General features: G+C 45.6%; 51 protein-coding genes (2 of these 51 cut by a window edge). 42 read left to right on the top strand and 9 right to left on the bottom strand.

All coding sequences use genetic code 11. From position 1 onward, the window contains the following. The 4 genes from hemL to AC27IJ_RS02660 form a co-directional block, all read left to right on the top strand. Nucleotides 1–1,070: the 3' portion of a glutamate-1-semialdehyde 2,1-aminomutase gene (gene hemL / locus AC27IJ_RS02675; RefSeq protein ID WP_312447795.1), read on the top strand. 208 nt of this gene lie to the left of the window's left edge; 1,070 of the gene's 1,278 nt are visible here — the last part of the coding sequence; its start codon lies beyond the left edge, outside the window; the stop codon is at nt 1,068–1,070. Between the two features lie 219 nt (nt 1,071–1,289). After that, nucleotides 1,290–1,793 (top strand): flavodoxin family protein BilS, encoded by a 504-nt coding sequence (gene bilS / locus AC27IJ_RS02670; RefSeq protein WP_312447796.1) that lies wholly within the window; start codon nt 1,290–1,292, stop codon nt 1,791–1,793. A 22-nt stretch (nt 1,794–1,815) separates the two neighbouring features. Then, nucleotides 1,816–3,696, top strand: a complete 1,881-nt coding sequence (gene ftsH, locus AC27IJ_RS02665; protein WP_312447798.1) for an ATP-dependent zinc metalloprotease FtsH — start codon at nt 1,816–1,818, stop codon at nt 3,694–3,696. A 151-nt stretch (nt 3,697–3,847) separates the two neighbouring features. After that, a complete protein-coding gene (locus AC27IJ_RS02660; protein ID WP_487147338.1) occupies nt 3,848–6,031 on the top strand; it encodes a methyl-accepting chemotaxis protein in 2,184 nt (727 codons plus the stop codon). Between the two features lie 715 nt (nt 6,032–6,746). Here AC27IJ_RS02660 and AC27IJ_RS02655 read toward each other — a convergent pair. Continuing rightward, nucleotides 6,747–7,658: a radical SAM protein gene (locus AC27IJ_RS02655; protein ID WP_313257517.1), complete on the bottom strand. Its 912-nt coding sequence runs from the start codon at nt 7,656–7,658 to the stop codon at nt 6,747–6,749. 111 nt (nt 7,659–7,769) lie between these two features. Between AC27IJ_RS02655 and AC27IJ_RS02650 the strand changes: the two genes are divergently transcribed. Further along, complete coding sequence (locus tag AC27IJ_RS02650) at nt 7,770–8,477, top strand: AzlC family ABC transporter permease (protein WP_312447802.1); 708 nt, start codon at nt 7,770–7,772, stop codon at nt 8,475–8,477. 38 nt (nt 8,478–8,515) lie between these two features. Beyond that, on the top strand, nt 8,516–8,809 hold the full coding sequence (locus AC27IJ_RS02645) for a branched-chain amino acid transporter permease (protein WP_487147368.1): 294 nt from the start codon (nt 8,516–8,518) through the stop codon (nt 8,807–8,809). Between the two features lie 16 nt (nt 8,810–8,825). On the opposite strand, the gene AC27IJ_RS02640 is transcribed toward AC27IJ_RS02645, so the two are convergent. Beyond that, nucleotides 8,826–9,704 (bottom strand): AraC family transcriptional regulator, encoded by an 879-nt coding sequence (locus AC27IJ_RS02640; RefSeq protein WP_312503265.1) that lies wholly within the window; start codon nt 9,702–9,704, stop codon nt 8,826–8,828. Nucleotides 9,705–9,914: 210 nt separating this feature from the next. On the opposite strand from AC27IJ_RS02640, the gene uxuA reads away from it, so the two are divergent. The 3 genes from uxuA to AC27IJ_RS02625 all read left to right on the top strand — a co-directional run bounded on the left by uxuA (nt 9,915) and on the right by AC27IJ_RS02625 (nt 14,170). Beyond that, the gene (gene uxuA, locus AC27IJ_RS02635) at nt 9,915–10,970 is read left to right on the top strand and encodes a mannonate dehydratase (RefSeq protein WP_312447805.1); all 1,056 of its coding nucleotides are present in this window, start codon (nt 9,915–9,917) and stop codon (nt 10,968–10,970) included. Between the two features lie 43 nt (nt 10,971–11,013). Further along, nucleotides 11,014–11,862, top strand: coding sequence for an SDR family oxidoreductase (locus AC27IJ_RS02630; RefSeq protein WP_487147337.1), 849 nt, complete (start codon nt 11,014–11,016; stop codon nt 11,860–11,862). Between the two features lie 217 nt (nt 11,863–12,079). Further along, entirely contained in the window at nt 12,080–14,170 is a 2,091-nt protein-coding gene (locus AC27IJ_RS02625; RefSeq protein WP_312503261.1) for a methyl-accepting chemotaxis protein, read from the top strand. 113 nt (nt 14,171–14,283) lie between these two features. Here AC27IJ_RS02625 and AC27IJ_RS02620 read toward each other — a convergent pair whose 3' ends face one another. Next, the gene (locus AC27IJ_RS02620; RefSeq protein WP_312447808.1) at nt 14,284–14,487 is read right to left on the bottom strand and encodes a hypothetical protein; all 204 of its coding nucleotides are present in this window, start codon (nt 14,485–14,487) and stop codon (nt 14,284–14,286) included. Between the two features lie 184 nt (nt 14,488–14,671). On the opposite strand from AC27IJ_RS02620, the gene AC27IJ_RS02615 reads away from it, so the two are divergent. Then, a complete protein-coding gene (locus AC27IJ_RS02615) occupies nt 14,672–15,196 on the top strand; it encodes a LytTR family DNA-binding domain-containing protein (RefSeq protein WP_312447810.1) in 525 nt (174 codons plus the stop codon). A gap of 326 nt (nt 15,197–15,522) precedes the next feature. Here the strand turns inward: AC27IJ_RS02615 and AC27IJ_RS02610 are convergent, their stop codons facing one another. Both AC27IJ_RS02610 and AC27IJ_RS02605 read right to left on the bottom strand, forming a co-directional pair. Next, nucleotides 15,523–15,876, bottom strand: coding sequence for a hypothetical protein (locus AC27IJ_RS02610; protein WP_312503258.1), 354 nt, complete (start codon nt 15,874–15,876; stop codon nt 15,523–15,525). Between the two features lie 837 nt (nt 15,877–16,713). Then, entirely contained in the window at nt 16,714–17,595 is an 882-nt protein-coding gene (locus AC27IJ_RS02605; protein WP_487147336.1) for an aldose 1-epimerase family protein, read from the bottom strand. A gap of 248 nt (nt 17,596–17,843) precedes the next feature. Here AC27IJ_RS02605 and AC27IJ_RS02600 point away from each other — a divergent pair, with 248 nt between their 5' ends. The 21 genes from AC27IJ_RS02600 (at nt 17,844) to AC27IJ_RS02500 (ending at nt 40,292) form a co-directional block, all read left to right on the top strand. Further along, the gene (locus AC27IJ_RS02600) at nt 17,844–18,884 is read left to right on the top strand and encodes a LacI family DNA-binding transcriptional regulator (protein WP_312446347.1); all 1,041 of its coding nucleotides are present in this window, start codon (nt 17,844–17,846) and stop codon (nt 18,882–18,884) included. A 648-nt stretch (nt 18,885–19,532) separates the two neighbouring features. Continuing rightward, complete coding sequence (locus tag AC27IJ_RS02595) at nt 19,533–20,903, top strand: ABC transporter substrate-binding protein (protein WP_312446349.1); 1,371 nt, start codon at nt 19,533–19,535, stop codon at nt 20,901–20,903. 79 nt (nt 20,904–20,982) lie between these two features. Beyond that, complete coding sequence (locus AC27IJ_RS02590; protein WP_312503253.1) at nt 20,983–21,867, top strand: carbohydrate ABC transporter permease; 885 nt, start codon at nt 20,983–20,985, stop codon at nt 21,865–21,867. A 1-nt stretch (nt 21,868) separates the two neighbouring features. Continuing rightward, nucleotides 21,869–22,729, top strand: coding sequence for a carbohydrate ABC transporter permease (locus tag AC27IJ_RS02585; protein WP_312446351.1), 861 nt, complete (start codon nt 21,869–21,871; stop codon nt 22,727–22,729). A gap of 12 nt (nt 22,730–22,741) precedes the next feature. Further along, nucleotides 22,742–23,710 (top strand): glycoside hydrolase family 43 protein, encoded by a 969-nt coding sequence (locus tag AC27IJ_RS02580; protein WP_487147335.1) that lies wholly within the window; start codon nt 22,742–22,744, stop codon nt 23,708–23,710. 221 nt (nt 23,711–23,931) lie between these two features. Further along, nucleotides 23,932–24,648 (top strand): transglycosylase domain-containing protein, encoded by a 717-nt coding sequence (locus AC27IJ_RS02575; protein WP_313257509.1) that lies wholly within the window; start codon nt 23,932–23,934, stop codon nt 24,646–24,648. Nucleotides 24,649–24,731: 83 nt separating this feature from the next. Then, on the top strand, nt 24,732–25,397 hold the full coding sequence (locus AC27IJ_RS02570; protein ID WP_487147334.1) for an exonuclease domain-containing protein: 666 nt from the start codon (nt 24,732–24,734) through the stop codon (nt 25,395–25,397). Between the two features lie 60 nt (nt 25,398–25,457). Next, nucleotides 25,458–25,679: a hypothetical protein gene (locus AC27IJ_RS02565; RefSeq protein WP_487147333.1), complete on the top strand. Its 222-nt coding sequence runs from the start codon at nt 25,458–25,460 to the stop codon at nt 25,677–25,679. After that, nucleotides 25,667–26,185: a GNAT family N-acetyltransferase gene (locus tag AC27IJ_RS02560; protein ID WP_312503241.1), complete on the top strand. Its 519-nt coding sequence runs from the start codon at nt 25,667–25,669 to the stop codon at nt 26,183–26,185. Before AC27IJ_RS02565 ends, AC27IJ_RS02560 begins: the two co-directional genes overlap by 13 nt. Nucleotides 26,186–26,423: 238 nt before the next feature. Continuing rightward, nucleotides 26,424–28,070, top strand: coding sequence for an ABC transporter substrate-binding protein (locus AC27IJ_RS02555; protein WP_487147332.1), 1,647 nt, complete (start codon nt 26,424–26,426; stop codon nt 28,068–28,070). Next, nucleotides 28,067–29,077, top strand: coding sequence for an ABC transporter permease (locus tag AC27IJ_RS02550; RefSeq protein WP_313154375.1), 1,011 nt, complete (start codon nt 28,067–28,069; stop codon nt 29,075–29,077). The genes AC27IJ_RS02555 and AC27IJ_RS02550 overlap by 4 nt, the downstream gene beginning before the upstream one ends. Further along, nucleotides 29,074–29,898: an ABC transporter permease gene (locus AC27IJ_RS02545; RefSeq protein WP_487147331.1), complete on the top strand. Its 825-nt coding sequence runs from the start codon at nt 29,074–29,076 to the stop codon at nt 29,896–29,898. The genes AC27IJ_RS02550 and AC27IJ_RS02545 overlap by 4 nt, the downstream gene beginning before the upstream one ends. A gap of 11 nt (nt 29,899–29,909) precedes the next feature. Continuing rightward, nucleotides 29,910–30,845: an ABC transporter ATP-binding protein gene (locus tag AC27IJ_RS02540; protein WP_312446361.1), complete on the top strand. Its 936-nt coding sequence runs from the start codon at nt 29,910–29,912 to the stop codon at nt 30,843–30,845. A gap of 1 nt (nt 30,846) precedes the next feature. Continuing rightward, nucleotides 30,847–31,458: an ABC transporter ATP-binding protein gene (locus AC27IJ_RS02535; RefSeq protein ID WP_312446362.1), complete on the top strand. Its 612-nt coding sequence runs from the start codon at nt 30,847–30,849 to the stop codon at nt 31,456–31,458. Nucleotides 31,459–31,476: 18 nt separating this feature from the next. Further along, entirely contained in the window at nt 31,477–32,220 is a 744-nt protein-coding gene (gene larB / locus AC27IJ_RS02530) for a nickel pincer cofactor biosynthesis protein LarB (protein WP_312446363.1), read from the top strand. Between the two features lies 1 nt (nt 32,221). Beyond that, nucleotides 32,222–33,556, top strand: coding sequence for a nickel pincer cofactor biosynthesis protein LarC (gene larC / locus AC27IJ_RS02525; protein ID WP_312503228.1), 1,335 nt, complete (start codon nt 32,222–32,224; stop codon nt 33,554–33,556). Next, the gene (larE, locus tag AC27IJ_RS02520) at nt 33,556–34,386 is read left to right on the top strand and encodes an ATP-dependent sacrificial sulfur transferase LarE (RefSeq protein ID WP_312446365.1); all 831 of its coding nucleotides are present in this window, start codon (nt 33,556–33,558) and stop codon (nt 34,384–34,386) included. The genes larC and larE overlap by 1 nt, the downstream gene beginning before the upstream one ends. Nucleotides 34,387–34,942: 556 nt before the next feature. Next, nucleotides 34,943–36,406, top strand: coding sequence for an aminoacyl-histidine dipeptidase (locus tag AC27IJ_RS02515; RefSeq protein ID WP_312503224.1), 1,464 nt, complete (start codon nt 34,943–34,945; stop codon nt 36,404–36,406). Between the two features lie 90 nt (nt 36,407–36,496). Continuing rightward, nucleotides 36,497–38,419: an OPT/YSL family transporter gene (locus AC27IJ_RS02510; protein ID WP_312446368.1), complete on the top strand. Its 1,923-nt coding sequence runs from the start codon at nt 36,497–36,499 to the stop codon at nt 38,417–38,419. Continuing rightward, the gene (locus AC27IJ_RS02505; RefSeq protein WP_312446370.1) at nt 38,409–38,762 is read left to right on the top strand and encodes a PqqD family protein; all 354 of its coding nucleotides are present in this window, start codon (nt 38,409–38,411) and stop codon (nt 38,760–38,762) included. The genes AC27IJ_RS02510 and AC27IJ_RS02505 overlap by 11 nt, the downstream gene beginning before the upstream one ends. Nucleotides 38,763–39,035: 273 nt before the next feature. Beyond that, complete coding sequence (locus AC27IJ_RS02500) at nt 39,036–40,292, top strand: glycoside hydrolase family 3 protein (RefSeq protein WP_312446372.1); 1,257 nt, start codon at nt 39,036–39,038, stop codon at nt 40,290–40,292. A gap of 100 nt (nt 40,293–40,392) precedes the next feature. On the opposite strand, the gene AC27IJ_RS02495 is transcribed toward AC27IJ_RS02500, so the two are convergent. The 4 genes from AC27IJ_RS02495 to AC27IJ_RS02480 form a co-directional block, all read right to left on the bottom strand. Further along, the gene (locus AC27IJ_RS02495) at nt 40,393–42,066 is read right to left on the bottom strand and encodes a S8 family peptidase (RefSeq protein ID WP_312446373.1); all 1,674 of its coding nucleotides are present in this window, start codon (nt 42,064–42,066) and stop codon (nt 40,393–40,395) included. A gap of 133 nt (nt 42,067–42,199) precedes the next feature. Further along, nucleotides 42,200–43,117 (bottom strand): ketopantoate reductase family protein, encoded by a 918-nt coding sequence (locus AC27IJ_RS02490; protein WP_312503218.1) that lies wholly within the window; start codon nt 43,115–43,117, stop codon nt 42,200–42,202. A gap of 26 nt (nt 43,118–43,143) precedes the next feature. Then, complete coding sequence (locus AC27IJ_RS02485; protein WP_312446376.1) at nt 43,144–43,608, bottom strand: hypothetical protein; 465 nt, start codon at nt 43,606–43,608, stop codon at nt 43,144–43,146. A 72-nt stretch (nt 43,609–43,680) separates the two neighbouring features. After that, nucleotides 43,681–44,610: a LysR family transcriptional regulator gene (locus AC27IJ_RS02480; protein WP_312446379.1), complete on the bottom strand. Its 930-nt coding sequence runs from the start codon at nt 44,608–44,610 to the stop codon at nt 43,681–43,683. 187 nt (nt 44,611–44,797) lie between these two features. Between AC27IJ_RS02480 and AC27IJ_RS02475 the strand changes: the two genes are divergently transcribed. The 11 genes from AC27IJ_RS02475 to AC27IJ_RS02425 all read left to right on the top strand — a co-directional run. Then, entirely contained in the window at nt 44,798–45,631 is an 834-nt protein-coding gene (locus AC27IJ_RS02475; RefSeq protein ID WP_312446382.1) for an ABC transporter permease, read from the top strand. Further along, nucleotides 45,624–46,406, top strand: a complete 783-nt coding sequence (locus AC27IJ_RS02470) for an ABC transporter permease (protein ID WP_312446384.1) — start codon at nt 45,624–45,626, stop codon at nt 46,404–46,406. Before AC27IJ_RS02475 ends, AC27IJ_RS02470 begins: the two co-directional genes overlap by 8 nt. Nucleotides 46,407–46,417: 11 nt before the next feature. After that, nucleotides 46,418–47,452 carry an ABC transporter ATP-binding protein gene (locus AC27IJ_RS02465; RefSeq protein WP_312446387.1) on the top strand — a complete coding sequence of 345 codons (1,035 nt, stop codon included), beginning with the start codon at nt 46,418–46,420 and terminating at the stop codon, nt 47,450–47,452. Between the two features lie 88 nt (nt 47,453–47,540). Next, nucleotides 47,541–48,605 (top strand): ABC transporter substrate-binding protein, encoded by a 1,065-nt coding sequence (locus AC27IJ_RS02460; protein ID WP_487147330.1) that lies wholly within the window; start codon nt 47,541–47,543, stop codon nt 48,603–48,605. 13 nt (nt 48,606–48,618) lie between these two features. Beyond that, nucleotides 48,619–50,340 (top strand): adenine deaminase C-terminal domain-containing protein, encoded by a 1,722-nt coding sequence (locus AC27IJ_RS02455; protein WP_487147329.1) that lies wholly within the window; start codon nt 48,619–48,621, stop codon nt 50,338–50,340. Nucleotides 50,341–50,483: 143 nt separating this feature from the next. After that, the gene (locus AC27IJ_RS02450) at nt 50,484–51,821 is read left to right on the top strand and encodes an amidohydrolase (protein WP_312446392.1); all 1,338 of its coding nucleotides are present in this window, start codon (nt 50,484–50,486) and stop codon (nt 51,819–51,821) included. A 224-nt stretch (nt 51,822–52,045) separates the two neighbouring features. Next, a complete protein-coding gene (rpsO, locus tag AC27IJ_RS02445; protein ID WP_312446395.1) occupies nt 52,046–52,312 on the top strand; it encodes a 30S ribosomal protein S15 in 267 nt (88 codons plus the stop codon). Between the two features lie 357 nt (nt 52,313–52,669). After that, nucleotides 52,670–54,799, top strand: coding sequence for a polyribonucleotide nucleotidyltransferase (locus tag AC27IJ_RS02440; protein WP_312446398.1), 2,130 nt, complete (start codon nt 52,670–52,672; stop codon nt 54,797–54,799). A 214-nt stretch (nt 54,800–55,013) separates the two neighbouring features. Then, entirely contained in the window at nt 55,014–55,691 is a 678-nt protein-coding gene (locus AC27IJ_RS02435) for a FadR/GntR family transcriptional regulator (RefSeq protein WP_312446400.1), read from the top strand. A gap of 204 nt (nt 55,692–55,895) precedes the next feature. Beyond that, complete coding sequence (locus AC27IJ_RS02430) at nt 55,896–57,362, top strand: NAD(P)/FAD-dependent oxidoreductase (RefSeq protein WP_487147328.1); 1,467 nt, start codon at nt 55,896–55,898, stop codon at nt 57,360–57,362. Beyond that, nucleotides 57,359–57,671 carry the 5' end (the start) of an NAD(P)/FAD-dependent oxidoreductase gene (locus tag AC27IJ_RS02425; RefSeq protein ID WP_487147327.1) on the top strand. It continues 947 nt past the right edge of the window, so 313 of the gene's 1,260 nt are visible here — the first part of the coding sequence; its start codon is at nt 57,359–57,361; its stop codon lies beyond the right edge, outside the window. Before AC27IJ_RS02430 ends, AC27IJ_RS02425 begins: the two co-directional genes overlap by 4 nt.

Raw genomic sequence — 57,671 nt, 5'->3', positions numbered from 1 at the left:
ACGGGCCGGTGGTGGAAGCAGTGAGAGAAGCGTGCCTTGATGGCTTATCCTTTGGCGCTCCTACCAGAAAGGAACTGGTTCTGGGAACGCTTATCAGGGAGTGTATGCCTTCCATGGAGATGATGCGGATGGTAAGCTCCGGAACAGAAGCGGTCATGAGCGCGATCCGTGCTGCAAGAGGCTATACGGGAAGGGATAAGATCATCAAGTTTACAGGCTGCTATCACGGACATTCCGACGGCCTTTTGGTTAAGGCCGGTTCCGGCGCCCTGACTGGTTCTGCACCGGACAGTGCCGGTGTACCGGCTTCCTATATTGAACACACATTGCTTGCCAGGTTTAATGACGAGGATTCTGTAAGAAAGCTGTTTTCAGAATTCCCCGATGACATCGGGGCGCTGGTGGTGGAACCGGTGGCAGCCAATATGGGCCTTGTACCGCCAAAGCCCGGCTTTCTGGAATTTTTAAGGGAGATCACGAAAAGGCACGGAGCGGTTCTCATCTTTGATGAGGTCATTACCGGATTTCGCATGGGGCTTGGAGGAGCACAGGGATATTACGGCGTTGTCCCTGATATGACGGCTCTGGGAAAGATCGCAGGCGGAGGAATGCCGATGGGAGTGTATGGAGGAAAAAAGGAGATCATGGAAGTGGTTTCTCCTTTGGGAAAGGTTTACCAGGCCGGAACCCTTTCCGGCAATCCAATTGCAACAGCAGCCGGAATCGCAACCATCAGGACCCTGATGGAACAGCCTGGAATCTATCCGGCCCTGGAAGAAAAAGCGGGAAAGCTTGTAAAGGCACTTAGGGAAGCTCTTCCTGACACCTGGGTGAATCAGGCAGGCTCTCTCTTTGGTGTATTTTTCACAAAAAATCCGGTGGTGGATTATGATACGGCTCTGGCTTCTGACACCGGGAAGTATGGAACATATTTTCATTATCTTTTGGAGCATGGCATTTACACAGCTCCATCCCAGTTTGAAATTTTGTTTCTTTCTGCGGCACATACGGACGATGATATTGAAAAAACCTGCGGCATTATAAAGGAGGCAGCAGGAATCTTTTCTTAGGAACGGCGAAATAAGGCTTTGGTTTTCTTAGGAACGGCGAAATAAGGCTTTGGAAAGGCTGGGTAACAGCTGTTCCAAAGCTTTTTTGTATTTTAACTGAATGGCTGTGTAATTTGCCATATAGATTCTAAAAGTTACATAAATTGTATTAACATTTTCCGTAATCTCTTGATAAATAACCAGATTTGGTATATTTTAATGTCATAGGAGGCTGAATGTATGGACTATTTAGTTGTATATACTAGCAATACCGGAAATACCCAGAAGGTAGCTATGAAAATTTTTAAGACGCTTCCCGGAAAATCCAAGGACATTGTCAGCCTGGAAGAACTGCATGGAGAGGAAGCGGATACGTATTTTGTAGGATTCTGGAATAACCGTGGAACCTGCAAAACAGAGGTACTTGATTTTCTGTCGGATCTCCACGGCAAACGGGTGGCATTATTTGGTACCTGCGGGCTTTCCGGGAATAAAGAATATTTTAAACAGGTGGAAAAGCAGGTGGCTGTTTTTCTGCCGGATGATAATGAATATCTTGGCTGTTTTTTATGCGGAGGGAAGATGGCTCCCCAGATTCTTGAAAAATACAGGCAAATGCAGGCAATTCACGACACTCCTCAGATCAGGGCTATGATATCCGCATATGAGGATGGGATGCTGCATCCCAACGAACAGGACTTTAAGGACGCAGAAGAATTTGTAAAATCAGTCCTAAAGGAGTAACAAAAGAAAAAGGAGGAGTATTATGGGTTTGAAAGATGATGGTAATTCACAAAAAAATCAGAAAAAACCATTTATTTTTTATTATGTAATTGTTTTGTTAGTCATGATTTTCTTCAATGCAATGACAGTTCCCTGGATTCAGTCCAAAACTGTGACTGAGGTTCCTTACAGCACGTTTCTGGAGATGGTGGACCAGGGGAAGGTTCAGGCGGTTGCAAAGACGGAAACAGAGATCCAGTTTAAATCCGATACCGGAAAGAAGGATTGGGAAGGCAAGCCTGTGTACGATGTATATAAGACCGGATTGTGGCCGGATGATACATTGACTGAAAGGCTGATAGCCCATGACGTTTCTTTTGAAAAAGCCATTGTCGTGCAGATGTCCCCAATACTTTCCTTTTTGCTCACCTGGATCATTCCCATTCTGATCTTTGTGTTCCTGGGGAACTTTTTATCCGGCCAGTTACAAAAGAAGATGGGCGGCGGCAATGCTATGACCTTTGGGAAATCCAATCCGAAAATCTATGCGGAATCTGAGACCGGAAAGACCTTCCGGGATGTGGCCGGTCAGGAAGAGGCAAAGGAGGCTTTAAAGGAGATCGTGGATTTTCTTCATAATCCCCAGAAATATGCGGATATCGGTGCTTCCCTTCCAAAGGGCGCCTTACTGGTAGGCCCTCCTGGAACAGGTAAGACACTCCTTGCCAGGGCTGTGGCAGGTGAAGCCCATGTGCCGTTTTTTTCCATATCCGGTTCTGAATTTGTGGAAATGTTTGTAGGTATGGGTGCGGCTAAGGTCAGAGACCTGTTTAAGCAGGCGGGTGATAAGGCTCCCTGTATCGTATTTATCGATGAAATTGATACCATAGGTAAGAAACGTGACGGAGGCGGCTTTACCGGAAATGACGAGCGGGAGCAGACCTTAAACCAGCTTTTGGCTGAAATGGATGGATTTGACGGAAAAAAAGGTGTCGTCATATTGGCGGCTACCAACCGTCCGGATTCCCTGGATAAGGCGCTTTTAAGGCCAGGCCGTTTTGACCGCAGGATCCCTGTGGAGCTTCCTGACCTCAATGGACGGGAGGCCATATTAAAGGTACACGGCAAAAATGTAAAACTATCCGATGATGTGGATTTTCATGCAGTAGGGCTTGCCACAGCCGGATCCAGCGGTGCAGAGCTTGCCAATATCATCAATGAGGCGGCCCTCAGGGCGGTCCGTATGGGCAGAAAGACCGTGACCCAGAGAGATTTAGAGGAAAGCGTGGAAGTAGTAATCGCCGGATACCAGAAAAAGGATGCTTCTGTCAATGTAAAGGAAAGGAAGATCATCGCTTATCATGAGGTGGGGCATGCACTTGTCGCTGCCTTACAGAACCATTCTGCTCCGGTTCATAAGATCACCATTATTCCAAGAACTTCCGGTGCTCTTGGCTATACCATGCAGGTGGATGAGGAAGAACGCCATCTTTTGACAAAGGATGCGGCCTTAAGCAAGATCGCCACCTTTACCGGAGGAAGGGCGGCAGAAGAGCTGGTATTTGATACGGTCACCAGCGGGGCTTCCAATGACATTGAGCAGGCTACCAGGATTGCCAGGGCTATGGTGACCCGTTATGGCATGAGTGATGAGTTTGATATGGTGGCCCTTGAGACAGTGACCAACCAGTATCTGGGCGGAGACACCGCTCTTGCCTGTTCTCCTGAAACGGCCAAGCAGATCGACGACGCCGTAATTAAAATTGTAAAAGAACAGCACCAGAAGGCTTTAAAGCTTCTTAAGGACAATGAAACAAAGCTTCATGAAATCGCAGAATATCTTCTGGAACGGGAAACCATAACAGGGGAAGAGTTTATGAGAATCGCAGGATTTGATTCTGCTGGAGCCCGTGAGAGTTCATAAGTAGGCTTGTGGAACGAGTGTTTGCCAGCCTGTCAGTTATAGTTTGATTAATTGTAAAAATGTTACAAAAAAAAAGAAAATACGTTTTACTTTTTAGTAAAATATGGTATAATTCCCGTAAAGGTTGTAACTTACAGAGGGGGATTATGCAATGAAGGTACAGTTTTTCAGAAAATGGAGGAATCGTGGTTCAGGGCACAAAGGTATGTTATGGTTAAAGAAGAAAGGGGCAGGGAAATATCAGCTTTCAACCAGGATTGCATTCATCGCCGGAATCATGCTTGTGGTCGTTTTTACGGCTATGATTGGAATTACCTCAAGAATGACAAAAAATGCCATGAAGCAGTCCGCTTTCAGGGAGCTAAAGACTCTGGCATCTGAGAACGGAAAGGTGATCCAGCAGACGCTTGACGAGGCAAGGCAGGTATCAGACAATATTACGTATTATCTTGAGAATTCAGCGGCTAACAGAAAGGTCCTCCAGGGGCTGAGGATTAAGTCAGGCCCTTCGGCCGAGCCGCTATATAAGAGCCAGGTATTTGATAAGGTTACCCTGGACAGCTATGGTATGAAGATGGAGGATTACATGCTGACGACCATTAAGTCCTCAGTTTTGTACTCCGAAGATATTGTAGGAGTCGGCATCCTGTTTGAACAGTATGCCATGAGTTCTGCATCCAGAAGTTATGGTCTGTATGCCGGCAAGGATGGAACGGTCAGGGACTGCGGTCTGTACGAGGATTATTCTACTACCGGTTATTTCGTGCAGGTGATGCAGGAAAAGGCTCAGGTCATCACACAGCCCTATGAGTCAAATGGAATGATGATCATCACCATGGCGGTGCCGGTAATCGTCAACGACAGGGTGCTGTGTGTAGTTGCAGTTGATGTGGGCCTGGACCGTTTCAGCCAGATGAAAACAGCGGGTTCCTCTTATCCAAGCATGCAGACCTTTATTTTAAATGAATCAGGAACAATTATTTCAGAAAGCACAGGCAGCGGGCTTGTGGGAACCAATGTATCTGACTTCGTCAACAGCGGGACGAGCAGAGCGGAAATAGATACCGGAATTGCATCTGGCTCTGACTTTTATTCTTTGGATCCGGGCAAAAAAGGAGATACCTATTATTTCTTTGAGCCGATTCAGCTAAATGATTCTAGCTGGTATTCCGTCACAGCGGTGGAAGCGGGGGATATGAACCGGGAAGCAGACCGGATGTCTTCTTTAATGGTCGTTATTTCCGTCATTGCCATGATCGTCATTCTTTTTATCATTGCATTAATCATAAGAAGGCAGCTAAAACCAATCCATAAGATCGTAGCGGCTGCCGGTAAGATTGCGGAAGGGGATTTAAACGTCTTTGTTGATGTGGAGTCCAACGATGAAATCGGCCTTGTGGCAGCTTCCTTTGAACGAATGACAGTGAACCTAAAAGAGGTAATTGACCGCATCTCCTTTACACTGAACGAAGTTGCGGACAACCATTTGGATCTTGACGTGGAACTGGGCCTTAAGGGAGATTTTTCCCAGCTTGAAAAAGCGGTAAAGCAGATTGTCATGAATTTAAATACGGTAATGAATGAAGTCAATCAGGCGGCAGCCCAGGTGGCGGTAAGCTCCGGTCAGGTTGCCAGCGGTTCCCAGCTTCTGGCAAACGGTGCGGAGGAACAGGAAAGAACCGTTGACATGTTATCGGGTTCCATCAGCCAGGTTGCGGAAAAAGTCAGACATCTGGCAGAAAAAGCCGGAGAAGTTTCCTTACAGGTTCAGATGACCGGTACCGAGGTGGTAAACTGCGATATGTCCATGCAGAACCTTTCCAATGCCATGAATGAAATTCATGCTTCTTCCGGGGAGATCGGTAAGATCATCAAGGTAATTGAAGATATTGCATTCCAGACCAATATCCTGGCTTTAAATGCTGCAATAGAGGCGGCAAGAGCAGGAGAGTCTGGAAGAGGATTTGCAGTGGTTGCCGGTGAGGTGCGGAATCTGGCTGCTAAAAGCTCTGAAGCAGCGAAGAATACCACGGCTTTAATCAAGGATTCCATAAATGCAGTAGAAAAGGGCAATGAGATATTGGATGAAACCGTTCAGTCCATGATGAAGGTTTTGGAGGATTCCGCCCTGGCAGTGGATTCCGTGGATTCCATCTCAAACATCGCTTCCCAGGAAGCAAGGGCGGTAGAAGAGGTTACAAAGGAGCTTGGAAGGATCTCGTCCGTAGTTCAGAACAATGCCGCTGCCGCGGAAGAAAGTGCGGCTTCCAGTGAGGAACTATCCCAGCAGGCACAGCTTTTGCGTGAACTGGTGAAGAGCTTCCGTCTGAGATAGGAATAAAAGATACATAATGAATCTCATATAGGATCGTAGAGACAGAGTTAAATGGAACAGAAATTTAACTCTGTTTGTTTTTGTGAAGACATACAAAAAAATATATAATATTCGAATAAAAGCAAAAAAATATTTTTTAATAATATTATAAAAATGAATAAAAATTCTAAATAATTATATACAATTTGAAAATTAACAATTAATAAGTGAAAATATGTGAAAAAGTATTGACAAAAGAAAGCTTGTACGTTATAATAAAGCCATAACAAAAGGAATTCAAATAAAGAAAGTCAAATCTAAAAGAAGGAGGTACAGACCACCAGAAAGAGCAGTCTCGCTTCGTTTATATAATAAATGAAGCAAAAGGAAAACCAATCTGCCGATGTTAAAAGCCAATCTTTGAAGCAATGATAAGTCATTAATGAAAAAGAGAGAATTCATGAGAAGGAAAAACTGTAATAGATTCTAATGGTCCAATATAAGAAATTTAGGGCATAAAGGAGGGAAACAGTTAAGTAATAGAGCAAAGCCCATGAATCTGGCGTATAACAACGGGGAGCGGAAAAATTAATATAGATCATGCTGAAAAACGTGTACCAAGTACAAGGCAACAGACATGAGAGAGAAATGAGGTATCAAGACCAATGGATGAAATAATATAGAAACGGGTATCGATGGTGTGAAATTTAAATCGGTATCCGTTTCTATCTGTTTATTATGAAAAGATCCCTTCCAAATCAAAGGGCGGTGTGTATTCTTCTTTTGCGCTGCTTTTTTCCTGCATAAATCCCTGATCCAATCCAAGTCTGATGGCTTCATCCACCACTTTTCCATATTCATAAGATGTAATTCTCCGGTTGATTTCCGGGAAGCTTCCGCTTCGGTAGAATGGGGTATACTGGCTCATAAGACTGATGTAATACATTCCTTCCGGCAGCTCATCCTTCATCCAGTGAAGAAGGCGGATGGAATCTTCCTTTGCCCCTGGAAGTACCATATGGCGTATAATGACACCCTTTTTCATAAGGATCCCTTCGGAATCAAACTGGGGAGCCCCTGTCTGGCGTATCATCTGTTTTATGGCCTTTGAGGCTGCAGTAAAATAATCGGGAGCCTTGCTGTAGCGTGAGGAAAGCTCAGAACTGAAGTATTTTAAATCAGGAAGCCATACATCGATGTATGGGGCCAGCTCCTTTATGATTTCTTCCGATTCATATCCTCCGCAGTTATATACTACAGGAATGGTAAGCTTTGATTTTATAAGATCCAGAGCCTTTAAAACAGAGGGAAGATACTGGGTGGCCGTGACCAGATTAATGTTGTGGGCACCTTCCTCCTGAAGCCTTAAGAAAATATGGGAAAGCTCTCTGCTTGTAATTTCCTTTCCGAAATGTTCCTGGCTGATGGAATAATTCTGACAAAAGCAGCAGCCCAGGGTACAGCCGGAAAAAAATACGGTGCCGCTTCCCCGGTCTCCGCTGATACATGGCTCCTCCCAATGATGAAGTGCAGCCCGGGCCGCTTTTATGGTATCGCCGCACCCGCAAAAGCCGGTACTCACATGGCGGTTTACTCTGCAGTTTCTGGGACAGAGACTGCATGATTCGTATATATGGTCAAGGTTCATATCAAAACTCCTGTCTTCTCATCGTTGACAAAGTCACTTTTGTGCATTAATATATTAAACAAAATGCAAAAAAATTGCAAGACAAAGATGATATACAAAGGAACGATGTGGATGAGTGAAAAGAAAAAGCTGGCTGCTCTTTGCTATGCATTTCCAAGGACTATGCCGGTTATGGCCGGTTATCTTGTTTTAGGAGCAGCGTACGGGATACTTATGAATGTCAATGGGTATGGGATCTGGTGGGCCTTGCTGATCAGTGTATTTGTCTATGCCGGAAGCCTGCAGTACCTTGGAATCACATTTTTTGTAGCGGCAGTGAATCCATGGTACGCCTTTTTTATGTCAATAATGCTCAATGCCAGGCATTTGTTTTATGGACTATCCATGCTGGACAAATATAAGGATGCAGGAAAGCTGAAGCCTTATCTGGTATTTTCCTTGACGGATGAAACTTTTTCCGTTCTGTGCAATGAAGAACCTCCTGAGGGGCTTCCAAAATACTGGGTGTACTTTTTCGTATCCATACTGGATCAGCTATACTGGGTGACAGGAGCTGTGATCGGTGCTTTTGCAGGAAGCATGATAAGCTTTAGCACGGCGGGAATGGACTTCGCGCTGACAGCTCTTTTCGTGGTGATCTTTATCGACCAGTGGAAATCAGGAAAGGGACACCAGGCCGCTCTTGTGGGTGTGTGTTCCTCTGCGCTTTGTGTGGCAGTCTTTGGCCAGAGCGTTTTTATCGTTCCGGCCATGATCCTCATTCTGATCATTATCACAGCAGGATATTTCATGGAAAAGAAAAAGGAGGAACAGCCTTGAACGAGAATATAGCAGTTTACAGCCTGATCGCAGGAGCCATGGTGCTTGCAACCGTGATCACCCGCTTCCTTCCATTCCTTTTGTTTCCGGCAGGGAAAGAGACTCCCAAATACATTCTCTACCTGGGACGGACTCTTCCATATGCCACCATTGGGCTTTTGGTGGTTTATTGCTTAAGAGGGCTTCAATTCCTTTCTTACCCTCACGGGCTTCCTGAGCTTATTTCCATTGGGGTCATTACCGGGCTCCATCTGTGGAAGGGAAATTCCCTGTTAAGCATTGGTGCCGGGACGGTTTTTTATATGGTACTTATTCAGGTAGTATTCCGCTAAAGCAAAGATAGGCGGATCAATATCCTTTTGGTAGAACGGCCTGCTCCCGGAACTCTTTGGGGGAAAGGCCGAATTCCTTTTTAAAAGCCCGGTAAAAGCTGGTGTAATCCGAAAAGCCGTACTGATGGTACAGCTCCCCAAAGGGGATGCCGGAGAGGATCCCGTTTTTACTGGCCTGGAGCCTTTTTTTTAAGATGTACTGGTGAAGGGAAATCCCCATATTATCTTTAAATACATGGGAAATGTGATATTTGCTGGCATAAAAAAAGGATGCCAGATGGTCCAGGGACAGATTTTCTTCCAAATGGTTGTTGATATAGTCACAAAGATTTAAATAAAGCACGTTTTCATAGGCTGCAGGCACTTGATGGAGCATGTCGAAAGTGATCCGGTTCAGCAGCAGCATGAAGGAATGGATCTGCAGCTCTGAATTCAGCTTATGGAATGCCTTATTTCCGTGAATTTCTTCCAACAGGTCCAGAAGACGGCCCTGGATATTCTGGAATGTGACAAAATCCGTGCGGAAATGGTAATGTTTTTTCTCCGATACATAACGAAAACTGTAAGAAAAATCCTCTGACCAGGAACACATGGTCTCGTAATAATTCCGGCTGATCCAGAGAACAATCCGCTGATAAGTTTTTCCGGTGGAATGGAAAATGGGATGGTGCTTTACCTCGGGAGGAATCAACAGGTAATCTCCGTACTGCAAAGAATACTGCTCACCTTCCACATCATAGGTCACATCCCCGTTTAAGAAAAAATACACTTCATAATAGGAGTGGCTGTGGTCTACAACATGATTCAAGTCCAGATCTTTATAAAAAAACACTTCAAATTCCCCTGAATTCATATACTGCCGCTCATTAAAGCCGGTGGACAATTCTTTTCTCATAAAAAATCCCCTTTCCTGTTTTTCTTATGCCACAACCCTTTTATCTTCACTTGCGTTGCAGGTTCATATAAGTTCTATTATAGGCCATGACCGCAAGTTTTGCAATGTGAACGGCAAATAAATCCATGGTAATAAAGTTCCATATTGTTTATACTGAATCCATAAGGTAGGAAAAGAAACTTATTATTAGGATTGCTAAGGAGGTATTTTATGAAATTATCATTCAGATGGTATGGAGACGATGACAAGGTAACCTTACAGAACATCCGCCAGATTCCAGGCATGTATTCCATTGTTACGGCCGTTTACGATGTTCCTGTAGGAGAGGTGTGGGGCAGAGAGAGCATTTCCCACTTAAAAGAGGAAACAGAGAAGGCAGGACTTGCCTTTGAAGTGATTGAGAGCATTCCGGTTCATGAGGATATTAAATTAGGAAAGCCAACCAGAGACATGTATATTGCAAATTATTGTGAGAACATCAGGCGTGTGGCGGAAGCGGGAATCAAGTGCATCTGTTACAACTTCATGCCGGTGTTTGACTGGACCAGGACCCAGCTGGATCATGTGTTGGAAGATGGCTCTACCTCTCTTGTTTATTATCAGGATCAGGTGGACAAGGTTAATCCACTTGAAAGTGAAAGCGACTTATCTCTTCCTGGCTGGGATTCCAGTTACACAAGAGATGAGCTTAGGCAGGTGGTAAGAGAGTATAATTCCATGTCAGAGGATGACCTTTGGGATAATTTGAAATATTTCTTAGAGGCGATCATTCCTGTTGCAGCGGAATGTAACGTAAACATGGCGATCCATGAGGATGACCCATGCTGGAGCATCTTTGGACTTCCGAGAATCATTACCTGCGAGGAAAACTTAGACCGTTTCTTAAAGCTTGTGGATGATAAACACAATGGAATCACTCTCTGTACCGGTTCTTTAGGCTGCTCCAATAAAAATGACGTAGTGAAGATGGCTGCCAAATATGCTGCCATGGGACGCATTCACTTTGTACATGCAAGAAATGTGGCCATCCTGGAAGATAACCGGGGCTTTGAAGAGCGCGCTCATTTATCAACGTGCGGTTCCCTGGATATGTTTGCCATCTTAAAGGCTCTTCATGACAATGGTTTTGACGGTTATATGCGTCCGGATCACGGCCGTATGATCTGGGGTGAAACAGGCCGTGCCGGTTATGGGCTTTATGACCGGGCACTTGGCGCAACCTATTTAAACGGTCTTTGGGAAGCGATTGAAAAAACCAGCAAATAAGAAGCACCCTGAATGGGCAATAAGTAGGAAAGAGGGAAATCATATGGCATTATCATTTGGTACGGATTTAAGCGGAAAAGTAGCAGTTGTAACAGGAGCGGGCGGAGTATTATGCGGTATGTTCGCAAAGACTCTTGCAGAAGCGGGCGCAAAGGTTGCGGTTCTGGATTTAAACGAAAGTGCTGCAGAAGGGATTGCGGCTTCTATTAATGAGGCCGGCTATAAGGCAAAGGCTTACAAAGCCAATGTTCTGGAACGGGCAAGCCTTGAGGAAGTTCATGCAAAGGTTTTGGCTGAGCTTGGTCCCTGCGATATCCTGATAAACGGCGCAGGCGGTAATAACCCAAGAGCCAATACGGATAAGGAATATTTTGAGATGGGAGACATTGAGGCGGATACAAAATCATTCTTTGATTTAGACCAGTCCGGCGTTGAATTCGTTTTCAACTTAAATTTCCTTGGAACCCTGCTTCCATGCCAGATTTTTGCAAAAGACATGATTGGCAGAGAGGGCTGCAGCATTTTGAATATTTCATCCATGAATGCTTTCACTCCCCTTACAAAAATCCCGGCATACAGCGGTGCAAAAGCTGCCATCAGCAACTTTACCCAGTGGCTTGCCGTTCATTTTTCCAAGGTCGGTATCCGCGTAAATGCAATAGCGCCAGGCTTTTTCGTTACAGCGCAGAATGAGAAACTTCTCTTTCATGAGGATGGCACTCCTACACCAAGAACCAACAAGATTCTGTCGGCAACTCCAATGGGACGTTTTGGAGAAGCAGAGGAATTAAACGGCGCCCTGTTATTCTTTTTGAATAATGCGGCAGCAGGTTTCATCACCGGCGTGGTACTGCCCATCGACGGCGGATTCTCCGCTTATTCCGGCGTATAATCAGAATATTAAATAATATCAGCCTCTTCCATGGGATGCAGTGGGCAGCAGCCAGGCCGGGAAGGGGCTGTTTTTTTATATTCATTGATTTTTGACGGAAGAAAAAAGAATGTTTACCCAGTTTCAATTTCTTTTTAAAGAAAATTCGACAAAAATCGCTGTCATTTTCTGGATGCGTTGACAAATGGTTACAAAATATTGTATAATGAAAAAAACCATGAACAAAGTGTTATGGTTTACATTTACCAAAGACGAGGAGCATAAGGCAATGAAGACATCGGGGGAAAAGAAACGAAACCTGAAAGCGTTACTAGCGACAAAGAGAGTGAAGCTGGAAAAAAAAGGAAGTAAGAGTACATTCCTGAAATCATTGAAGATGAAGATGCTGGCTTTCATTATCGCAATTATTTTGGGATTGGCTGTTACCAACATGGTGATCAGTATTACAGTCAGTTACAAAGGAATTACAGATGTTGTGAAAAATGATTTGGAATCAACGGGTAAGCTTGTGAACAGCCTGGTAGTACAGAACTTAAATCAGATGAAGCTGAGCGTTGAAGCCAGCTCACAGGGCGGAAGCTTAAAATCCATAAATTCCAGGGTTGTGACGGAATACCTTTCCAACCAGTGCAAGCTATACGGTTACAAGGATCTTGAAGTGATAAGTATGGACGGAACCATTACCCGCAGTGCAAGTGGGGAGAATATCGGTGAGAAATACGAAGTCACAGGCTATCTTGAAAAGGCCTTGAATGGTGAGACCACCATTTCCACCACCGAATATAACAACAACAAGGAATTGGTGATCCGCGTTGCGACTCCTTATGAGTATGGAGTTCTTTTGGGAACTTATGACGGTTCCGTTTTAAGTGGCCTGATCAGCGATTTAAGGATCGGAGAGAGCGGCAATGCCTTTATTATTGATAATACAGGAACAATGATCGCCAATATAACACCGGAACTGGTTCATGACCGCCAGAATTTTATAGAGCTTGCAAAGTCCGATAAATCTTATGCTTCTGTAGGCCGTATGTTCCAGACCATGCTGAATGGAAAAGCGGGAATTGGCAATTACGAATACAAGGGAGACAACCGTTTTTGTTTTTACAGCCCGGTAACAGGCAGCGACGGCTGGGCTTTGGGCGTGGCAGCATCGGTTAAGGAGACCACCGTTTCCATCTACTTGGTAGTTTTTGCAATGAGCGTGTTTGCTGTTATATCAATCGTGATCGGCTGTTTCCTCGCATTTTTGTTTGCAGGATCCATTGCAAGTCCGGTATCAGCCATTGCAGCAAGAATGAAGCTCTTTACAGAAGGAGACTTATCCAGTGAAGTCCCGGTTGTAAAGCGCAGGGATGAGATCGGCCAGCTCGCCGATGAGATCACCAGTTCCGTACATAGCGTTAAATCCTATATCACTGAGATCGCAGCCGTATTAGGAAATATCGCAGCCGGAGATTTCAGCCAGTCCGTCGGAATGGATTTCCAGGGAGATTTTAAGGTGATTCAGGAATCCATTGACAGAGCGGAAGACTTACTTTCAAAAACCATGGAAACCATCAGTATTTCTTCGGATGAAGTGGCAAAGGGCAGCTCCCAGGTGTCCCAGGGGGCTCAGAATTTAAGCCAGGGTTCTGTAGAACAGGCAGCATCTGTGGAAGAGTTATCTTCCTCAGTTAATGAGATATCCAGCAGTCTTATGAGCACTGCAAAGGCTGTGGAAGATGTGAATAAGCAGGCAGGACGGGTAGGAGAAGCCATGGAGAGCGGAAATGCCCAGATGCACGAAATGATGCAGTCCATGGATCAGATCAACAGAAAATCCAAAGAAATTGAAAAAGTCAATAAGCTTATCGAAGATATTGCCTTCCAGACAAACATTCTTGCGCTTAATGCCGCTGTAGAAGCAGCAAGGGCAGGCGAAGCCGGAAAAGGCTTTGCAGTTGTTGCAGATGAGGTCCGCAATCTTGCAGGTAAGAGTGCCAATGCGGCAAAGGATACCTCCAGCCTGGTTGCAGATACCATTGCAGCTGTTAAAACGGGAACCAACATTGCAACATCCACAGGGGAAACATTAAACGGAGTTCTTTCAGAAACCAAGAGCATGGTTTCCGCCATTCGCAGATCCGCAGAGGAACTGAAAGAGCAGAGTGATAAGGTTACCCAGGTAACCTATGGAATTGAGCAGATTTCTTCCGTAGTTCAGAACAACTCTGCTACCGCAGAGGAAAGCGCTGCGGCCAGTGAGGAATTATCCGGCCAGGCAGAAGGCTTACGGGAATTAATGAGTAAATTCCGGCTTCGTTAAGGCCCGGAGGTTTCAAGCATAGAAAGTTTATATTCCACATTGCTTTATATGCCGATGGCAATGAAAATAAGAAGGTCCTCTTAAGGGGCCTTCTTATTTTTGATTTCATTTTCTCAGTCCTTTTCCACATTTTTAGCATGGGGCATGTAGGGATAAAGATCTTCATATGCTTCCAGTTCAGCTTCAGACTGCGGAGCCGCGGGAATAAGCCCCGTGCAGTCCATAGTGGAGCAGGTCTGAATGTCAATATCATAATTATTTTCGGAGGTTGTAGATTCAACCTTCTTTTTATTGGTTTCTTTTTTTTCTGATTTCATTTCGTATTCTCCTTCCGGCAGTCTATTAGGAATTTCTTCTTTTAGTTTGGGGAAAAACAGCGTAATTATTCGTTGCCTGTATGATCTCTTTTGTTTTTGCGTTATAAATCCTATTGGAAGCCGTTTTATAGAATACAGGGCAGCAATGTCCATGAGTCATAGAGTGGTTACAGGGGGAATAAATATGAGGATTGCTTTTTTTACAGATGAAAAACAGACGCCGGGATCAGAAAAGGCCTGTCCCGGCAATCAGAACAGCCTGTTAAAGGTAGATTATTTCTCCATAAAGGAGGCATATCTTCCCACGTTGGAACATGCTGTTTATGATATGATTGTGATCTGCCCAAAAGGAAAAATAAACTTATGCCAGATAAAATATTCTGCATTCTTTAACGGTCAGGCCTGTATCCTGGATATCTGTGATATTCTTTATCTGGAATCCTATTACCGGAAAACCAGCGTAGTAGTGGCAGGCAGCGGCAGGATGCGGATTCGGGCAAGGCTTGATGAAGAGGAAGACAAGCTTCCCAAAGACCGGTTTGTAAGGATCAACAGACATAACATCATCAATATGCAATATGTGAGGAATGTAAAGGGAGAAGCTATTGAGATGCAGAACGGGGAGATTTTGTATGTCAATGGCGGGAGAAGAAAAAAGTTTGATACTAGATACAGAGATTTTTTAAAAGATAATTGTATGACGTTGTAGGAACATTTCAAAGAAGCGCAATAATTCCATTAAAAAGCGCAAAGCGGCTTGCGTTGGGTAAAAGACCGTGATATCGTTATCCCTATCCAAAGAGATAAGGATTTTGTTTCAAAATTCGGCAGATCACATCTAAATCCATTCTATATATTCTGTAAAATCAGGACAGGCAGCGAAAATCGGCCGAATTCGCTGCTGAAGATTTAACACCGTTTATTCGAAAATTGGAAGCCACTCAACTTTTTTTCCATAAAACGTAAAGAGGTTCCCCCCTCTAACAGCAAATCAACCGGGGAAACCTCAAACACCATCAAAAGACGGTAAGATCATCAATCTTTAAATACAATTGTATAATAAAGAATTATTTGTTTATTGCCACAAGGGCATGTACAGCCTAAAAAAACTGTACTCTCTTGGTTGAAACAAAAACCAAAAAGGTGTCCGAAAAGGTTGATTAAGAACAAGAAAAAATTTAATTCTCTCTCTAACTCGTTTGTGCTGCAATAAGTGAAAACTTGAGCGTACCATATTTTACATGGTCTATGATCACCGCATCTAGGAATGTCCCAATCAATTTTAAATCTATTTCTTAATATTTCCCTTTTCTCGTCATCTGTTTTTCCTTCTATAGATTTTAATACTTCTTCTTTCAATTCTTCTAATGCTTTTTCCTGTATTTTCATAGCAATATTGCGCCCCTTTTATATTTACTTATAATATAATAATATTCAATATTTTATTTTTTGACACAAGCCCTACGGTGGCCGTAAGGGAACATGAGAAATCCTCATAAATGCTGCAGATTGGACTGGCATTGTCTTTAATATGCTGGATCTTGAACGATCCCCATACCCGGCAGACAGTTACATTTCATCGTCTGTCATACACTGCGTCAATGGGCGGGGTGCATAAGGGTGCAACTGCTGTAGCAGAAGCCTTCTGGAAAGGCTTCAAAGAGGGTTGCAGAAAATGCGAACGGCGATAAAATGAATGTGATGAATGTGAAGAATAAGAAGAAATTGAAAATTAGTCAATGATAATTAGCGTAGTGCACATTTCCTACTTTTAGGGGGCTAAAACTATTTAAAGTTTTAGCCCCCTAAGGCGTTAATTGATTCCATGTACAACCCTACCTATTATAATATTTTTCATACCACCGTGGCTGTCTTTTGTATTCCGTTTTTTCTTCTTTCTTTCCTGCTTCCCTGAAAAAGCAGCATACTTTATTATTGATAGCACAACTCACCGTATCTGCCTTATAGTTTGGACATTTATTTATATCTGGCGTAAGGCAGCATGTTCCTTGCATGTCACCACCTCCTGACATGATTATACGAACATATGTTCTTAAAGTCAAAAGGAATAATTTGGGAACTATAATAAAAGGCAGGCCTGGAATACCAGATACCTGCCTTTTATATAGCGTATTATATCATGTTCTGACCGCATTTTGACTGTATGACACTTGGCTTTGGCTGTCTTTATGAGGCGGTAGTTTTCCGCTTCCTGTTTCCTTTTAATTAAAGAATTCCTATGGATAAACCATAGCTTTTAGCATTACCTGGACTTAAGGTCTGCACATGGTTCTTATGGATGAATTCATCATCTTCCGTAGCATAGATCGCAGAACCATTCCATGGCTCCACACAGATAAAAGGCGCTTTTGCAGGATAAGGGGTCCAGAAGGCTACGGTTTCAAAACCTGGGTAGGAAACTTCCACACCCCGGCCGGTATTTCTGTTTACAATAGAAACTTTTCTGGATTCTAAATCGTCAAAATAAATGGCATCATCTTTAAATAATTCACGGTTCAGGGAAAGGGTATTGCTTTCCTTCAGCTGAACGATCCGGTTTTGCGGGTTAAATTCCAGATGTTTGGAATCATATACCATGCTGGATATGGTTTCCTCTTTTTCAAACACCAGATCATAATCTTCAAAAACAGCGTTATCCTCCAAGGGGCAGTTAAAGCCAGGATGAGCACCCAGACAGTAGTGCATGGTCCGGTCATCAGTGTTTGCGACCTGGTATTCCATAAATAGGGTTCCGTCTGTGAGAGTATAGGCGAGACTTAAACGAAAGGAATAGGGATAAATCTTTTTAGTTTCTTCCGAATCCCGGATTTCAAATGTCACGGTTGTGTTTGTCTGCTCGGTGGCGGTAAAATCCATTTCCCGGCAAAAGCCATGCTTGGGGATGTCCCATGTCTGGCCTTCCAGGCGGGTCTGGCCGTTCCGGCAGTTTCCCACAATGGGGAAAAGAAGAGGAGAGCATTTGCTCCAGAACTGGGGATCTCTCTGCCATATGTATTCTGTGCCGGCAGAATCTTTGAAGGAGATGAGCTGGGCACCGATGGAATCGATGACAGCTGTTGCTTTGGAATCATGGAGTGTAACCAGCATTTTAATATACCTCGTTTCTTTGTTCAGTTGTTTTTATTCCTTGAATAGCCATTCCAGGCGGTTCATTGTAGTGGTCAGGCTTGCTTTATGATAAGTATACTAAATAAAAAAGGAAAATTCCATGGGTTTGTGAAAATACCCAAAGAAAAAAGGAAGCGCCAACTGAAACGTTTAATATTTTCTCCTGTCCTATTGACAATTACATAAAAATCTGAGTTAATTAAACCAAAAGGTTCTGGAGGCAGGCGATGGCAACCATAAAGGAATTGGCAAAATGCTGCGGTGTATCAGTGGCCACAGTATCAAATATATTAAACAACAAACCTGGCGCAAGTGAAAAAACAAGAAAACTGGTTTTAGAAATGGCTGAAAAGCTGGATTATACCCCTAACGTTGTTGCAAAGAACTTAAAGCTGCAAAAGACGAGAAGCATTGGGGTCATTGCGGAGGATATGACCATATTCAGCATCCCCGACGTCATAGACGGCATTACGGACTATTGTCAGGAGCTGGATTACCAGATACTTTTGACAAATCTAAGGCTGTTTAAAAAATACGATGATACTTATTATAACCGGGATGATTATTATGGGCAGGTGGGGCTTGAGATAAAAAAGCTGATGGAAAAACAGGTGGAAGGGATTATATATGTGGCTGCTCATGAGCGCATCATCCGTTGTATCCCTGATACACTGCCGATACCTGCCGTAATGGCTTACGGATATTCCAAAAGTATGAAGGTACCTTCTGTTGTGGTGGATGATGTCCATGGCGCTGCTGAAATCATGCAGTATCTGCTGGAGCACGGCCATAAGAGAGTCGGGGTAATTACAGGAAAGCCGGACAGCCTTCATGCACAGGCCAGGCTGGTGGGGTATCAGCAGGCTCTGTTTCAAAACAGGATTTTATACGATCCAAGCCTTGTGATAGAAGGGGACTGGACCAGAGAATCGGGGTACCGGTGTGCCTGCCTGCTCCTTGAAAAGGGAGTGACTGCCATCTTCTGCATGAATGACTTAATGGCCGGAGGGGTGTATGACCGCCTGGAGGAGCTGGGCATGAACGTGGGCGCTGACCTATCGGTGGCAGGATACGATGACCGGGAATTATCAGGGTATTACCGGCCCCCTCTTACCACCATAAGGCTTCCACTTCATGATATCGGACACAAAGCCAGTGAACTGGTCATCGGCCTTATCAACGGGCAGGAGCTGGAGACTGACGCTGAAAATGTCTGCTCCGTGGGGTGCAAGCTTCTGATCCGTAAATCGATAAAGAGTATTGAATAGAACCAGTTCATTGGTCAAATTACAAAAAGGGACGTTTTACATGGGATCGGCTGTGTAAACGTTTCTTTTTTTGCAGAGAAACAATGGAGAATGAGATGACTGAAAGAGGCTGCTTTTCGGATGATTGCAAGTGAAAACCAGGTTAAATGATGTTGTTCTACATTTTATAACAAAAAAGTAAGTAAAAGTTACATAGTTAAACGATTTAAAAAAATAAAAAATTGTGCAAAAGTACTTTACAGATCAAAACTCATGTGCTAGTATGAAATTGCATGAATTGGTGGTGATTATTTCCAGATAAAATCACCTTTAATATTATTTTTTTGATTAAACGTTTAATATAAAATGCAGAAATCGAAATAACCATAATGGATAAAAAGGTTGAGGAATATTCCGGTGTAGATGTTTCAAATCAAAGATAAAACATGAAATAGAAATATAGTTTCCTGTGAGGGAAGTGATGATAACTGATCAATGGAATATATTAAACGATTTATAAGCAGATGGAGAAAGCAGTTCCATAAAGCAAATGGGGGAACCGGAAAACAGGAGTGATGACGGTATGGATAAAAGAGCTCATCCGGTGGGAGTCATACAGATGGTATCATCTGATTTGATAAAGCAGGATAATAAAAAGGAGGATTTATCATGAAAAAGCGGATATTAGCTGGGCTGCTTTGTGCAGCAATGGCAGCATCCATGATCACTGGATGCAACAGCGCCAAGGGAGTTTCCGGGGAAACCACCAAAGGTGTATCTTCGGCAGGAAAAAAGGAGATGGAGGTAGGCGGAAATGATGTGACCACATTGAACGTGTGGACCTTTATTGAACTGCATCAGAACTTTTACGTGGCAATGGCGGAGAAATGGAACGAAGCCCATCCGGATAAAAAGGTGAAGCTGGTGCTAAGCAATATGCCCTATGATGACATGCACAATAAACTGTCCCTTGCGCTGGAATCTGGGGAAGGGGCCCCGGATATTGTGGATATCGAGCTTGGTAAGTTTCCTGCATTTATGACAGGAAAGATCGGCCTCATGGAGCTAAATGATGCGATTGAACCTTACAGGAAGAACATTGTAAAATCCAGGCTGGATATTTACACGAAAGACGGGAAGGAATACGGATTTCCGACCCATGTAGGGACAACGGTGGCATTTTACAATGAAAAGCTGTTAAGTGACGCTGGAATAAAATATGAAGATATTAAGACCTGGGATCAGTTTAAGGAAGCGGGTGTAAAGTATCATGAGACCACCGGGAAATATTTCGCCTGTGTGGAAACCTCTGCCCAGTGGATGGTCAACCTGATGCTGGCTCAGAAGGGCGGGGACTATGTTGATGAAAACGGGAAACTCAACCTGGCGAGCAAGGAAATGGTGGAAGTGCTGGAATACATAAAGGGAATGCAGGAAACCGGCGCATTTGCAACGGTTCCAGGCGGGCAGCCGGACAATGAGGAAGCGTACCCATTCTACAACTCAGGAGATTATGCCGTTCAGATCATGCCGTTCTGGCAGACCTCAAGATACGTAAATTATATGAAGGATTTAAAGAAGCAGGTAGCCATCGCCACAGTACCGGTATGGAATGAAAACGACAAAGAAGCAGCCACCATCGGCGGAGGCGGTACGGGTACTGCCATTGTGAAATCCGGAGAACATGCACAGCTTGCGGCGGAAGTAATGGCTTACATCAAGCTTTCCGAGGATGCCAACAAGGAAGTATGGAATGTATTAGGCTTTGACCCGGTCAATACTGCGGTATGGACGGATACTTCCCTGACACAGAACCCGGATAACCAGTTTGTCCAGTATTTTACCAATTACCCCTTTGATACCCTGCTTAAAACAAAGGACAGCATTGGATCCTTACGGGCTTATACGGATGAAAAATATCCCTCCATCAACAATGAATTCTGCAATGTGACTCTAAACAGTATTTTTGAAGACGGGGTGGAGGTGACAGAGGCCCTTCAATCCTCCCAGGAAACCCTGAATAATGAATTTAAAGAATAGGAAAGGCTGCGGGCTGCAGGAGTATGGCATATCTCCTGCAGCCGATGAATGATTTCCTATCAGAAAAGGGGTATGCGAAATGAAGAAGTTCTTTTACTCGAAAAAGATAGCTCCTTATGTATTTATCTGCCCGTTTGTGATCACGGTATTGTTGTTCTGGCTTGTGCCCATCTGCAATGGGGTCCTTTTAAGCTTTCAGGATGTATTAAAAGAGCAATGGGTTGGATTTGACAATTATACGAGGCTGCTGTCTGATAAAATATTTATGAAAGCATTGTGGAACAGCTTTAAATATATGGCAGGAACGCTGATCCTTCTGATTCCTTTTCCAATGCTGTTTGCGACTCTGTTAAACAGCAGGTTAATGAAAAAGGCGGACTTTTTTAAATCCGTCTATTTCATACCGGCGCTGACTTCTGTTGTGGTGGCAGGTACTATTTTCCGTCTTATGTTCGGGGAGTCCTCCACCTCTCTTTTTAACCAGGTGCTGGGATTTTTTGGAGCAGCCCCAATAAAATGGCTGAAGGGGGCAGGGACCAGTTATTTTGCTCTTCTGCTTTTGGCCTGCTGGAGATGGACCGGAGTGAATATCCTTTACTTCCTTTCAGGTCTTCAGAGCATTTCTTCTGATCTTTATGAGGCGGCTGCCATTGACGGAGCCTCCAAATGGCAGCAGTTTTCTAAAATATCCGTGCCACTGGTCAAGCCTACTACGGTTTATGTCCTTACGATCAGTATCTATGCGGGCTTGTCCATGTTTCTTGAAAGCAATATGCTGTTTAAAGGAAATAACTCCCCCAATAACATCGGTCTTACCATTGTTGGGTACCTTTACAGGCAGGGGGTTGAAAAAAGGGCTCTGGGCTATGCCTGTGCGGTAGGCCTTATTCTTTTGCTGGTTGTTATGCTGGTAAACATCATTCAGCTGAAGATCACAGGTACATTTGAAGAAGGGAGGGAATGAAATGAACGAAAGAAACACAGCAAACATGCAGGGCAGAAGAAAGGCGGCCGCCGCCGCACTGGTCCTTTTGTTTGCCAGCCTTGCCGTATTGATCATTCTCCCCATCTGGGTGCTGTTTGTAGCCAGCTTTAAACCGGGAAGTGATCTGCTGCAATACGGTCTTAACCTGGATATCCGCTTTTCAAGAATGAGTCTTGATAACTATGTCCTTCTGTTTGCGGGGCAGCATGAATACTGGAAATGGTTCTTTAACAGCATCTGCCTTACCGTTGTCACGGTGGTGAGCACTCTGCTTGTAAGCTCCTTTGTGGGATATGGATTCGCAGTTTATGAATTCAAAGGAAAGAAGGTTCTGTTTGTCATCGTTCTTCTGATCCTCTCCATTCCTTTGGAGGTAGTCATGCTTCCCTTGTATAAACAGATGTCCGGCTGGAAGATGATGGACAGCTATGCCGCCGTCATTCTTCCCTTTGTTGCCCACGCCTCTACGATCTTCTTCTTCCGGCAGTATCTGGTGAGTATTCCGGGGTCCCTTTTAGAGGCTGGAAGGATCGACGGCGCCACCGAGTACGGGATTTTTTACAGGCTGATCGTTCCTCTGATGAAGCCTGCATTTTCCGCCATGGCCATTCTCAATGGGATGAATGCATGGAACAATTATCTGTGGCCTCTTCTGGTGATCCGGTCTTCTGAAAAGTATCCCCTGACCCTGGGCTTAAATACGCTCATCAATCCTTATGGAGATAATTACAGCCTTTTGATCGTGGGTTCTGTTTTCTCTGTAATCCCCATATTCCTCCTGTTTGTGGCATTCCAGAAATACTTTATTGAAGGTATGATGGCAGGGGCTGTGAAAGGGTAGAGGTGGCAGGAGATGGACAGCCGTAATTATGATATGACCCCTTATAATGAACCTTTTATCGCCCGGAGAGCAGATCCGTATGTATACCGGCATGGAGACGGAAGCTATTATTTTACCGCATCGGTGCCGGAATACGACCGGATCATCCTTCGCCGCTCGGATACGATCCTTGGATTAAAGGATGAAAAAGAAGTGACCATCTGGGAAAAGCATCAGAAAGGGATCATGAGCGCCCATATCTGGGCTCCGGAGCTTCATTATATGAATGGCAGGTGGTACGTTTATTTTGCAGCAGGGGATTCGGAAGACGTTTGGGCGATCCGTCCTTATGTACTGGAATGCAGGGAACAAGACCCAATGACAGGGACCTGGAGAGAGCTGGGCATGATGCAGCCCTTTGATGATTATTCATTTCAGGATTTTTCCCTGGATATGACGGTTTTTGATCATGGCGGGAACTGGTACTGCATCTGGGCGGAAAAAGTCAGCGTGGGAAAGAAGATTTCAAACCTGTACATAGCCAGAATGGAGACGCCGTGGAAGCTTTCATCGGAACAGGTGACTCTTTCCACCCCGGACTATGACTGGGAAAGGGTAGGATTCTGGGTCAATGAAGGACCGTCGGTTTTAAAGCATGGTGACAGGATCTATGTCACTTATTCTGCCAGTTCTACAGGGTCTCGCTACTGCATGGGGCTTTTAAGCATTGCTGCAGGTGAAGATTTGCTGGACCGGAATGCATGGAAAAAGAACCGGGAGCCTGTATTTAAGACGGTGCGGGAAGCGGGAATTTTTGGACCGGGGCATAATTGTTTTGTGAAAGATGAAGACGGGATTCAGGATATCATGGTATATCATGCAAGGCAATACGATGAAATCACCGGGGACCCCCTCTATGATCCCAACCGGCATACCTATATGATGAAGGTTGGCCGGGGAGATCATGGTCCGGTATTTGACTGGAAGAACTATATGAGATGATAAATAGGAAAAATCAGCATTTTACAGGCGTTTTGTCAGCCTGGGAGTGCTGGTTTTTTCCATCCTTTCATTAATTTGTAAGAACTGGTAAGGGTTTTGTCAGAACATGTCCGAAAACTTTAGGGAAATATAAGGAATTATTCCTACTTTTAGTGGAACTCTATGATACAATTTATTCAGAATCATGACATATTATATAACAAAAAGGAGGCAGTGAATCTATGAAAATCGGAACATTTATAAGAAGAACCATGTTTTTACTGATGACAGTATGTCTTTTGGCCGGATTCACTGTGGCATATAAGGGGTATGAGATGTACCGGGAAGCCCTTTTAGAAACCGGTCTGCAGGACCGGGTGGAGGCGATCCGGGATAAGGAAGGATATACGGAATACGAAAACCTGCCCCAGATTTATGTGAATGCAGTCATATCTGTTGAGGATCATCGGTTTTACCACCATAACGGGATCGACCCGATCGCCATTGCCCGGGCGGCTGCAAACGATATCAGAGCCGGTCGGTTTGTGGAAGGCGGAAGCACCATAACCCAGCAGCTTGCTAAGAACTTATATTTTGACCAGGACAAAGAGATTGCCAGAAAAGCGGCTGAGGTGTTCATGGCCTATGACATAGAGAGAAATTATACCAAGGATGAAATTTTTGAACTGTATGTAAATTGCATTTATTTTGGAGACGGATATTACAGCGTGGGCGATGCCAGCGAGGGCTACTTTAAAAAAGAACCTGAGGAAATGACAGAGTATGAGAGCACTCTCTTAGCCGGTGTTCCTAACGCTCCTTCCAAATACGCCCCGTCGAAGAATCCTGTTCTGGCGGAGAGAAGGCAGATGAAGGTCCTTCAAAGAATGGAGAAGTGCGGATATTTTTCAGCAGAAGAGGCGGAGACAGTGGCGGAGCAGATGGTGGCCATCCGTTGATTTTTGCTTGATGAATGAAGGGATAGAGGGTATAATGGAGGTGTTACATATATTCTTTAACGTACAAAAGAATGGAGGAATCTATGGCCATCAGACAATTCACAGGCAGACGTTTAAACCAATATGCAGAGAATTATGTGGTATTTGATTTGGAAACTACAGGCATCAGTGCCGAAGAAGATTCCATTATTGAGATTTCCGCAATCAAGGTGAAGGGACATGAGCCTGTCGCCGAGTTTAATACACTGGTTAATCCTGGGACCCACATTCCGGCCGGTGCTACCAATGTAAATGGAATTACAGATGATATGGTAAGGGAAGCGCCTGGACTAAAGGAGGTTTTCCCGGATTTTCTTTCCTTTATAGAAGGGGAAATTCTGGTAGGGCATAATATTCAGTCCTTTGACCTGCTTTTCCTTTGCAAGGCAGCAGAGGAGCTGGGAAAAGAGGTGGCAAATGATTACGTTGACACCCTTTATATGGCAAAAGCCTGCTTACCACAGCTAAACCGCTACCGTCTGACGGATATTTCGGCATATTTCCATATTGATACGGAGGGAGCCCACCGGGCGCTTGCTGATTGTGTCATGAACCAGAGGTGCTACGAGCACATGGGAAAGCTGCATCATATAGAGGAGGCTGAGATCTGCCCCCAATGCGGCGGAGTACTTAGGCGCCGCAGCGGAAAATTCGGGGATTTTTATGGCTGCACCAATTTTCCCCAGTGCCGTTTTACAAGGAATGTTTAAGAATGCAGGCATTTGCCGGAAGCATAGACTGGTTACATAATGGAAGAAAGGGGAAACGGTGTGGAGGATAAAAATTTATATAATAAGATCATGCTGATTGCGTTTTGCCTGATCATGATTTTGCTTTGTGCCGGTATGTACAGCTGGTTCCATGGCGGGAGCGCCGCGCCGGAAATGGAACTACCCCGGGAAACGGTCAAAGTCCTTCAAGGGGAAGTCCGGGAGCATGAAGGGTTTTTAAATTCTGTCGTTTTGAAGGAAGACGGGATATGGAATTTCTGATTGAAAGGGCAGTCCTAGAGGATTATCAGATCGTGGCTGACATGATCCAATCGGTGTGGCAGCAAATCCAGCAGAAGGACTGGTTTGTTGCCGATGATTCGGAATACACCTGCCATACGCTAAAAGAGGGAAACGGAATCGGTTATAAGGCTTTTGAAGCGGATTCCGGGGCCCTGGCAGGTGTTTTTATTGCTGCATTGCCGGGAAGCGGGGTAGAAAACCTTGGCCGTGACATCGGTCTATCCGAAGAGGAGCTTGGAAAAGTCGCCCATATGGAGTCGGTTGCCATTCTTCCCGGATACCGGGGAAATGGCCTTCAGTATTCCCTGATGAAGACCGCAGAGGAGGAACTTTTAAAACAGGGATATCGGTATCTGATGTGTACGGTTCATCCGGAGAACAGGTACAGCAAAAACAATATGATAAAACAAGGTTATGAGGTCGTCTTAACCAAAGAAAAGTACGGTGGATATTTACGTGACATCTTATTAAAGAAGCTTTCTTAAAATACCGGAGTTTTGCAAACGTTTGTTTAAAAAGCCGTTGACGTATGGGTGATTTTTACGTATACTTTTTCTTAAGGGCTGACAGAAGTCACCACTGAGGTCAAAATATAATCATAAAGAAAACAGATACCAGGAAGGTATGGGTATTCCCAAGGAATACGTATGACTGTTTCTGGTATCTGTTTTTCTTGCGGGAAATACCGGACACGGAGAAGATTGCTTATGGAGGAGGAGAACAATGATAAAGCATAGTTGGAGGATCGCTGCAGCTTTGGTGCTGTCTGCCATGGTTATGAATGGTTGTGGAAATGCCGGCGGGACACAGGACGGGGGACAGACGCAGGCGGTTACGGAATCGACGGAAGCAGACAATGCCGGGAATAAGGACAGGGTCGTAGTGGTGATGGGTGTCAGTTCAGAGCCTGAGGCAGGATTTGATCCGGCTTATGGCTGGGGAGCCGGGGAACACGTCCATGAGCCTTTGATTCAAAGCACGCTTACGGTCACTGATAAGGATTTGAACATTGGCTATGATCTGGCAACGGATTTAACGGTCAGCAGCGACAGCCTGACCTGGACCGTAAAGATCCGGGATGACGTTTCCTTTACAGATGGGGAGAAACTGACCGGACAGGATGTGGCATTTACTTATAATACTTTAAGGGATACCAGTTCTGTGAATGATTTCACCATGCTGGACAGGGCAGAGGCAGTGGATGACACGACCGTGGTGTTCCATATGAAGCATCCCTATTCCATCTGGCCTTACACCATGGCTGTGACAGGAATCGTGCCGGAACATGCATATGGACCGGATTATGGGGAACACCCCATCGGATCCGGCAGGTACATATTAAAGCAATGGGACAGAGGGCAGCAGGTGATCCTGGAAGCTAATCCGGACTATTATGGAGAAGCGCCAAAGATGAAAAGGGTCACGGTCCTCTTCATGGAAGAAGATGGGGCTTTGGCGGCAGTCCAGTCCGGGCAGGCGGATATTGCATATACGGCTGCTTCCTATTCGGATTTAACGGTGCCAGGATACGGACTTTTGGACTGCAAAACCGTGGATAACCGTGGATTTAACCTTCCGGCCGTTCCTTCCGGAAGCGTATCGGAAAAGGGAGTTCCTATGGGAAATGATTTTACCAGTGACGTAAGGGTCAGAAGGGCGATCAACATCGGAATTGACCGTGAGGAAATGATAAATAACGTACTGAACGGATACGGCAGCCCCGCTTACAGCGTCTGTGACAAAATGCCATGGTATGAGCCTTCTGCAAAGACGGAGTATGACCCGGAAGGGGCCGGGGCATTGCTTGATGAGGCAGGCTGGAAAATAGGCAGCGATGGAATCCGGGTGAAAGATGGGAAACGGGCGGAACTCCATTTCCTCTATACGGCAGGAGATTCCGTAAGGCAGGCCCTTGCGGCGGACACCATCAATCAACTGAAAAAGCTTGGAATTGACGGGCAGATGGAAGGAGTAGGCTGGGACACCGCCTATGACAAAGCTCAGACACAGCCGTTGATCTGGGGGTGGGGCGCCCATACACCCATGGAGCTTTATAACATTTACCATACCATGGAGGAAACCGGGCTTGCCTCTTATTCTCCTTATGCCAATCAAAAGGTGGATCAGTACATGGATGAAGCTCTGGCGGAAAGTGATCTGGATAAATCCTATGAGCTGTGGAAAAAGGCTCAGTGGGATGGGGAAACAGGCATTACCCAAAGCGGAGATATTCCCTGGATCTGGCTTGTGAATATTGATCATTTATATTGGGTAAAGGATGGATTAAAGGTCGCAGACCAGAAGCTTCATCCTCATGGGCACGGCTGGTCCATTGTAAATAACGTGGACCAGTGGAGCTGGGAACCATGAAAAGCAGCCGGTTTGGAAGGAAAATCCTTTATTTTTCTCTTAAACAGCTTGGGCGGATGGTAATTCTCCTTTTTCTGGTAAGCGCGGCGGCCTTTTTTCTGGTATCGGTTTCTCCCATTGATCCTTTAAAGGTCAATGTGGGCCAGGTAGCCCTTGGCTCCATGAGTCAGGAGCAGATCGCAAAGCTTTCGGAATACTGGGGAACCGACTTGCCGCCGGCAGAACGCTTCCTTTCCTGGGCCGGCGATTTTATAAAAGGGGATATGGGTACCTCTCTTTTATACCGCCAGCCGGTATCCCATGTGATTGGAGTGAAGCTGTCAAACTCCCTTTGGCTGATGGCGGTTGCCTGGCTGGTTTCCGGGGCGGCTGGTTTTGCCCTGGGAACCCTGGCAGGTGCGAACAGGGGAAAAACAGTGGATAAGGTGATCTCCGCTTATGCCCTCATGACTGCAAGCACTCCAGCTTTTTGGCTGGCGCTTGTGCTCTTGATGGTGTTTGCCGTATGGCTTAAGATGCTTCCCATCGGGTTAAGCGTTCCCATAGGCATGGAAGCGGCAGAGGTTACCTTAAAGGACCGGGTGGTGCATGGGATTTTGCCCTGCCTGACCCTTTCCATTTCCGGAATGTCCAGCATCCTTCTTCATACAAGGGGGAAAATGATTCAGGTTATGGAGAGTGATTATGTCCTTTTTGCAAAGGCAAGAGGAGAGTCCAAAAGCCAGATTGTTTTCCGGCACGGAATCCGGAACATTCTTCTGCCTGCCCTGACCCTTCAGCTTGCTTCGGTCAGCGAAATCTTTGGAGGCTCGGTTCTGGTGGAACAGGTATTTTCCTATCCGGGACTGGGACAGGCGGCCGTGACAGCCGGACTTGGCGGTGATGTCCCCCTGCTTCTGGGTATCACGGTCATCAGTGCGGCCATTGTATTTACAGGGAATTTTACGGCAAATGTGCTTTATGGCGCGGTGGACCCAAGAATGAGGAAAGGGAGGGAAGGCGCATGAAACAATGGAATGGCCGGAAGTCCATGATCTGCCTCCTGGTGCTTTTTACCGCTCTTTTGGCGGCTGTGACCATTGCCGGACAGCTTTACAGGACAGAGGCCATGGTCACTGATTTTTCCAGAAAAAATATGCCGCCCTGCTTTTCCCACCCCTTTGGCACGGACTGGATGGGCCGGGATATGTTTGCGCGGACCATGACCGGCCTTTCCATGAGCATTCGCATCGGCCTTCTCACAGCAGCGGTCAGCACAGTGATTGCCTTTTTTCTGGGACTTCTTGCAGCGTCCATGGGAAAGGCGGCGGATGGACTTGTGAATGGGCTCATTGATCTTGTCATGGGGATTCCCCATATCCTTTTGCTGGTTTTGATCTCCTTTGCCATAGGTAAAGGCTTTAAGGGCGTTGTGGTGGGAATCTCCTTAACCCACTGGACCTCCCTTGCAAGGCTGATCAGGGGAGAGGTCCTTCAGCTTAAGGAGAGCCAATACATAAAAATTGCCCGTAAGCTTGGTCACGGTGGATTTAAAACAGCCCTTAAGCATATGACGCCTCATTTGATCTCTCAGCTTTTGGTAGGGCTTGTGCTGTTATTTCCCCATGCCATCCTTCATGAGGCCAGTATCACGTTTCTGGGCTTCGGGCTTTCCCCGGAGCAGCCTGCCATCGGCGTGATCCTGTCTGAAAGCATGAAATACCTGGCAATGGGAAAATGGTGGCTGGCCCTGTTTCCGGGAGTATTTCTGGTTGCTGTTGTTTTGCTGTTTCACTTAACAGGAGAAATGGTGAGCAGGCTTATGGACCCGGGTTTCGTGCATCAATAGGAGGGAATGGATTGGAAGAGAAGAAAACGGTTCTGTCGGTAAAAAACCTGTCAGTTTCATTTACCCAATATGAACGGTGGATCCAAAGGACCACTCTTTTGGCTGTCAAGGACGTAAGCCTGACCGTGAGAGAAGGAGAACTGGTGGCTGTGGTGGGTTCCAGCGGCTCGGGAAAGAGCCTGCTGGCTCATGGTGTGCTGGGAATCCTGCCTTACAATGCGTCATGGTCCGGAGAGATATCTTATTATGGGGAAAAGCTTACGGAAAAACGGATGGAGAAGCTTCGGGGAAAGGAGATCGTTCTGGTACCTCAAAGCGTTTCTTATCTGGATCCTTTAATGAAGGCAGGACCTCAGATCAGGAAAGGGAAACGGGATCAGGGGAGCAGGGGTGAAAGCCTTCAAACCCTTAGGCGGTATGGACTTGATGAGACCGTGGAAAAGCTCTATCCCTTTGAACTGTCGGGGGGAATGACCAGAAGAATCCTGATTTCCACTGCGGTCATGGAAAGACCTAAGCTGGTCATAGCAGATGAGCCCACCCCCGGGCTTCATCTGGAGGCGGCAAAACGGGTGCTGTCCCATTTCCGGGAAATGGCTGATGAAGGAGCAGGTGTGCTTCTCATCACTCATGATCTGGAGCTGGCACTTGAGGTTGCGGACCGGATTGTGGTATTCTATGCAGGAACCTGTGTTGAGGAAGCTTCTGCCGCTGATTTCAGAGAGGAACGATTTCTGCGCCATCCATATTCAAAAGCCCTTTACAGGGCTATGCCGGAACATGGATTTTGGGCGGCGCCGGGAGCCCAGCCTTATATGAAGGACCGCCCATCAGGCTGCCCCTATGCCCCCAGGTGTGAGCTTCGGGAGGCAAGATGTTTAAGGGAAGTGGAGTACGTTGGCCTGGATGGTGGAATGGTCCGGTGCGTAAAGGCAGAGGAGGGATAAGGTGAGACTGGAAGCAAAAAACATATCATTCCGGTATGATAATGGGAATAAGCAAATATTAAACAATCTGACCATGTACATGGACAGCGGCGAACGTCTGGGGCTGGTCGCCCCCAGCGGTTTTGGGAAGACTACTTACTGCAAAATTCTTGCCGGATATGAAACGCCTGACAAGGGAGAAGTGCTTTTGGATGGGAGGCCCCTTTCTTCCTACAAGGGTTATTGTCCGGTCCAGATGATCTGGCAGCACCCGGAAAGCTCCGTAAACCCAAGGCTTAAGCTTAAGGAGGTTTTAAAGGAGGGGGACGGGGTGGAAGATCGTGTGATAGAAGGACTCGGCATTGAACCGGAATGGTTCAACCGGTACCCTTCCGAGGTTTCAGGAGGTGAGCTTCAGCGTTTCTGCATAGCCCGTGCATTGGGCGGGGGAACCAGGTTTCTCCTTGCGGATGAGATCAGCACCATGCTGGATTTGATCACCCAGAGCCAGATCTGGAATTTTCTCATATCAGAAGCGGAGAGACGCAAAATCGGACTTTTGGTGGTCAGTCATTCCCAGGGCCTTTTAGATCGCGTATGTACAAGAAGACTTGAGTTAAACGGAACACCGTAAGAGGAGGGATTCGGAATTATGGATATTAGAGATATGCTTAACCTTGTAAAATCAGGTGAAATGGAAATCCTGGAAGCAGAACAGTTGTTAAAGGATCTTCCCTATGAAGACCTGGGCTATGCAAAGCTGGATCACCACAGGGCGCTTCGTTCCGGCTTTGGGGAGACGGTTTTTTGTCAGGGAAAACCGGACCCATACCTGGTGGAGATTTATAAGAAATTCTATGAAAGAGACGGAGAGGTGTTGGGAACCAGGGCCCGGGAAGAGCAATTTGAGCTGGTAAAATCCGCTGTTCCGGAGGTTGTGTATGATCCCATATCCAGGATCTTAAAGGTGGAGCGGCCGGGGAAAGAGAGAAAGGGCTGCGTGGCTGTCTGTACAGGCGGAACGGCGGATATCCCGGTGGCAGAGGAAGCGGCACAGACTGCGGAATATTTCGGCTGTCATGTGGACCGGATATTCGATGTGGGGGTAGCCGGAATCCACCGCCTTCTATCCCAGAGGGACAGGATCAGGAATGCCAACTGTATTGTTGCGGTGGCCGGAATGGAAGGTGCCTTGGGAACGGTCATTGCCGGGCTGGCGGACTGCCCGGTCATTGCGGTTCCTACCTCGGTAGGCTACGGAGCCAGCTTCCATGGGCTGTCCGCTCTTCTCACAATGCTGAATTCCTGCGCAAATGGAATTTCCGTTGTAAATATTGATAATGGTTACGGGGCCGGGTATATTGCAACACAAATCAATCGACTGGCGGTGAAATAAAATGGGAAAAATACTGTACTTGGAATGTAATTCAGGAATCAGCGGCGATATGACGGTAGGCGCTCTTTTAGACCTGGGAGCGGATAGGGAAGCTTTTACAAAGGCCCTGCAAAGCCTGGAGGTAGAAGGCTATCAACTTCATTTTGGCAGGACCAGGAAATGCGGCCTGGATGCCTATGACTTTGACGTTATTCTGGAAAACGAAGGGCATGACCATAAGGGGGATCACGGACATGACAATGATCATGAAGATGACTTCGGTCATAGTCATGATCATGATAAGGAGCATGAGCATAGCCACGAACATGATTGTGGTCATAGTTATGAGCATGATCACGAACATGGACACGGCCATAGTCATGGACAAGACCACCTTCAAGTCCACCGGAATCTTCAGGATATATACGCGATCATCGACAGGCTGGATTCCAGCAGCAGGGTAAAGGCAATGGCAAAGCGTATGTTTGATATCGTGGCGGAGGCAGAGTCAAAGGCACATGGAATCCCTGTGGAAGAGGTCCATTTTCATGAGGTGGGAGCCATTGATTCCATTGTGGACATCATCGGTGTGGCGGTCTGTGTGGACAGCCTGGGAGTGGATGAGATTGTGGTATCTCCTCTGGCAGAAGGATATGGCAGTGTCCGGTGCCAGCATGGTGTTATTCCGGTTCCGGTTCCTGCAACGGCCAACATTGTGTCGTCACATGGTCTGAAGCTTCGTCTTACGGACAATGAAGGAGAGATGGTGACTCCCACCGGAGCAGCCATAGCGGCGGCCCTTGGGACAAGAAAAAATCTTCCATCTTCTTTTCAGATCTTAAAGACAGGGCTTGGCGCAGGGAAAAAGGACTTTAAACAGGCAAACGTTCTGCGGGCCATGCTTCTTATGGAAGAGGAAGGAGCAGGAGAAAATATGTGGGTATTGGAAGCCAATATTGACGACTGCAGCGGGGAAGCCTTTGGCTTTGCCATGGAATGCTTATTGGAAGCCGGAGCGGCGGATGTCTGGTATACCCCTGTTTTTATGAAAAAGAACCGGCCTGCTTATATGCTCAGTCTGATCTGCCGGGAAGAAGAGATAAGTAAAATGGAGGATATCCTGTTCATTCAGACCACCACCATCGGAGTCAGAAGATACCCGGTATCCAGAACCATTTTAGACCGGAAGAAAAGGAAGGTTATGACGGAATTCGGAGAGGCGGAGGTAAAAATCTGCTCCTACAAGGGCAGGACGTTCTGCTACCCGGAATTTGAAAGTGTAAAAAGTATTTGCAGACAAAATGGGCTGGATTACCAGACTGTATACAGTATCATACGCAGGGAGACGGAGAAATAATGGAACAGAACATGATAGAAATAAAAATGAGACTGGAACAGATGATGGCAGATTATGCCAAAGAGGATATTTGCCTGGCTTTTTCCGGGGGAGTGGATTCCAGCTTATTGCTTAAGGTGGCAGCAGAGGCTGCAGGAAAGACGGGAAAAACCGTTTATGCGGTAACCTTTGACAGCCGTCTCCATCCCTCCTGTGATCTGGAGATCGCTGCCAGAGTGGCTAAGGAGCTGGGAGGAGTACATAAGGTGGTTTCCGTCAATGAGCTGGAACAGGAGGAGATACGCTTTAATCCTGTAAACCGGTGCTATCTGTGTAAAAAGAAGCTGTTCCAGTCTTTGAAGGATTATGCGGGGGAAAAGAATATTCCTTATATCATGGATGGGACCAATGAAGATGATCTGCATGTTTACCGTCCGGGAATCAAGGCTTTAAGGGAGCTGGGAATCATAAGCCCCCTGGCAGAGCTTCATATCACCAAGGCCCAGGTCAAGGAGCTGGCCTCATGGTACGGAATCTCCGTGGCGTCCAGGCCGTCCGCTCCATGTATGGCGACCCGTCTTCCGTATAATACAGAAATTGATTATGATATCCTGAACCGCATTGGAAAAGGAGAGGAATTTGTAAGCTCTCTTGTGAAAGGAAATGTGCGGCTGAGGCTTCATAAAGACATTGTCCGCATCGAGGTGGACCGGGACGCGATGGGAGAAGTGATGGAAAAGGGTAAGGAGATCATCTCTTATCTGAAGGAGTTGGGATTTACCTATATCACCATGGATTTGGAAGGCTTCCGGTCTGGAAGCATGGATGTGGGGATCGAACCCATTGGGTGAAACAGATTGTGCTTCTTGTGATGTTACTGATATTACTGTGATAGTTTTTGAATTTATTCTGATACGAAAAAAGTGCGTTTCCATGTCCAGGAAACGCACTTTTTCGAATATTTCGTATTCGCTTATGCAACGATAGAAAGTGTAATAATGTATCGAAAGTTCTTTTGAAACTTATTAAAGTTTCTGCTTGCTCATAAATTGCCGGAAGAGGATTCGAAGGTTTTTTAAATTATAATATAGAATTGTGTATATTATTCAAAATGATTTATAGATCAATGCCGGTTTATATCAAGGGATATATGAAGATTGACAGGATTGGGCGGTGCATTGAATGTATATTTATTAATTATTAACTAAAAATAGGAATAAAGATAAGAAATAATGGAGTTTTTGAACACATATTAAAAATGTGTCGAATAAAATTTATGTAAAAATGCACAATTAAGTCTATTGTGTTTCAGTTTTATTTGTGTTAATATGTTATTAGGTTTTTTGCCCATAAACCTGTTTTTTAAACAAATGGAGGGCTAATTTTTTAGTAAAGGAGAAATATACCGTGGGTAGCAAAGCTTTGGTAAACATGGAACCGGTTGAAGTGTTTCAGTATTTTGAGGAAATCAGCAGTATTCCGAGAGGTTCGGGAAATGAAAGAAGAATCAGTGATTATTTAGTCTCTTTTGCAGAGGAACACAAGCTGGAGGTCATACAGGATAAAGCACTGAATGTAATCATCAAAAAGCCGGGTACCAGGGGCTATGAAGAAAGCCCCGGCGTTGTGATTCAGGGGCATATGGATATGGTTTGCGAGAAAAGGCCTGATGTAATTCATGATTTCATGACAGACCCCATTCAATTAAAAATCGTAGAGGATATGATTTACGCAAACGGAACGACTCTCGGAGGAGATGACGGTATCGCGGTCGCCATGGGGTTAGCGGTTCTGGCATCGGACACGCTGGAACACCCGCCGGTGGAATTGGTGGTTACCACTTCTGAAGAGACGGGAATGGATGGCGCCCATGTGTTGGATCCCAAAAACGTATCGGGTAAAACGCTTATTAATATCGACTCAGAGGAAGAGGGAATCTTAACAGTAAGCTGTGCAGGCGGCTGTACCTCCAAGATTAATATTCCCATAATATGGGAAAGTGCGAATCCCGGCCGGGCGGCTTATACAATTGATATTTCGGGCCTGAAGGGCGGTCACTCAGGAGTGGAAATACATAAGGGCAGAGCAAATGCCAATAAATTGATGGCCCGGCTGCTGAAAAGCGTAAGCTCAGAGATGGAATTAAACTTATGCTCTGTCAACGGAGGTTCAAAGCATAACGCCATTGCCCGTGATGCACAGGCTGTCGTGTGTGTAAATATAGATAATGTCTCAGAACTGAAAGAGCAAGTTTCCGGTTTGGAAGAAATATTTAAGGATGAATTTAAAACAGCAGATCCGGATATAAAAGTTGAGCTAAAGCCTGCTGAAAATATGCCGGAACGAATCATGTCAAAAGATACAAAGGAAAACATCATTAATTTTATGTATCTGATTCCAAACGGAATACAAAGCGTAAGCATGGATATTGAGGGGTTGGTAGAGAGTTCATTGAATCTGGGGGTAGTTCAGACAAAGGAGGATAGTGTTGAAGTCATCAGTTCTATAAGAAGCTCTGTTGGTAGTATAAAGGATAATATTTACAATACCGTAGCCGCCATTGCCAGCCTTACAAATGGAAAGGTGACTGCTGAATCGGATTACCCGGAATGGAAATATAACCCCGATTCAAAAGTAAGACAGCTTTTTATCGATTTATACGAGAAATTATTTGGTGAAAAACCGCTTATAAGTGCAATTCATGCAGGACTTGAATGTGCGATTTTTGATAAAAAGTTTGATGGAAACTTAGATATGATATCCGTTGGACCAACAATGTTTGGAGTTCATACTGCGGAGGAGCATTTAAGTATTCCATCTACTCAGAGGACATGGAAGTTTTTAACAGAAGCACTGAAAGCTCTCAAATAGCAGCACAGGGGTGTGACTATTTTTTAAAATTTCAATTTATGGCAATAATTGAATCAAACAATGACTATATAAGAAAAGGGAGTACTGTGTATGAATCAAAAATTATCTAAAGGAGCATATGGCGGTGTATCCGGAAAAGACTACGTCCCATACGTTTCCAAAAGCTCAGGATTGGGTGGAAATATTACAGTATTAATCATTGGTATTCTTCTGTCTGCGTTGTTCGCTGCATCGACTGCTTACTCGGGAATGAAAGCAGGTCTTACAGTTGCCGCCGGGATACCGGGCTCCATATTAGGTTCTGTATTTATTGCTATTTTTGCCAAGGAAAAGGGGATACTTGGAAAGACACTCATGCAGGGGATGGCAAGCGGTGGTGAATCAATTGCCAGCGGCATGATATTTGTATTACCGGCAATTCTTTTGATTGGTTCCAAAGTGACATTTCTGGAAGGCTTTGTGATCGGTGTCGGTGGTGCATTGTTTGGCATAGGAGCAGCTTCTCTTGTTTACAATTATTTGATCGTGGAAGAACATGGAAAATTAATGTATCCGGAATCAATGGCTATTTCTGAAACCTTGGTTGCTTCGGAAGGTGCGAAAGATTCACTTAAGTTTATGGGAATCGGATTTGGAATAGGCGGTTTTATAACCATTTTGACCAGCTCATTCTTAAATATCACCAACAATGTGATAAGCTTTGTAAATGAGCCCTTTTACAAATGGAAATTTCAGCTGGAAGTGAACCCCCTTCTGCTGGGGATAGGCTTCATTGTTGGAATGCAGGTATCCGTGACCATGTTTGCCGGCTCCATATTATCCAACTTTGCCGTTACGCCTCTCATCGGCTATTTTGCTTCTTTAGGCAGCGGCGGCCCGGCCGTATGGAATAACCCTGCTGTCAGCGTAAACGGTATGGGTGTCGGCGATATAGCAGGCAGCTATGTAAAATATATCGGTGCAGGCATGATGCTTTCCGGCGGCCTGATAGGTGCGGTAAAACTGATTCCGACGGTTATCGCTTCTATAAAGGTTACCATGAATGCCAGAGGAAAAGGCTCCGGCGGCGCTGGATCTTCTGTTGAAACTGTTATATTACTGTCAGGTATTATCGTAGGCTTCATCGGCGGTTTCCTTGTGTCAGGGGGCAACATTGCCATGGCATTGCTTGGTGCTGTTTTATCTATGGTGCTGTCCTTGATGTTTGTTATCGTTTCCGGCCGTTTAACCGGCACCATCGGAACATCAAACCTTCCCGTATCCGGTATGACAATTGCTTCCATTGTAATCGTCACATTACTGTTTGTAGGATTGGGATGGAAGAGTGTGGATGATAACAAGGCTCTGCTGTTATTCGGTTCCTTTATTGTCACTGCAATCGCTGCAGCGGGCGGTTACTGCCAATCACAAAAAGTTTCTTTTATCATTGGCGGAAGCAAGAATGAGATGCAGAAATATTTTGCCATTGCTTCTGTGGTAGGTGTTGTGGTAGTTACCTGTGTCATATTATTGCTTTCAGATCAGCTCTCAATGACTGGTGACAATGTTGCGTTTGCATTGCCTCAGGCGAATTTAATGGCAACATTGACAGCAGGAATCATGTCGGGTCAATTACCCTGGGTTATGATCATCTGCGGCATTGTGATGGGAATCGTTTTGTTTTTGCTGGGACTCCCTGTAATGACAGTGGCAATCGGGTTTTATTTGCCCATATCCACAACTTCTATTATTTTGATAGGAGCCCTGGTTCGTTACTTTGCTGAGATGTATTCCAAAAATGAGAAAGAAAAGGAAGTGAAAGTTTCTAACGGTGTAAGCCTGTCGTCAGGGCTTGTTGCCGGCGGATCAATCATCGGACTGATCGGAATCGTTTTGCAGGTGACGGGAATTATCAAGGGCACCGGCCCAAGCGGATTTGCGAACTCAAATGGAATGGCATTTCTCTTACTGATCATTCTTGTAGTAGCGACCGCAATACCGATTTTTAAGAGTGAAGTGAAGAATGTTAAATAATAATGATGAGGTTTTAAATATAATATTTAAGATTTCCGATGAACTGGAATTTGAGGTTGACAAAAACGGCATTGTGACCATGCTTGAAAAACAGGATCACAAGATCCAGCGGGTTTTTAGAAAACTTGGTTTCAAAATTCCGGAATATAAAAGAATTACAATGGATGAGTATGGAAGCTGCGTCTTTCTTCAAATTGACGGCAGTAAGACCGTTGGGGAAATAGGTAAAAGCCTTGAAGATACGTATGGTGACAAGGTGGAGCCACTGTATGAAAGGCTGCTGTTATTTGTCAGTCACCTAGAGCAGCAATTTCACTATATCGAAAATACCAGCAGGGTGTAAGAAAGAGTCTGCAAAGCAGACTCTCGCACCGGAGGGGGGTCGCTTCAGCGACCATACGTTAGCGCAGAGAATTCAAAATGCAGATAAATCGGTGCCGGGAGTCTAGTCCTGGCACCGATCTTTTTATTATCAATAGCCCGCCTTTCCGATCCAACCGGGCTTTTCCTTTCAATTACAGCAGCCGGGGGTGTAGTAAATAACTCTTGACCGCTGCTGGCTGGAACGATATAATTATCATTAAATTATTTTACCGACTGGTCAGAAAGGACTTTGATGAAACCGAATAAATATATGTTTTTCTTTGTGCTCTTACTCCTTCCGCTTTTTTTGGCAGGCTGCGGGAGGCGGTACCCGGATTATAGCAGTCAATCCGGCGGCCTGAGCACGGAGGATTCAAAAACGGCTGCAAACGGGACAGATGCACACACTGCCGGTTCTACGGAAACCTCAATCCAAATATCCACCACAGAGCCTTCGGCTATGGAAGATACGGCCGGGCAGACGGATTCCTCCTCCGGCAGTGATCCCTATGAGGCAAGAGCCGGGGAACTGCTCTCCGGCATGTCCCTTGAGGAAAAGGTAGGGCAGGTGTTTTTTGTACGCCTGCGCAAAGCCAGTGCCGCTCAGGATATTGAGAAATATCATTTGGGCGGTTATATCCTTTTCGGAGACGATTTTAAGGATGAGACGCAAACCGGTATCCAGGATTTCATTAAAGGCTGCCAGAATGCCTCTCCCATCCCGTTGTTCATCGGAGTGGATGAGGAAGGCGGGACCGTGTGCCGTGTCAGTAAATACGGGGCTTTCCGATCCGAACCGTTTAAGTCTCCTCAGGATTTGTATAAACAGGGCGGCTTTGAAGCTATTCAGGCGGATACCAGGGAAAAGGCGGCCTTTCTGCTTGAACTTGGGATCAATGTTAATCTGGCTCCTGTCTGTGATGTCTCTATAAATCCGGATGATTTTATCTACCGCCGTTCTTTTGGCCGTGAGGCACGGGAGACGGCTGATTATGTCAGGACAGTTGTTCAGGAAATGGAAAAAGCGCGGATCGGAAGCACGCTGAAACATTTTCCCGGCTATGGCAGCAATGCGGATACCCATACGGGATCCGCGGTAGATACCAGAGATTATAAACAATTTGTCCAGAGTGACTTCCTTCCATTTGAGGCAGGGATTGAAGCCGGAGCCGACAGTGTTCTGGTTTCCCATAATATCGTAACTTCAATGGATGAGAAACATCCTGCCTCCCTTTCCCGTGCTGTTCATGATAAACTAAGGGAATCCTTAAACTTTAAGGGAGTGATTATGACGGATGACCTCAGTATGGATGCCATTAAGGAAAGTACATCGGATGCGGCTGTGCAGGCCATTGCCGCCGGGAATGACTTACTGGTTGCAACTGACTTTGACGTACAGATTCCGGCCGTCTTAGATGCCTTAAATAGCGGGAATCTGAAAGAAGAACAGATTGATGCTTCCGTAATCAGGATACTGGTCTGGAAGCTTAAATTGGGCATATTGCAGTGATTCATTCTGCCATTACGTTAGTGCCATTTAACTAAACGAAAAAAGTGCGCTTCCAGCCGGGAAACGCACTTTTTCCATATAACAAAACTTCTTATCAAGTTTAATCACCATAAACTACTTCAAAAAGGTTATTAATTTCCACCTGGCCATAACCCCATATGTTATTCGGATAAGTAATGGCCTTGTCACGCATTGCATACCAAATCAGCTGTCGGTTAACAAGACTGCCGGTCATCTGGATATAATTCTCTTTGACAATCCCCCATTCAAAAACCATCGCCATGACGCCTGCCGCGTGGGCCGCTGCGGCTCCTGTTCCTGTGGCAGTACCGTATTTATTTCCCGGAACCGCACACGGGATATGATAGCCCGGAGCTGCAATATCAGGCTTAATCGCACCTAGTCTTGTGTAGCCTCTGCCTGATTCTTCCAGAATGTAGTTATTGAACTGATTATAGGCGGTAACGGTCAACACGCTTAATGCGTTACCCGGAGAAGTGATAGTAACGTTTGGATCCGGGTTTATAAAGTATGTTTCGTCTGTTATCAAGTTTCCTGCTGGGAGCCATGCATGAAAGGAGAATGATTCATGATTATAATTTTCCAAATGAAAATTCCAGGTTCCCGGAAAGGTGTTTTCGAAACGCAGCAGGATAAGCTGGTCTCCGGTATTTTGCTCATAAATAATATTATTTATAAAGACGTTTGTCTGGCTTAAATTGAAATTATAATTTATGCAGCTATTAATTGAAGGAGGAATTAATCTTGTATTCTCCCGGGTGGGAGAGGTTATGCTGATAGACAGCTGAGCCGGGGAAGAGGCCCAAATTTCCATAAAGAACGTGCTGTCAGCATTTCCTGCATTTAACCCAAAGTCACTATAAAAGACTTCGGGTAAAGTAGCATTAAAATAATGTCTATTTTTGTTTCCTTCATTTCCGGCTGAGACTGCAACTCCAATTCCGGGAAGCTGTGCTAAGTAATCTAAATAGCTGCTTAAAGGGCCGTTTCCGTCATGTCCTCCCTGACTTGTTCCAAGGGCAATACAGATAACCATTGGCTTATTCAATTTTTGGGAGACAGCAGCCAGGTAACGTGCGGCAAGCATAATATCAGATTCCTGAAAACACAGAAGTTCATCCGGTATTAAAAAAATATCTTTTAAATTTTTTTTTGCATTTTTCAATTTTACAACTACCAGATCAGATTCCGGGACAACTCCGCGGAACCTTTGGTCATTGGTTTGGGTACCGGCCGCAATGCTGGAAATTGCCGTGCCATGACCATTGGTATCAACCGAAGGAACGATAGATAAAGGATCATCCGACTGTAAAGCTTTGTTTATTAAATCTCTGCCGTATTCGGAACCAAACGTAAAGCTCTCCGGGCGTTCTCCGTTTTGATCGGTCTGATCCCATATTGACTGAATGCGGGTGGTTCCGTCACTGTTTTTAAAAGCCTGATGCCGGTAGTCAATACCGGTATCTATAATTCCTATGAGTACGTCTTTTCCAAACAGGTTTAAATCAGGATCACTCTGAACCGCTGTAATACCGGATTTGTCTAAACTTACTATTGAATTTAGTGTGTAAATTGACGAAAAACTGTTGTAAGAATACAGCCCTAGGTTACAGGCGTTCATAGATTCTGCCGGGACATGTTCCAAAGAAAGCCTTTCATTGAGGTAGGTAATCTCATTGTCATTATGATGTAGCGGAATGAGAGCGTTATTTACGAACAGATCGTAATAATTATTGTCAAGAATTCTTTCCAAAATCAAGCCCCCTCTTTGTATTCTGGTGCCATACATATTTATGCAAAGAGATTCCAATTATGATTATTATAAAGAATGAGGCAATGAAGGAAATGAAGAAAGTTAATGGTTAAAGATCTTTGACGGTTTTTCATTAATAAGCAGCTTCTATTTCTTTGATCTTCTCATAAAGCATATCATTGACCGGAACCATTAATCCGTGTTTTGCAGCCAGACGGCGTACAGCTCCAGAAAACATTTCCACTTCGGAATACCGGCGGGCTATTCCATCCTGACGCATAGAGGGAACGCTTTCCGGAGAAAGGGTTTTGATCAGATTAATGTAGAAATCCATATCTTCTTCCGATAAGCCAACTCCTTCTTTTTTGGAAAGACCGATCACTTCCTTCATGGCCCCGATCAGGGCATCATAAGCCTCCCCAGGAGCAAGCACTCCGCCATAATTGGTTTCAAAGGCCATGCAGGTCTGGTTGATTCCCACATTCAGCATGAATTTTCCCCAAAGACGTTTTACAATATCGGCTTCAACCGTATAGGATACGCTGGCCATGTCAAAGTAACGGGTTAAGTCATTTAGTCTGGATTCCTGTCCTTCGGTCCTGGTTCCAAGTAAGAGCGTGCCCGGACGGGTGTATGTAAGACTGGAACCAAATCTCATGGCATCCATTCCCTGTGCAATGCAATAAAGTACTTTTTCCCTGCCGAACCGTTCCGCGATGATCTCCTCGCTGTCGATTCCATTCATAACCGATAGGATCGTGGTATCAGGACCAACGCTAGCCTCCATGGTATCCAGGGCAGAAGAGAGGGCGCCGTATTTGACTGCCACAATAATAAAATCCACCGGCCGGGCGTTTGTGCAGTCCTCTATCCGAAAGGAAAAGGGCTTGCCGTTTATGGTGAAGGGCATTTGCTGGTAACGCTCTATTCTTTCGCGGTCCCCAAGGAAGAATATGTTATCCGGGCCAAGGGAAGCGGAAATCTGGCTGGCGTAAAGCATTCCCAAAGCGCCCAGCCCTACAATTGCAGTTGTTTTAGAATGATCGCTCATAAAATCTCCTTTCAACTAAGGTTTGTCTACGGAATGAGGCATTGGTTTTTATCAATGCCTCCCGCATTCATGCTGTCCTCATATATTTTTTCCAATTCTTCCAGATGAAAAACCCCTTTAGATATTTCATAGAATTTTTTCGAATCCGCCAGATAGAACATGCCGTTTTCGTCCACATTAATTGCCGCAGTCTGGCCGTCGGTGTTAGAAAAATAAATCTGGTAGGTGGTGGCGCTGTCAAGAGCTCCGTCAGGAACTTCTTCTAAAGAGAAGCCGTGAAAGAGATCTGCGACCTTGGCTATGGTTTCCTTGCTCTCGTCAAAGAATGAATAACAGATGGAACCATAGTAAATGGAAACGGATTCGGTTTTTTCTGTGTCAATAGGAATGCCGGTAAGGTCCTCTGCCTCCTTTTTCTGGCTCTGGCATGCGGTAAGGGATAATATAAGAAGGATTAAAAGGATATAGATTCTCTGTATTTTTTTAATCATAGGAAACCTCTTTTTTTAATCTATATTACCACAAGTTCCTAAAAAAGCAAAGAAAAGGGAGGGGATCGGTAATTATGTTTGTTTTGTCTGGTAATATTCTGCCAGGATATCAAGATAATCCTTTGCGTACTTAGGCAGGTAGCGGTTTTTCTGATAGGCGGCTATGAGGGTGTTTTCAATCTTTTCTTTGCCAATGGAAAGGCAGACAGAGGATTTTGATTCCCTGTCTTTGAGATAATGATAGTAGCTTTCAGGGGCAAAGGCGGCTCCTAAGCCTTCCATGGCAAGGCGAATAGACATTTCGCTGTTTCTGGTATGAAGCAGAATATTTGGTTCCAGCCCGTAATCCTTAAAAAGCTTTAAAGCGAGGCCGCCTGTATTCTGGTCAGGATAGAGAAGAATAAAGGGTTCGTTTGAAAGAAGGCCCAGATCGATCCAGGGATATTGAAAGCCATCTTTTTTTTCTGCCATTTTTACCAGTGGATTTGATCCTGATAGAACGAGAACCATTTCTTCCTTTCCGATTACCTGATAATCCAGGCCGGTGGGAAATTCATGGATGTTGTAGATGGTCACGTCTACGGTGTAGTCGGTCAGGGTATGTTCTGCTACAAAGTTGACTTCCTCCATCATGTTGACCGTGACATGGGGATATAGCTTGTGGAAATTTGAAAGGGTGGGACCGATCAGGCTGTTTCCAAGCATGATGGGAATGGCGATATTTAACCGCCCGTGGTTTTGGTGCATAATGTCATCAAATTCCATGTCCCATTCTATTCCGGATTCTACGATTTTTTCGGCATAGTGGATGTAACGTTCTCCGATATAGGTTGGAGAATAGCAGCTTCCAACACGGTCAAAAAGACGGGCCCCAAGCTGATGCTCCAAGTTTTTTAAATATTTGCTTAAAGATGGCTGGGAGATGAAAAGAGTTTCTGCAGCTTTGCTGATGTTTTTTTGTCTGGCGATGGCCAGAATGTATCTTGCTTCCTTCAGTTCCATAAATATTCCCTCTTTGTGCAGGTGATCGTGTACCTTTATAACTTTACTGCATAGAAAATATAGATTATATGTATTTGACGTACAGTATATCATAATTTATAATAAAAGTATAGACATAAATTAACAGAACTTATAAGTAATAATAAGTTCATAATGATTGACGTATAAAAAGTATGGGGAGGTCTAAATGAAGAAAAGTAGTGCATTTATCATGGTGGTGCCAGGGCTTGTAATATTGGCAGTGTGTCTGTTTTTACCGCTTTTAAGGGTACTGATCCCGTCTTTTCGAACCGGAGACTATCCGTTCAGCGCTTACGTAGAATTTTTCCAGGATGAGTATTATCTTAAGATTTTTATGAGGACGGTAAAGGTTGCATTCCTGACTACGGTTGTCTGTATGGCAGCAGGAGTTCCGACCGCATATTTTATCAGCCGGTGCCAGAAGAAGTGGAGAGGGATTCTGCTGTCTGTTTCCATTTTTCCTCTGATGACCAATTCTGTAATCAGAAGCTTTGCCTGGATCAATATTTTAGGGAGCAACGGTATCATTAACCGGTTCCTTTTGGCGGCCGGCTTTGTGGAAAAGCCTGCGAAGCTGTTGTACACGGATTTCGCCATTATCATTGGTTCCGTTTACTTATTTCTTCCACTGATGATCGTTACAGTGGCCGGCATAATGGAAAATATTGAGGATGACATGATGGAGGCGGCTCTCAGCCTGGGGGCGGACAGGTTCAAGGCCTTTATGAAGGTGATTTTCCCCATAAGTCTTCCTGGAATCATCGTTGGAGGCATTCTGGTGTTTACCGGAACCTTGACGGCCTATACAACGCCTCAGCTTCTGGGGGGCAATAAACATATGGTCCTTGCCACTTTCATCTACCAGAGGGCCATGAGTGTGGGAGACTGGAATGGGGCCGCAGTCATCTCCCTGATCATGATCGCTACGACCCTGGCTGTGATCAAAGGTTTAAATGCCCTGTCAGCCAGACTGGACAGAAGAGGAGGAAATCATGCGTAAGAATAAAATACTGACTGCTTTTGCTGTGATGGTGTTTCTGTTTTTGGTTCTGCCGCTTGTCATCATTACAGTGACTGCCTTTGGGGAGGGCAGTGCCATCACCTTTCCCATCGACTCCTTCTCTTTTCGATGGTTTGTCAATGTATTTGCATTAAAGTCCTTCCGGGTTTCCTTTCTGACCAGTCTGGAAATCGCGCTGCTAGCGACCGTAGCCGCCCTGATTGCAGGGATTCCGGCTGCCTATGCTCTGGCAAGGTCCGGCATGAAGGGAAAGGGGATTTTAAAATCCGTGTTCCTTTCTCCGACCATTGTGCCTGGAATCGTAATCGGCTTTGTACTCTATCAGTTTTTGGTTTTGACTTTAAGAGTTCCAGTGTTTGCCGGACTTTTGGCCGGGCATTTTATGGTAACTCTGCCCTATGTGATCCGGGTAGTCGGCTCCAGTCTGGAACAGTTCGATTTTTCGGTGGAAGAGGCGGCCTGGAGTTTAGGGTGCACAAAGTCAGGGGCATTTTTCCGTGTGGTACTGCCTAATATCACATCGGGAATCTCCGCTGCCTTTATGCTGGCTTTTATTAACTCCTTTAATAACATTCCGGTTTCCATGTTTCTCTCCGGTCCCGGTGTGTCTACCTTCCCGGCGACTCTCATGGGTTACATCGAATATAATTATGATCCTACCGTATCGGCGGTTTCCGTACTTTTAATGGCCGTAACGGTCCTTATTATGGTAATTGTTGATAAGACACTGGGAATTGCAGCTTTGGCAAAATAGGAGGAGAAACCATGGCGTATATGACGTTGCAGGATATTGATGTCTGTTATGATAAGAAGAAACAGATTTTAAAGGGATTGAATTTAGAAGTGCAGGAAGGGGAGCTGGTTTCCCTTTTGGGGCCAAGCGGCTGCGGAAAGACTACGACCCTTCGGGTGGTAGCTGGGTTTATTGAGCCACAGAATGGAGTTTTCGCTCTGGATGGCGCAGACCTTACCAAGGTTCCGGTCCACAAGAGGAATTTTGGAATCGTATTTCAAAGCTATGCCCTGTTTCCTCATTTAAGTGTATATGACAATGTGGCATTTGGGCTTAAGATGAGAAAGCTTGATAAGGCGGAAATTGATAAAAAGGTGGATCAGATTTTAGAGGTCTGCGGTCTTACGGAATTTCGCGGGCGGTTTCCCCAGCAGATGTCCGGCGGGCAGAGGCAGAGAGTGGCCCTTGCAAGAGCGCTGGTAATTGAGCCAAAGCTTCTTCTCCTTGATGAGCCATTAAGCAACTTAGATGCAAAGCTCCGCATCAATATGCGCATGGAGATTAAGAGGATCCAGAAAAAGCTTGGCATTACCACCCTGTTTGTCACCCATGACCAGGAGGAGTGTTTTTCCATCTCGGATAAGGTGGCGGTTATGAATCAGGGAGTGATCGAACAGTTTGACACGCCGGAAAATATTTATCAAAAGCCAAATACGGAATTTGTTGCAAGATTTATTGGTTTTGAGAATTTTCTTCCTTTAAAGAGGCAGGGAGATGTATATAAAACGGAGACCGGCGCAGTATTTAACGTAGAAAGCGCACACAGGGAAGACACCTGTACCGGCACCATCCGCCCGGAGGATATCCGGGTGGCAGAGGAAGGGCAGGACAACAATATCCTGGAAGGTACAGTAGGCGTCCGGACATTTCTTGGAAAGGGCTATCAGTATGAGGTCCTTACAGCGGCAGGAAAGTTCCTGGTAAACAGGCCGGCAGAAGAAGCTTATGAAGAGGGCAGCCGGATCCGCCTTTATCTGCCGGAGTCAAAGTTGGTTCTTGTGCATTAAAGGGGCATCTGCCCAAAGGACATGGGCAGTAATAAGGTAACTACGGCTGATACAGCCGGTCAATTATAAAAAAGAGAGGATCATGATTATGAAGAAAGTATTGGCATTATCCCTGTGTGCAGCCATTGTACTGACGGGCTGCGGCGGTACCGGAACTACGGGAACAGCAGGAGAGAAAAAGAGCGGCACAGAAGAGAAGAAACTGGTTTTATCCACTTACGGCTTAAGTGAAGATATTTCTGAGGAAGAGGTGTACAAGCCCTTTGAGGACCAGTACAACTGCAAGATCGTTACAGAGACAGGAAGCACCAATGAGCGTTACACAAAGCTTTCTGCTGACTCGCAAACTACCATTGACGTAATAGAACTGTCCCAGGCCATGACGGCAAAGGGAATCGAAGAGGGCTTATTTGAGCCTCTGGATTTAAGTAAGATCGAGAACAGCCAATATTTGATCAAAGCGGCAAAGACCATGGCGGACGCCGGACAGGGAATTGCCTATACCATCAACAGCATCGGCATTATGTATGATCCGGAAGCGGTGGGTTTTGAGATTAAGAGCTTTGATGATTTATGGAAAGCGGAGCTGGAAGGAAGCGTTGCCATTCCGGATATCACGACTACCTTTGGTCCTGCCATGGTTTATATGGCAAGCGATTACAAGGGCGTTGATGTGACCAGTGACAAAGGAGCGGCCGCTTTTGAGGCATTGGAGGAATTAAAGCCAAACCTTGTAAAGACCTATGCAAAGTCTTCTGACTTAATCAATATGTTTACTTCCGGAGAAATCAAGGCCGCTATTGTAGGCGACTTCGGTGTACCAACCATTAGTGAAGCAAACCCGGGTCTGGTGTATGTGACTCCTGACGTGACCTATGCAAATTTCAATACCATCAGCATTACCAAGAACTGCAAGGACAAGGAACTGGCTTACGCATACATCAATTACCGATTAAGCAAAGAGCTTCAGGACAAAACCACCAAGGCTTTAAACGAAGCACCTACCAACAGCCAGGTGGAGGTTTCCAAGGAAGAGTCGGAAAATATGACTTATGGCCCTGCGGCAGAGAGTGCAAAGGTGTTAGATTATTCTTTTGTCAATCCGGTCTTAAGCGATTGGATTGATCAGTGGAACCGGACAATCAATAATTAAGGACAGAGGGAAAATGAAGGTTGACTTACTTGTTCAAAATGGATGGGTCTACCGGACATACAGGCAATGCTTTGAAAAAATGGACATTGCGGTTGTAGGGGAAAGGTTTTATGACATTTCCCCTTCTTCCTATTATGGGAACAAAAAGAGTGTTCCTTATGAGGCTGAATGTGTGGTGGATGGTACAGGAAAATATTTTATACCGGGACTGATCGATATTCACATGCATATCGAAAGCTCCATGACATATCCGGGAGAGTTTTCCAGGGCGGCCCTGCCCTGGGGGGTCACCTGCGTGGTGGCTGACCCTCATGAGATCGCCAATGTATTCGGGTTAGAAGGAATAAAAAGCTTTATGGAACAGGAAACGGAGCTGGATATATACTACGGAATTCCATCAAGTGTTCCTTCCACCGGAAGCAGCTTAGAAACCTCAGGCGGACAAATCAGGGAAGAGGAGGTCCGGGAGCTTTTAAAAGAGGATAAAGTCATCTGCCTTGGAGAGGTGATGAATGATTCAGACTTAGTCTCCGGGGAAGATACCCTGATTAAACGCATCATCAGGCTGTGTCAAAACGGGGAGCGCAGGCTTAAGATCGAGGGGCATTGCCCTGCCCTGTCAGGAGCAGAGCTTGCAGGCTTTATCCGGGGCGGCGTGGATGCGGACCATACCCAGCAGACACCAGAATCGGTTCTGGAAAAGACGGACATGGGCATGTTTCTGGAACTTCAGGCAAAATCCCTGACATTTGATGTGGTAGAAACGGTGGTATCCCATGGTCTTTATGAAAATGTGGCTCTTGTAACAGATGATACCATGCCGGATCATCTGGCAAAGGGCCATTTAAACCAGATCCTTAAATTGGCTGTGGAGCAGGGAATGCCGGCAGAGAAGGCTATTTACTGTGCGACCCTTACTCCTGCGCGGAGAATGGGCCTCGATGACAGGGGGATGATTGCGCCTGGAAAGCTGGCGGATTTCGTTGTACTTGATGATCTGGTAAGCTTTTGCCCTTCTGCGGTATACAAAAATGGAAATCAGCATATAAAAAGCCCGGATGCTCCAAAAGCAGTTTTCCCGGACCATTTTTACCAGTCTGTAAAATGCCGCCTGGCTCTGGCTTCCGATTTTAAACTGAACCGGTGCGAGATACGGGAGGGAACAGCAACCGTAAATGTCATGGAGATTCAGGACTTTGGAACAAGGGTCAGGCATGTGAAAAGGGAAATTCCCGTCAGGAACCGCTGCATATGCTGGCAAGAGGCAGGACTTTGTCTGGCAATGGTATTTGAACGCTACGGAAAGACAGGAGATGTTTCCTATGGGCTTGTGGAACATGCCTTAACGTCTCCCGGTGCGGTTGCAACCACCTGGAGTCATGACAGCCATAATCTGCTGGTGCTTGGAAATTCGGTGGAGGATATGGTACTTGCCCAGAACCGGGTGGTTCATATGCAGGGCGGTTATGTAACGGCCCGGGGAGGCAAAATCACAGCTTCTGCAGCCCTTCCCGTAGGAGGAATCCTCTCCGACGGAAGCCTTTTAAAGCTTTCGGAGGAACTGGCTGAGGTGAGGGGGGAAATTGAAGCCATGGGGTATGTGAACAGCAATGTCATCATGTCCATTTCTACCCTGACGCTTCTGGTTTCACCGGAATTAAAGATAAGCGACATGGGCCTGTTTGATGTAAAGACAAAGCAGAGGGTTCCTTTGGTGGAAAAATATGAGTCTTAATAAGGAAGTAATTTAAAGACATCCTACGGGTTAGGCGGGTGTACCTATGTGCCCCAAACCATGGGCAGTAATAAGGAAACACCCGTCGGGTATCCCTTTATGCCCAAGATACACGGGCAATAATAAGGAAAAGGTTGATAAATGTGAGAACGATAATCATAAATGTAACTGTGGTAACAATGAATGAACAGAGGGAAATCCACGATCCCGGTTTTTTGATATTTGAAAACGATATCATTACAGCAGTGGGAGCTATGAAGGATTTACCGGAAAAAGCCTGGTCCTTGGATGCGGTGACAGTGGACGGTAAGAACGGCATATTGATGCCGGGAATGGTGAATCTCCACACTCATATGGGGATGATCCCTTTCCGCGGACTTGGGGATGACTGCAAGGACCGGCTCCGGGTATTTTTGCTTCCAATGGAGCAGAAGGCCATGGATGAAGAACTTGTTTACCTGTCTTCCCGTTACGCGGCAGGGGAGATGCTTCTTGGCGGCGTGACCACAGCCCTTGATATGTATTACTTTGAGGAAGAAGCTGCAAAGGCTATGGATGAGATGGGAATGAGAGGGATTGCAGGGCAGACAGTGATGGAAGAAGGTGCCTGTGATTTTGACAATCCTTATCAGGCATTGGCTTATGGGGAAAAATTGATAAAAAAGTATCAGTCTCATCCCAGAATATCAGCCTGCATTGCTCCTCATGGAACCAGCACCTGCGGGGAAAAGCTGCTTATGGAAGCCTACCGTCTGGATTCGTCCTTAAAGGTTCCTTTTACTTTACATACGGCGGAAATGGATTATGAAATGGATTATTTCCAGAAGGAATACGGCATGTCCCCGGTTCAGTATTTGGACAGCATCGGGGTATTGGGAAAAGAGACTCTGGCAGCCCATTGCATCCATATGAAGGAAGAGGACCTTTTGCTATTAAAGGAACGGGGAGCAAGGGTGGCTCACTGCATCGGCTCCAATACAAAGGCGGCAAAGGGAGTAGCACCGGTAAGCTCCATGCTTCGGATGGGAATTCCGGTAGGCCTTGGAACGGATGGCCCTGCCAGCGGAAACACTCTGGATATTTTTACGCAAATGAAGCTTTGTGCCGATTTTCATAAAAATGAAACCAGGGACCGGAGTGCATTTCCGGCGGAAACCATTGTGTCAATGGCTACGGATCAGGGAACAAAGGCCCTGGGGCTTTATGACCATACAGGTTCCTTAGAACCTGGAAAGCAGGCGGATTTAGTTTTAGTTGAAACCCGTTCCGTTAACATGTTTCCGGTTTACAATCCCTATTCGGCCCTTGTTTACAGCGCTAATCCATCCAATGTGGAGGCTGTATACGTTGCAGGGGAATGTGTGGTGAAAGAGAAGAAGCTTGTAAAGGCAGATATGGCAGAAATCAGGAAAATGCTGTTAAAGAAAATGAAAAAAACGGATTTTGGAATTTATATGGAAAAAATGGGAAATATTTATTGAGGGAAGGGTTTGCATCGTGATTATAATACAACGATCAGAGGAATATTATATACAGATGCTTTAATTATAAATTCGCCGGTTGTTATTTATTAGAAATAATTGACAACCATATTGCCCTGTGGTAAACTGTATCAGTACAAATACGCGCCGATACTTGGTATTTCGGATACTCCAACCAATACTTGGTATGAGGTGAGACTTTAAGACTAAAGGAGGAAATCAACATGATTTCAAAGGAAAAGAAAGCAGCTATTATCGCTGAACATGGCAGAAAAGCCGGCGACACAGGTTCACCAGAAGTACAGATCGCAATTCTGACAGAAAGAATCACAGAATTAACCGATCATCTTCAGAAGAACCCAAAAGATCATCATTCCAGAAGAGGACTTCTGATGATGGTTGGACAGAGAAGAGGTCTTCTTGATTACTTAAAGAAGACAGACGTAGAAAGCTATCGTTCATTGATCGAGAAGTTAGGAATCAGAAAATAATAAACCATTTAGGGTGGAGGACATCTCCACCCTATCTGTCTATTAGGAAAAGAATATTAAAAGTAGAAGCATTCCCCGAGACCGCTGATGTGCGCGTAATAAGCAGAGCAAAGAGGCGGGAAGGGGGCGCGGATATGCTGGCATATCCGCGCCCCCTTCCGGTCTCTTGGCGAGCAACCGCGAATGAGGGACTAAAAGTCCCGAATTTGCGGCTGCGTATTCTGCCAAAGGCAGAATCTGCTTATGCCCCCCCCAGCGGGCTGCACAAGCAAACTCATTTTTTTGCGCGCAGATCAGTAGTTTCGGCGTCTTCTACTGTTAATATAAATTAAATATCCAGTAAAAGGAGATACCAGTATGTACAAGAGTTTTAGTATGGAACTGGCCGGCAGAACATTAACCGTTGATGTCGGCAGAGTAGCAAAGCAGGCAAGCGGCGCGGTGTTCATGCACTATGGCGATACCGTAGTATTAGCTACCGCGACTGCTTCTGACAAACCAAGAGATGGAATCGATTTCTTCCCACTGAGCGTAGAATATGAAGAAAAATTATACGCCGTAGGAAAGATCCCCGGAGGTTTCAATAAAAGAGAGGGAAAAGCATCTGAGAATGCAATTTTGACCTCCCGTGTCATTGACCGTCCCATGAGACCCCTGTTTCCAAAAGATTACCGCAACGATGTGACCTTAGATAACATCGTTATGTCCGTAGACCAGGACTGCAGTCCGGAGCTGACAGCCATGTTAGGCTCGGCCATTGCCACCTGCATTTCCGATATTCCCTTTGACGGACCCTGTGCTTCCACCCAGGTGGGACTTGTAGACGGAGAACTTGTCATCAATCCGACCCAGGCTCAGAAGCAGGTTTCCGACATGGCGCTTACGGTTGCATCTACAAGAGAAAAAGTCATCATGATCGAGGCCGGAGCCAATGAGGTGCCGGAAGATAAGATGATCGAGGCCATTTTCAAGGCTCATGAAGTAAACCAGGAAATCATCAAATTCATCGATACCATTGTAGCGGAGTACGGAAGGCCGAAGCACCAGTACACCAGCTGCGCAGTACCGGAAGAGTTATTTGCTGCCATCAAGGAAATCGTGACTCCGGAAGAGATGGAAGTTGCTGTATTTACCGATGAAAAGCAGATAAGAGAAGAAAACATCCGTAAGATCACCGCAAAACTGGAAGAAGCTTTTGCTGAAAAGGAAGAATGGCTGTCAGTGCTGGGAGAAGCCATTTACCAGTACCAGAAAAAGACTGTCCGTAAGATGATCTTAAAAGACCATAAGCGTCCTGATGGCCGTGCCATGGACCAGATCCGTCATCTGGCAGCAGAGATCGATATGCTCCCAAGAGTACATGGTTCCGCCATGTTCACCCGCGGCCAGACCCAGATTTTAAATATTTGTACCCTGGCGCCATTATCAGAAAGCCAGAGATTAGACGGTATTGATGATTTAGAAACTTCCAAGAGATATATGCACCACTACAATTTCCCGTCCTTCTCCGTAGGAGAGACAAGGCCTTCCAGAGGACCGGGACGCCGGGAGATCGGCCATGGTGCCCTGGCAGAGAGAGCATTGATTCCGGTTCTTCCGTCTGAGGAAGAATTCCCATATGCGATCCGTACCGTTTCCGAGACCATGGAATCCAATGGATCTACCTCCCAGGCAAGCATCTGTTCCTCCTCCATGTCCTTAATGGCGGCAGGTGTTCCTCTTAAAGCGGCTGTTGCAGGTATTTCCTGCGGTCTGGTTACCGGAGATTCCGATGACGATTATATTGTCCTGACCGATATCCAGGGACTGGAAGATTTCTTCGGCGATATGGACTTTAAGGTAGGCGGCACCCACAAGGGTATCACTGCGATCCAGATGGATATTAAGATCCACGGCCTTACAAGACCGATCATTGAGGAAGCCATCCGCACCACCAGAGAGGCAAGGCTTTACATTCTTGATGAGGTTATGGCAAAAGCCATTGCAGAGCCGCGTAAGGAAGTAGGCAAGTATGCTCCGAAGATCGACCAGATTTCCATTGATCCTCAGAAGATCGGTGATGTGGTCGGAAAGCAGGGGAAGGTGATCAATAAGATCATTGAAGAAACCGGCGTAAAGATCGACATTAACGATGACGGAAATGTATCCGTATGCGGAACCGATCAGACCATGATCGACCGTGCGATCCAGATCATTAAGAGCATTGTTACGGAAATCCAGGCAGGACAGATTTTCACAGGCAAGGTTGTCAGAATCATGAACTTTGGTGCTTTCGTTGAACTGGCTCCCAACAAGGATGGCATGGTTCACATTTCCAAGCTGTCTGATAAGAGGGTGGCAAAGGTTGAAGATGTTGTCAACATCGGTGACGAAGTGACCGTTAAGGTGATGGAAGTCGATAAGATGGGCAGAATCAACTTAAGCATGAAGCCGGGAGATCTGGCTGCAAAGGCAGAAGATAAGAAAGAAGAAAAAGAAGCAGAATAAAACAGCTATGCCTTGTGGCAGACAGCAGATAGGCCGATATCCGTCTGCTGTCTGTTTTTTTATTTAACAGGAAAGTTCTCCGGGCAGGATCCGCATGACGCGCCAGGGAAATTAGTCACTGAAGTGACAGTGCGTCAGCGCTGGAGTCTGGCAAGCCAGACTCTTTCTTATAACAAATTTTTAAGCAGTTACCAGATCAAGGGAGGAGGATATCATGGAAAAGCAGACACTGGCAGAAATTGCCGCCCAAAAATTGCTGCAGATAATACAGGTGGAAGGATATACCGCAGGAGACAAGCTGCCTACCGAGACGGAACTTTCTGAAGTTCTGGGGGTAGGGCGTAATACGGTCCGTGAGGCGTTAAGAATCCTGATGTCCCGGAACATTGTTACCATTCGTCAGGGATCAGGGACCTTTCTGTCGGATAAAAATGGCGTGGCCGATGATCCTCTGGGATTTACCATGATTGAAGACAGAAGAAAGCTGACAGAGGATCTAATCCAGATCCGGGTTATGCTGGAGCCTCCTATTGCAGCCCTGGCTGCCCAGAACGCGACTGGGGAGGACATCCTTTCCCTGGAGCAGATACTTTTGGAATTAGAAAAAAGGATGAAAAACCTGGAGGATTATTCGGAAAAGGATTCCCAGTTCCATGCCCAGATTGCCAACTGCAGCCATAATCTGGTCATGGCAAATCTGGTACCTGTCATTACGGATGGGGTCCGGGTCTTTGCCGGTTCGGTCCGGGAGACCGAATATGCCCAGACGCTATTGTCTCATCGCAGGATTTATGAGGCGATTAAGGACCGGAAACCTGTGGAGGCACAGCAGGCAATGTATTTCCATTTAATGTACAACGATAACCGCTATAAAGAAGAAGACCGGGAATGAAACTGATTTAAGACTCAGGCAGGAAAAGGGAAACGAAGGTCAGAACGCGTGCATTGAGAAAAGAGGCATATATTCATGGGATGAATATATGCCTCTTTTCTCAATTTTTCTTGACTTATCCCATGAAATATGATAAAAATAGAACATATTCATGGGATGAGTATTCGCCCTATAGTGGTCATTTTTTTCCTGGAGGTTAAAAAATTGAAACAATTATATGATGTACTTATTATCGGAGGCGGTGTCATTGGAAGCGCAATTGCGAGGGAAATGTCCAGATACCGCTTAAAAATAGGCGTTTTGGAAAAGAATCTGGATGTATGCTGTGAAACGAGCGGACGAAACTCCGGAGTGGTCCATGGAGGATTCGCATATGACACCGGTTCCCTGAAAGCAAAACTATGCGTGGAAGGAAATCAAATCATGGGACGACTTTCAGAAGAACTGGATTTTCCTTTTTACCGCTGCGGAAAGGTTCTGGTAGGAAATACACCAGAGGATCAGGAAACACTGGATCGGACCATGAAGCAGGGAAGGGCCAATGGGGTAAAAGGATTGGAGCTGATCGGAAAAGAGCGGCTCCATGAACTGGTACCTGCCGTTGTAGGAGAATTTGCCATGTATTCCGCGGAAAGCGGGATTGTAGATCCTTTCGGCTATACCATTGCCCTGGCTGAAAATGCCTCGGACAATGGTGTGGATTTTTTCTTTGACCGTGAGGTGACAGCCATTGAAAGAGATTCAGATTGCAATTATATGATTACCACGTCCGGCGGAACATTTTACAGCCGCTGGATAGTGAACAGCGCCGGTCTGGGCTGCGGGAAAATATCGGAGCTGCTGGGGATCAGCGGGTATAAGATCATAGGTTCCAAGGGAGATTACATCATCCTGGATAAGAGGACCGGCCCTTTGCTCCCGATGCCGGTATACCCGGTTCCAAGCAATACGTATATGGGGATCCATGTGACCAATACCACCGATGGCAATGTTATCGTCGGGCCCAATGCGGATCTGACAGAGAACTTTACATATTATGGCGTATCCCAGGAAAATATGGACTATTTAGCAAGAAGTGCATCTGACTTATGGCCCTGTATCCATAAGCAGGATTATATCCGCAACTATTCCGGAATCCTTCCCAAATGGGTAGATGAGCATGGAGCAATCCAGGATTTTAAAATTGAGGTGCAAGATTCAAAAGCGCCGAGGGCCATTAACCTGGTGGGTATAGAATCCCCCGGGCTGACTGCTGCTGTACCCATTGCCCTCTATGCAGTCGGTCTCATGGCGGAAAGGGAAAAGCTTACCCTTAATCCCTCCTTTCAACCCGTTCGCAAAGGTGTGGTGCGGTTTGCTGAGCTTTCAAAAGATGAGCAGAACTTAAAAATTCTGGAAAACCCCGATTACGGAGAAGTGATCTGCCGCTGCGAAAAGGTAACAAAAGCGGAAATCCTCCAGGCAATCCACAACCCTCTTGGAGTTGACACCCTGACTGGAATTAAATACAGAACCCGTTCTATGATGGGGCGCTGCCAGGGCGGTTACTGCCAGATGCGCATCGCGCAGTTGATGGAGCAGGAACTGGGAAAGAAAGAAGATCAAATCCAATATGCCAGAAAAGGCTCTTATATGTTCTATGGCAAAGTAAGGCAGGAGGTGGAGTCATGAATGCACAACAAAATGGGATTCAGGCAGAACATGTGGATGTAGTTATTATAGGCGGAGGACCTGCGGGACTGGCAGCAGCAGCAGAACTTCACCGCCGGGGAATTCATAAATTGCTGATCATTGAGCGGGAAAAGCAGTTGGGAGGCATCCTGCGCCAATGCATTCACGACGGGTTTGGACTGACACGCTTTCAGACTGCCTTAAGCGGCCCTGAATATGCACAGCGTTTCATTGACACAATAGAAGAACTGAATATTCCTTACATAACGGATGCAACTGTGACAGAGGTGACCAGCGAAAGACAAGTGA

The sequence above is a fragment of the Lacrimispora sp. YZC11 genome, from assembly GCF_057543815.1.
This window is presented reverse-complemented; position numbering and strand designations above follow the sequence as displayed.

Bases quoted from the DNA above. Each gene is read 5' to 3' on its own strand.
- AC27IJ_RS02645 (WP_487147368.1), top strand. From the start codon at position 8,516: ATGGTGCTTGCAACCGTGATCACCCGCTTCCTTCCATTCCTTTTGTTT.
- AC27IJ_RS02460 (WP_487147330.1), top strand. From the start codon at position 47,541: ATGAAGAAAGTATTGGCATTATCCCTGTGTGCAGCCATTGTACTGACG.
- larC (WP_312503228.1), top strand. From the start codon at position 32,222: ATGGGAAAAATACTGTACTTGGAATGTAATTCAGGAATCAGCGGCGAT.
- AC27IJ_RS02550 (WP_313154375.1), top strand. From the start codon at position 28,067: ATGAAAAGCAGCCGGTTTGGAAGGAAAATCCTTTATTTTTCTCTTAAA.
- larB (WP_312446363.1), top strand. From the start codon at position 31,477: ATGGATATTAGAGATATGCTTAACCTTGTAAAATCAGGTGAAATGGAA.
- ftsH (WP_312447798.1), top strand. From the start codon at position 1,816: ATGGGTTTGAAAGATGATGGTAATTCACAAAAAAATCAGAAAAAACCA.
- AC27IJ_RS02505 (WP_312446370.1), top strand. From the start codon at position 38,409: ATGTTAAATAATAATGATGAGGTTTTAAATATAATATTTAAGATTTCC.
- AC27IJ_RS02650 (WP_312447802.1), top strand. From the start codon at position 7,770: ATGAGTGAAAAGAAAAAGCTGGCTGCTCTTTGCTATGCATTTCCAAGG.
- AC27IJ_RS02620 (WP_312447808.1), bottom strand. From the start codon at position 14,487: ATGAAATCAGAAAAAAAAGAAACCAATAAAAAGAAGGTTGAATCTACA.
- AC27IJ_RS02610 (WP_312503258.1), bottom strand. From the start codon at position 15,876: ATGAAAATACAGGAAAAAGCATTAGAAGAATTGAAAGAAGAAGTATTA.
- AC27IJ_RS02555 (WP_487147332.1), top strand. From the start codon at position 26,424: ATGATAAAGCATAGTTGGAGGATCGCTGCAGCTTTGGTGCTGTCTGCC.
- AC27IJ_RS02570 (WP_487147334.1), top strand. From the start codon at position 24,732: ATGGCCATCAGACAATTCACAGGCAGACGTTTAAACCAATATGCAGAG.
- AC27IJ_RS02660 (WP_487147338.1), top strand. From the start codon at position 3,848: ATGAAGGTACAGTTTTTCAGAAAATGGAGGAATCGTGGTTCAGGGCAC.
- AC27IJ_RS02500 (WP_312446372.1), top strand. From the start codon at position 39,036: ATGAAACCGAATAAATATATGTTTTTCTTTGTGCTCTTACTCCTTCCG.
- AC27IJ_RS02455 (WP_487147329.1), top strand. From the start codon at position 48,619: ATGAAGGTTGACTTACTTGTTCAAAATGGATGGGTCTACCGGACATAC.
- uxuA (WP_312447805.1), top strand. From the start codon at position 9,915: ATGAAATTATCATTCAGATGGTATGGAGACGATGACAAGGTAACCTTA.
- AC27IJ_RS02435 (WP_312446400.1), top strand. From the start codon at position 55,014: ATGGAAAAGCAGACACTGGCAGAAATTGCCGCCCAAAAATTGCTGCAG.
- AC27IJ_RS02580 (WP_487147335.1), top strand. From the start codon at position 22,742: ATGGACAGCCGTAATTATGATATGACCCCTTATAATGAACCTTTTATC.
- AC27IJ_RS02490 (WP_312503218.1), bottom strand. From the start codon at position 43,117: ATGAGCGATCATTCTAAAACAACTGCAATTGTAGGGCTGGGCGCTTTG.
- bilS (WP_312447796.1), top strand. From the start codon at position 1,290: ATGGACTATTTAGTTGTATATACTAGCAATACCGGAAATACCCAGAAG.
- AC27IJ_RS02575 (WP_313257509.1), top strand. From the start codon at position 23,932: ATGAAAATCGGAACATTTATAAGAAGAACCATGTTTTTACTGATGACA.
- AC27IJ_RS02595 (WP_312446349.1), top strand. From the start codon at position 19,533: ATGAAAAAGCGGATATTAGCTGGGCTGCTTTGTGCAGCAATGGCAGCA.
- AC27IJ_RS02475 (WP_312446382.1), top strand. From the start codon at position 44,798: ATGAAGAAAAGTAGTGCATTTATCATGGTGGTGCCAGGGCTTGTAATA.
- AC27IJ_RS02640 (WP_312503265.1), bottom strand. From the start codon at position 9,704: ATGAGAAAAGAATTGTCCACCGGCTTTAATGAGCGGCAGTATATGAAT.
- AC27IJ_RS02545 (WP_487147331.1), top strand. From the start codon at position 29,074: ATGAAACAATGGAATGGCCGGAAGTCCATGATCTGCCTCCTGGTGCTT.
- AC27IJ_RS02440 (WP_312446398.1), top strand. From the start codon at position 52,670: ATGTACAAGAGTTTTAGTATGGAACTGGCCGGCAGAACATTAACCGTT.
- AC27IJ_RS02480 (WP_312446379.1), bottom strand. From the start codon at position 44,610: ATGGAACTGAAGGAAGCAAGATACATTCTGGCCATCGCCAGACAAAAA.
- AC27IJ_RS02470 (WP_312446384.1), top strand. From the start codon at position 45,624: ATGCGTAAGAATAAAATACTGACTGCTTTTGCTGTGATGGTGTTTCTG.
- AC27IJ_RS02630 (WP_487147337.1), top strand. From the start codon at position 11,014: ATGGCATTATCATTTGGTACGGATTTAAGCGGAAAAGTAGCAGTTGTA.
- AC27IJ_RS02625 (WP_312503261.1), top strand. From the start codon at position 12,080: ATGAACAAAGTGTTATGGTTTACATTTACCAAAGACGAGGAGCATAAG.
- AC27IJ_RS02560 (WP_312503241.1), top strand. From the start codon at position 25,667: ATGGAATTTCTGATTGAAAGGGCAGTCCTAGAGGATTATCAGATCGTG.
- AC27IJ_RS02585 (WP_312446351.1), top strand. From the start codon at position 21,869: ATGAACGAAAGAAACACAGCAAACATGCAGGGCAGAAGAAAGGCGGCC.
- AC27IJ_RS02655 (WP_313257517.1), bottom strand. From the start codon at position 7,658: ATGAACCTTGACCATATATACGAATCATGCAGTCTCTGTCCCAGAAAC.
- AC27IJ_RS02615 (WP_312447810.1), top strand. From the start codon at position 14,672: ATGAGGATTGCTTTTTTTACAGATGAAAAACAGACGCCGGGATCAGAA.
- AC27IJ_RS02510 (WP_312446368.1), top strand. From the start codon at position 36,497: ATGAATCAAAAATTATCTAAAGGAGCATATGGCGGTGTATCCGGAAAA.
- larE (WP_312446365.1), top strand. From the start codon at position 33,556: ATGGAACAGAACATGATAGAAATAAAAATGAGACTGGAACAGATGATG.
- rpsO (WP_312446395.1), top strand. From the start codon at position 52,046: ATGATTTCAAAGGAAAAGAAAGCAGCTATTATCGCTGAACATGGCAGA.
- AC27IJ_RS02600 (WP_312446347.1), top strand. From the start codon at position 17,844: ATGGCAACCATAAAGGAATTGGCAAAATGCTGCGGTGTATCAGTGGCC.
- AC27IJ_RS02590 (WP_312503253.1), top strand. From the start codon at position 20,983: ATGAAGAAGTTCTTTTACTCGAAAAAGATAGCTCCTTATGTATTTATC.
- AC27IJ_RS02605 (WP_487147336.1), bottom strand. From the start codon at position 17,595: ATGCTGGTTACACTCCATGATTCCAAAGCAACAGCTGTCATCGATTCC.
- AC27IJ_RS02465 (WP_312446387.1), top strand. From the start codon at position 46,418: ATGGCGTATATGACGTTGCAGGATATTGATGTCTGTTATGATAAGAAG.
- AC27IJ_RS02485 (WP_312446376.1), bottom strand. From the start codon at position 43,608: ATGATTAAAAAAATACAGAGAATCTATATCCTTTTAATCCTTCTTATA.